Consider the following 54800-nt stretch of genomic DNA (forward strand, 5'->3'; position numbering starts at 1 on the left):
GTGGTTTGCTTGATTTCTATGCAATCGCCCTGCTCATGGCTATTATTCGGGCCTCATTGTGAGGCGAGACCTGCATGCTGACGTTGTTGAATCTTTTAAAGGATGGTCGATTCCATTCTGGTCAGGCTCTGGGGCTTGCTCTGGGTATCAGTCGAAGTGCTGTATGGAAGCAACTTCAACATCTTGAGGCTGAGCTCGGCTTGTCCATTAATAAGGTTCGGGGGCGAGGCTACCAACTGACTACCCCCCTGACTCTACTTGATCCTCTCGGTATCGGCACCTTGGCGCCTATTTGGCCGATGACAGTCTTTGACACCATTGACTCCACCAATGCAGAGGCGCTGCGCGCGATCAATCAAGGTTGCACGGCGCCGTTCCTGGTGTTGGCAGAGCGGCAGATTTCCGGTCGAGGGCGCAGGGGGCGCAAATGGGTAAGCCCCTTTGCAGAAAATCTGTATTACAGCCTGGTTCTGCGTATCGAAGGTGGTATACGCCAGCTCGAGGGACTGAGTCTTGTGGTCGGTCTGGCAGTTATGCATACGCTGCGAAAGCTTGGGGTATCGGGAGCTGGACTGAAATGGCCCAACGATGTATTGGTCGGAAACAAAAAAATTGCCGGTATTCTTTTGGAACTCGTAGGCGATCCTGCAGATGTTTGTCACGTCGTACTGGGCATAGGCATTAACGTGAACATGCAGATTGCAGACGAGGTCGATCAGCAATGGACGTCAATGCGGCTTGAGACCGGAAAAAGCTGCGATCGCAACGTGTTGGTGGCAGAGCTGAACGAAATGCTGGTCGGTTATATTCAGCGCCATCAGGCGGATGGTTTTTCGGCACTCCAGGGCGAGTGGGAGAAGGACCATCTGTGGCAGGGGCGTCCGGTTTCGTTGATTGCCGGCGCTAACCATATAGAAGGTGTAGTGCTCGGTATCGATAGCCAAGGTGCGCTGCGCTTGAAGGTGGGTGGCGTGGAAAAGGTATTCAGTGGTGGTGAGCTCAGCCTGAGGTTGCGTAATGATTCTTGAGCTCGACTGTGGGAATAGCTTTATCAAATGGCGCGTGTTGAATACGGATGCCGGAGGTCTGTTTGCGGAGGGTGTTGTCGACTCGGATCAGGCCTTAGTGGAGAGCTTGCGTACATTTGACGGCCTTTCGCTACGAAACTGTCGCATGGTCAGTGTCAGGACGAGTGAAGAAACCACGGCATTGACGCGGACTCTCGAGCAGGCATTCGGCGTATTAGTCGTATGTGCCAAACCAGCAAAGGAAATGTCCGGTGTCCGCAACGGCTATGACGAGTACGAGCGTTTAGGGCTCGATCGTTGGCTTGCAATGCTGGGCGGTTTTCACTTGGCTTCAGGCGCATGTCTGATCCTTGATTTCGGCACTGCTGTAACAGCGGACTTCATTGATGCTAAGGGGGATCACTTGGGAGGGTTCATTTGTCCAGGTATGCCATTGATGCGAAATCAATTGCGAACCCACACTCGCAATATCCGTTATGGAGACCTGGCCGCCGAGCGAGCTCTTATGAGCCATGCCCCAGGGCGCAGCACCGTTGAGGCGGTCGAGCGGGGATGTTCGTTAATGTTGAGAGGTTTCGTCCTGACCCAGATGGAGCTGGCCCGCTCCTACTGGGGGGAGGCTTTCTCTGTTTTTATTACGGGTGGTGACGCTGGATTGGTTGCAGATGTTGTGCCTGAAGCCAGGGTCGTCCCCGATCTGGTCTTTGTCGGGTTGGCCATGGCGTGTCCTTTGTCTTGAGGTTTGTATGCGTTGGTTGTTCCTGCTGCTTATTGTTCTCAATGTGTTCTATTACGTCTGGCATCAGCAGGAAGCGCCCTTGCGTGCAAAGGATGTCACCCCCTTAAGTATGTACCGCGGATCCCAGCAAGACATTCGTTTGCTTAGTGAGGCTGGTGGCGATTCTCGAGAAGGACAGGGCGCGCGGCGTGCGGAGCAGGATTGTCTGTTCTTGGGTGGTTTAGCTCGAGAAGAGGGTATTTCTTCGCTGCAGCAGCGCCTGCTGGCTCTGAATGTGAAGGCTCAATCATCGCAAAAGGATCTACCCGAGCCCGGTTACTGGTTGCGCATAGCGCCCGAAAGCCAGCGTTTATTGGGGGATGTGCAGTTGCAGAACCTTTCCAAGGAATTCAATGAGTTAAAACATAAAATAATGCTGTGTGAGGGGGTTGCACCGTTGGATTAGTTTGCATAGAATGGCGCCCGCTCCACAGCGAACACCTAAACAGGTGATCAAAGTGAAGCAGTGTCAACGCAGCTAACCTCAAGTTTTTATTGAGAAAATGCTTGACAGAAGGCCGGCGTAGTATAGAATGCCGGCTCGCTTAGGAGGGGTTCCCGAGCGGCCAAAGGGATCAGACTGTAAATCTGACGTCTACGACTTCGAAGGTTCGAATCCTTCCCCCTCCACCATTTTTAGCGTGAGCTGCAAGCTCCGCGGGTATAGTTTAGTGGTAGAACCTCAGCCTTCCAAGCTGATGATGCGGGTTCGATTCCCGCTACCCGCTCCAAGTTTGCAGGTTGTGCAAAGCGTTGCGCTCTTGTAGCTCAGTTGGTAGAGCACACCCTTGGTAAGGGTGAGGTCAGCGGTTCAAATCCGCTCAAGAGCTCCATATAACAAGGCAGATATGAAAATATCTGCCTTTGTTTTAATGGTAGATATCGTTCGTCTAATTCTTCTGTTGAGGGTGTTATCGATGGCTAAGGAAAAATTTGATCGTTCCCTGCCCCACGTCAACGTTGGGACCATTGGTCACGTTGACCACGGTAAAACCACTCTGACCGCTGCTCTGACTCGCGTCTGCTCCGAAGTTTTCGGTTCGGCCGTAGTTGAATTCGACAAGATCGACAGCGCTCCAGAAGAAAAAGCTCGCGGTATCACCATCAACACCGCACACGTTGAGTACAACTCGCTGATCCGTCACTACGCTCACGTTGACTGCCCAGGTCACGCTGACTATGTGAAGAACATGATCACCGGTGCTGCCCAGATGGACGGCGCGATTCTGGTTTGCTCGGCCGCTGATGGTCCGATGCCACAAACCCGTGAGCACATCCTGCTGTCCCGTCAGGTAGGCGTTCCGTACATCGTGGTTTTCCTGAACAAGGCTGACCTGGTAGACGACGCTGAGCTGCTGGAACTGGTTGAGATGGAAGTTCGCGACCTGCTGTCCACCTACGACTTCCCAGGCGACGACACTCCGATCATCATCGGTTCGGCTCGTATGGCGCTGGAAGGCAAAGACGACAACGAGATGGGCACCACTGCCGTCAAGAAACTGGTTGAAACTCTGGACAGCTACATTCCAGAACCAGTTCGTATGATCGACAAGCCGTTCCTGATGCCAATCGAAGACGTATTCTCGATCTCGGGTCGCGGTACTGTTGTGACTGGTCGTATCGAGCGCGGTATCGTTCGCGTTCAGGATCCGCTGGAAATCGTTGGTCTGCGTGACACCACCGTTACTACTTGCACCGGTGTTGAAATGTTCCGCAAGCTGCTCGACGAAGGTCGTGCTGGCGAGAACTGCGGCGTTCTGCTGCGTGGTACCAAACGTGACGACGTTGAGCGTGGCCAGGTTCTGGTTAAGCCGGGTTCGGTTAAGCCGCACACCAAGTTCACCGCAGAAGTTTACGTTCTGAGCAAGGAAGAAGGCGGTCGTCACACTCCGTTCTTCAAAGGCTACCGTCCACAGTTCTACTTCCGTACTACTGACGTGACTGGTAACTGCGAGCTGCCAGAAGGCGTTGAAATGGTAATGCCAGGTGACAACATTCAGATGACTGTTACCCTGATCAAAACCATCGCGATGGAAGACGGTCTGCGTTTCGCTATCCGTGAAGGCGGTCGTACCGTCGGCGCCGGTGTCGTAGCCAAAATCATCGAATAAGCGGTTGTAATGTATTTTTCGGGCCGGCATAATGGTCGGCCTGATTTTGTTTTAGGTCAGTAGCTCAATTGGCAGAGCGACGGTCTCCAAAACCGTAGGTTGGGGGTTCGATTCCCTCCTGACCTGCCAGATTCACTTGGTGTGTCTGGCTTTCTTTTCACAGGATCTTCATAGATGACTCCTAAAGCTGAAGCTCAAGGCTCTCGCTTCGACCTGCTCAAGTGGCTTGTAGTAGTTGCTTTGGTAGTTGTTGGCGTTGTTGGCAATCAGTATTACGCTGCTTCGCCGATCCTGTACCGTGTACTCGCTTTGCTCGTCATTGCTGCTGTAGCTGCCTTTGTAGGCCTGCAGACTGCAAAGGGCAAGTCGTTCTTTGTACTGGTTAAGGAAGCTCGCACCGAGATTCGTAAAGTCGTATGGCCAACTCGCCAGGAAACCACGCAAACCACGTTGATCGTTGTTGCTGTGGTTTTGGTTATGGCGTTGCTGTTGTGGGGGCTTGATTCCCTGCTCGGCTGGCTTGTTTCCTTGATTGTCGGCTAAGGGTGTCCCGTGGCTAAGCGTTGGTACGTTGTGCATGCTTACTCGGGTTACGAGAAGCATGTCATGCGCTCGCTGATTGAGCGCGTAAAGCTGGCTGGCATGGAAGATGGCTTCGGCGAAATTCTGGTTCCCACTGAAGAAGTGGTTGAAATGCGTAATGGCCAGAAGCGCAAAAGCGAACGCAAGTTCTTCCCAGGCTATGTGCTGGTACAGATGGATATGAACGAGGGTACTTGGCACTTGGTCAAGGATACTCCTCGGGTGATGGGCTTCATCGGCGGTACCGCCGACAAGCCAGCTCCGATCACCGACAAAGAAGCAGAAGCCATTCTGCGTCGCGTTGCCGATGGTAGCGATAAGCCGAAGCCGAAGACTCTGTTTGAGCCAGGTGAAGTGGTTCGCGTTACCGATGGCCCATTCGCTGACTTTAATGGCACTGTCGAAGAAGTTAACTACGAAAAGAGTCGTGTCCAGGTGGCAGTTCTCATTTTCGGTCGCTCTACTCCGGTGGAGTTGGAGTTCAGTCAGGTCGAAAAGGTCTAACTGAGCAAGCATCCCAACCCCGCAGCCCTAGGCTGTGGGGTTTTGTCGTCACTGGGATAAACGCGCAAGTAACCGGGGAGCCTTTCGAGGCGTTCGAACCCGTAATTGGAGTGCCTCATGGCCAAGAAGATTACCGCTTACATCAAGCTGCAAGTGAAGGCCGCTCAGGCTAACCCAAGTCCACCTGTTGGTCCTGCCCTGGGTCAGCACGGCGTGAACATCATGGAGTTCTGCAAGGCTTTCAACGCCCGTACTCAGGGTCTTGAAGCAGGTCTGCCGACTCCAGTGATCATCACTGTCTACAGCGACCGCAGCTTTACTTTCGAAACCAAATCCACCCCTGCTTCGGTTCTGCTGAAGAAGGCGGCCGGTCTGACCAGCGGCTCCGCTCGTCCGAACACCGTTAAGGTTGGCACTGTTACCCGTGCTCAGCTGGAAGAGATCGCGAAAACCAAAAACGCGGATCTGACTGCAGCTGATATGGATGCAGCCGTGCGTACTATCGCCGGTTCTGCTCGTAGCATGGGCCTTAACGTGGAGGGTGTGTAATGGCTAAGCTGACCAAGCGTCAAAAGGCTATCGCCGGCAAAATCGAAGCAGGCAAGGCCTACAACATTGTAGACGCTGCTGCTCTGCTGGCTGAGCTGTCGACTGTCAAGTTCAGCGAGTCGTTCGACGTTGCTGTAAACCTGGGTGTAGACCCGCGTAAATCCGACCAGGTTGTTCGTAGCGCTACTGTGCTGCCACACGGCACTGGCAAGACTGTTCGCGTTGCTGTGTTCACCCAGGGTCCAGCTGCTGAAGCCGCTCTGGCTGCCGGCGCTGACCGTGTAGGTATGGACGACCTGGCTGCCGAAATGAAAGGCGGCGACCTGAACTATGACGTAGTCATCGCATCCCCGGATGCCATGCGCGTTGTAGGTCAGCTGGGTCAGATCCTCGGTCCACGTGGTCTGATGCCTAACCCGAAAGTCGGCACTGTTACTCCAGACGTAGCCACCGCGGTTAAAAACGCCAAGGCTGGTCAGGTTCGTTATCGCACCGACAAAAACGGCATCATCCACACTTCCGTTGGCAAGATCGGCTTCGATGCCGTCAAGCTGAAGGAAAACGTTGAAGCCCTGATCGCTGATCTGAAGCGTATCAAGCCAGCTTCTTCGAAAGGTATCTACGTCAAGCGCGTTACCCTGAGCACCACCATGGGCCCAGGTCTGGTCATCGACCAGAGCTCGCTGGACGCGTAAGACAAAGGTTGGCGCGTTTGAACGTGCCAATTGAAAGATTGGGGTCCCTGCCTGGCGGGGGCTATCCAAGACCGTAGGCGACGCAAGTCTTAAACCATAAGCCTACGCAGATGGTGCTCCCGGTTCCTTACCGAATCAGACACCAAAACGACATTCGGTTTCGACCGAGTGAAACGGTAACAAGCAGGAGTTAAACCCGTGGCAATTAATCTCGAAGACAAGAAGGCCATCGTCGCTGAAGTCAACGAGGCTGCCAAAGTCGCTCTGTCCGCTGTCGTGGTTGATGCCCGTGGCGTAACAGTAGGCGCAATGACCGGACTCCGTAAAGAGGCTCGTGAAGCTGGCGTTTACGTACGTGTTGTACGTAACACCCTGCTCAAGCGCGCTGTTGCTGACACTGAATACAGTGTTCTCAACGACGTGTTCACCGGCCCGACCCTGATTGCATTCTCGAACGAACATCCGGGCGCTGCTGCCCGTATCTTCAAAGAGTTTGCCAAGGGTCAGGACAAGTTCGAGATCAAGGCAGCTGCGTTCGAGGGCAAGTTCCTCGCAGCTAATCAGATCGACGTACTGGCAACTCTGCCGACCCGTGACGAAGCAATTTCTCAGCTGATGAGCGTGATTCAAGGCGCTACCAGCAAATTGGCTCGTACTCTGGCGGCAATTCGCGACCAGAAAGAAGCAGCCGCAGCCTAAGGCTCGTCAACTTCTCGCGTTTTTTGTTTATTTCGATGGTCGCGTAGGCCGTCCCCCAATTCAGGAATTGAGTCATGTCTCTGACTAACGAACAAATCATCGAAGCAATCGGCCAGAAATCCGTAGTGGAAATCGTTGAGCTGATCAAAGCGATGGAAGAAACCTTCGGTGTTACCGCTGCTGCTGCTTCGGCTGGTCCAGCTGCTGCTGCCGCTGTTGTTGAAGAGCAAACCGAGTTCAACGTTGTTCTGCTGGAAGCTGGCGAGAAGAAGGTTAACGTGATCAAGGCAGTTCGTGAACTGACCGGTCTGGGCCTGAAAGAAGCCAAAGAGAAAGTAGACGGCGCTCCTCAGGTTGTAGCTGAAGGCGTTTCGAAAGAAGCTGCTGAAGACGCCAAGAAGAAGCTGGAAGAAGCAGGCGCTAAAGTCGAACTGAAATAAGTATCGACTTTGCTCCTCCAGCCCGAGCGTCAAGCGACAGGCTGATGGCTGGTGGCTCTTGCCACCGGCCTTTTTCCGTTATTGGCAGCCGACTGGGTCGGTGCTGATAAAGGCGCTGTAACCACCCGATGCGGTGGCGCAAACCATGGGGTTTGCACGATTTTCTGGCTGCTCCCGTCGGGAGGGGCCAAACAAGCAGGTGACCAAGCTGGGGAACGCTGATGGCTTACTCATATACTGAGAAAAAACGTATCCGCAAGGACTTTAGCAAGTTGCCGGACGTCATGGATGTGCCGTACCTCCTGGCCATCCAGCTGGATTCGTATCGTGAATTCTTGCAAGCGGGAGCGACTAAAGATCAGTTCCGCGACGTGGGCCTGCATGCGGCCTTCAAATCCGTTTTCCCGATCATCAGCTACTCCGGCAATGCTGCGCTGGAGTACGTCGGTTATCGCCTGGGCGAACCGGCATTTGATGTCAAAGAATGCGTATTGCGCGGTGTAACTTTCGCCGTACCTTTGCGGGTAAAAGTGCGCCTGATCATTTTCGACAAAGAATCGTCGAACAAAGCGATCAAGGACATCAAAGAGCAAGAAGTCTACATGGGTGAAATTCCCCTGATGACCGAGAACGGTACCTTCGTAATCAACGGTACCGAGCGTGTAATCGTTTCCCAGCTGCACCGTTCCCCGGGCGTGTTCTTCGACCACGACCGCGGCAAGACGCATAGCTCCGGCAAACTGCTGTACTCCGCGCGCATCATTCCTTACCGCGGTTCGTGGCTGGACTTCGAGTTCGACCCGAAAGACTGCGTATTCGTGCGTATCGACCGTCGTCGCAAACTGCCGGCATCGGTACTGCTGCGCGCGCTCGGCTATACCACTGAAGAAGTGCTGGACGCGTTCTACACCACCAACGTTTTCCACCTGAGCGGCGAAACCCTCAGCCTGGAACTGGTGCCATCGCGCCTGCGTGGTGAAATCGCGGTTCTGGACATTCAGGACGAGAAGGGCAAGGTCATTGTTGAAGCAGGCCGCCGTATTACCGCGCGCCACATCAACCAGATCGAAAAAGCTGGCATCAAGACCCTGGAAGTACCTCTGGACTACGTCCTGGGCCGTACGACCGCCAAGGTCATTGTGCACCCGGCTACCGGCGAAATCCTGGCAGAGTGCAACACCGAGCTGAACACTGAAGTCCTGGCAAAAATTGCCAAGGCCGGCGTTGTTCGCATCGAAACTCTGTACACCAACGATATCGACTGCGGTCCGTTCATCTCCGACACGCTGAAGATCGACTCCACCAGCAACCAATTGGAAGCGCTGGTCGAGATCTATCGCATGATGCGTCCAGGCGAGCCGCCAACCAAAGACGCTGCCGAAACCCTGTTCAACAACCTGTTCTTCAGCCCTGAGCGCTATGACCTGTCTGCGGTCGGCCGGATGAAGTTCAACCGTCGTATCGGTCGTACCGAGATCGAAGGTTCGGGCGTGCTGTGCAAGGAAGACATCGTCGCGGTACTGAAGACTCTGGTCGACATCCGTAACGGTAAAGGCATCGTCGATGACATCGACCACCTGGGTAACCGTCGTGTTCGCTGCGTAGGCGAAATGGCCGAGAACCAGTTCCGCGTTGGCCTGGTACGGGTTGAGCGTGCGGTCAAAGAGCGTCTGTCGATGGCCGAAAGCGAAGGCCTGATGCCGCAAGACCTGATCAACGCCAAGCCAGTGGCTGCGGCGGTGAAAGAGTTCTTCGGTTCCAGCCAGCTCTCGCAATTCATGGACCAGAACAACCCGCTGTCCGAGATCACCCACAAGCGTCGCGTCTCTGCACTCGGCCCTGGCGGTCTGACTCGTGAGCGCGCGGGCTTTGAAGTCCGTGACGTACACCCGACTCACTACGGTCGTGTATGCCCGATTGAAACGCCGGAAGGTCCGAACATCGGTCTGATCAACTCCCTGGCTGCATACGCTCGCACCAACCAGTACGGCTTCCTGGAAAGCCCGTACCGTGTGGTGAAAGAGGGTGTGGTCACCGACGAGATCGTGTTCCTGTCCGCCATTGAAGAGGCCGATCACGTGATCGCGCAGGCTTCGGCGACCATGAACGACCAGAAAGTCCTGATCGACGAACTGGTAGCCGTACGTCACCTGAACGAGTTCACCGTCAAGGCGCCAGAAGAAGTCACCTTGATGGACGTTTCGCCGAAGCAGGTAGTTTCGGTTGCAGCGTCGCTGATTCCGTTCCTCGAGCACGACGACGCCAACCGTGCGTTGATGGGTTCGAACATGCAGCGTCAAGCTGTACCAACCCTGCGTGCTGACAAGCCGCTGGTAGGTACCGGCATGGAGCGTAACGTAGCCCGTGACTCCGGCGTTTGCGTCGTGGCTCGTCGTGGTGGCGTGATCGACTCCGTCGACGCCAGCCGTATCGTGGTTCGTGTTGCTGATGACGAAGTTGAACCCGGCGAAGCGGGTGTCGACATCTACAACCTGACCAAGTATACCCGCTCGAACCAGAACACCTGCATCAACCAGCGTCCGCTGGTGAGCAAGGGTGATCGCGTTCAGCGCAGCGACATCATGGCCGACGGCCCGTCCACCGACATGGGTGAGCTGGCACTGGGTCAGAACATGCGCATCGCGTTCATGGCATGGAACGGCTTCAACTTCGAAGACTCCATCTGCCTGTCCGAGCGTGTGGTTCAGGAAGACCGTTTCACCACGATCCACATTCAGGAACTGACCTGTGTGGCCCGTGACACCAAGCTTGGCCCAGAGGAAATCACTGCGGACATCCCGAACGTGGGTGAGGCTGCACTGAACAAGCTGGACGAAGCCGGTATCGTTTACGTGGGTGCTGAAGTCGGCGCAGGCGACATCCTGGTAGGTAAGGTCACTCCGAAAGGCGAGACCCAACTGACTCCGGAAGAAAAACTGCTGCGTGCGATCTTCGGTGAAAAAGCCAGCGACGTTAAAGACACCTCCCTGCGCGTGCCGACTGGCACCAAAGGTACTGTCATCGACGTACAGGTCTTCACCCGTGATGGTGTAGAGCGTGATGCTCGTGCTCTGTCGATCGAGAAGTCCCAGCTGGACGAGATCCGCAAGGATCTGAACGAAGAGTTCCGTATCGTTGAAGGCGCAACCTTCGAACGTCTGCGCTCCGCTCTGGTCGGCCACAAGGCCGAAGGCGGCGCCGGTCTGAAGAAAGGTCAGGACATCACCGACGAAGTACTCGACGGTCTTGAGCATGGTCAGTGGTTCAAACTGCGCATGGCTGAAGATGCTCTGAACGAGCAGCTCGAGAAGGCTCAGGCTTACATCGTTGATCGTCGCCGTCTGCTGGACGACAAGTTCGAAGACAAGAAGCGCAAACTGCAGCAGGGCGACGACCTGGCTCCAGGCGTGCTGAAAATCGTCAAGGTTTACCTGGCAATCCGGCGTCGCATCCAGCCGGGCGACAAGATGGCCGGTCGTCACGGTAACAAGGGTGTGGTCTCCGTGATCATGCCGGTTGAAGACATGCCGCACGATGCCAATGGCACCCCGGTCGACGTGGTCCTCAACCCGCTGGGCGTACCTTCGCGTATGAACGTTGGTCAGATCCTTGAAACCCACTTGGGCCTCGCGGCCAAAGGCCTGGGCGAGAAGATCAACCGGATGGTCGAAGAGCAGCGTAAAGTCGCTGAACTGCGTACCTTCCTCGACGAGATCTACAACCAGATCGGCGGTCGTAACGAAGATCTGGACAGCTTCTCCGATCAGGAAATCCTGGATCTGGCGAAGAACCTGCGTGGCGGTGTTCCAATGGCCACTCCAGTGTTCGACGGTGCCAAGGAAAGCGAAATCAAGGCCATGCTGAAACTGGCAGACCTGCCGGAAAGCGGCCAGATGCAGCTGACTGACGGCCGTACCGGCAACAAGTTCGAGCGTCCAGTTACCGTTGGCTACATGTACATGCTGAAGCTGAACCACTTGGTAGACGACAAGATGCACGCGCGTTCTACCGGTTCGTACAGCCTGGTTACCCAGCAGCCGCTGGGTGGTAAGGCGCAGTTCGGTGGTCAGCGTTTCGGGGAGATGGAGGTCTGGGCACTGGAAGCATACGGTGCCGCTTACACTCTGCAAGAAATGCTCACAGTGAAGTCGGACGATGTGAACGGCCGTACCAAGATGTACAAAAACATCGTGGATGGCGATCACCGTATGGAGCCGGGCATGCCCGAGTCCTTCAACGTGTTGATCAAGGAAATTCGTTCCCTCGGCATCGATATCGATCTGGAAACCGAATAACACGTGACGCGATCGAGAGCGGGGCAGGATTGCCCGCTCTCTGCTCCGCCAGGAGGAAAGGCCTTGAAAGACCTACTGAATTTGCTGAAAAACCAGGGTCAAGTCGAAGAGTTCGACGCCATCCGTATCGGATTGGCCTCGCCTGAGATGATCCGCTCGTGGTCGTTCGGTGAAGTTAAAAAGCCGGAAACCATCAACTACCGTACGTTCAAACCTGAGCGTGACGGTCTGTTCTGCGCCAAGATCTTTGGCCCGGTAAAGGATTACGAGTGCCTGTGCGGTAAGTACAAGCGCTTGAAGCACCGTGGTGTGATCTGCGAGAAGTGCGGCGTTGAAGTTGCACTGGCCAAGGTTCGTCGTGAGCGCATGGCGCACATCGAACTGGCTTCGCCGGTTGCTCACATCTGGTTCCTGAAATCGCTGCCGTCCCGTATCGGCCTGCTGATGGACATGACCCTGCGTGATATCGAACGCGTTCTCTACTTCGAGAGCTATGTCGTTATCGATCCAGGCATGACCACCCTTGAAAAAGGTCAGCTGCTGAACGACGAGCAGTACTTCGAAGCGCTGGAAGAGTTCGGCGACGATTTCGATGCCCGTATGGGTGCCGAAGCTGTCCGTGAACTGCTGCACGCTATCGACCTGGAGCACGAGATTGGCCGTCTGCGCGAAGAGATTCCGCAAACCAACTCGGAAACCAAGATCAAGAAGCTGTCCAAGCGTCTGAAGTTGATGGAAGCCTTCCAGGGTTCCGGCAACCTGCCAGAGTGGATGGTGCTGACCGTTCTGCCGGTTCTGCCGCCAGACCTGCGTCCACTGGTCCCGCTGGACGGCGGTCGTTTCGCGACTTCCGACCTCAACGATCTGTATCGTCGAGTGATCAACCGTAACAACCGTTTGAAGCGCCTGCTGGATCTGTCCGCTCCGGACATCATCGTGCGCAACGAAAAGCGTATGTTGCAGGAAGCTGTCGATGCACTGCTCGACAACGGTCGTCGTGGCCGCGCTATCACCGGTTCGAACAAGCGTCCTCTGAAATCCCTGGCTGACATGATCAAGGGTAAACAGGGTCGTTTCCGTCAGAACTTGCTCGGTAAGCGTGTTGACTACTCCGGTCGTTCGGTAATTACCGTAGGCCCGACCCTGCGTCTGCACCAGTGCGGTCTGCCGAAGAAGATGGCTCTCGAGCTGTTCAAGCCGTTCATTTTCGGCAAGCTGGAAATGCGTGGTCTGGCGACCACCATCAAAGCAGCCAAGAAAATGGTCGAGCGCGAACTGCCAGAGGTTTGGGACGTTCTCGCTGAAGTGATTCGCGAACACCCGGTTCTTCTCAACCGTGCACCGACCCTTCACCGTCTGGGTATCCAGGCGTTTGAACCGGTACTGATCGAAGGTAAGGCTATTCAGCTGCACCCGCTGGTCTGCGCCGCGTACAACGCCGACTTCGACGGCGACCAGATGGCCGTGCACGTACCGCTGACGCTGGAAGCCCAGCTCGAAGCGCGCGCGTTGATGATGTCGACCAACAACATTCTGTCGCCAGCCAACGGTGAGCCAATCATCGTTCCTTCGCAGGACGTTGTATTGGGTCTGTACTACATGACTCGTGAAGCGATCAACGCCAAGGGTGAAGGTCGTGTATTCGCAGATCTGCAGGAAGTCGACCGTGTGTTCCGTGCCGGCGAAGCCGCACTGCACGCCAAGGTCAAGGTTCGCATCAACGAAACCGTCAACGACCGTGACGGCAACAGCGTGAGCAACACTCGTATCGTCGACACCACCGTCGGCCGTGCGCTGCTGTTCCAGGTTGTGCCAAAAGGTCTGTCGTACGATGTCGTCAACCTGCCGATGAAGAAAAAGGCGATCTCCAAGCTGATCAACCAGTGCTACCGCGTGGTTGGTCTGAAAGAGACCGTGATCTTCGCTGACCAGTTGATGTACACCGGTTTCGCTTACTCGACCATCTCCGGCGTTTCCATCGGTGTTAACGACTTCGTTATCCCGGATGAAAAAGCCCGCATCATCGGTGCTGCTACCGACGAAGTTAAAGAGATCGAGAGCCAGTACGCCTCCGGCCTGGTAACCCAGGGCGAGAAGTACAACAAAGTGATCGACCTTTGGTCGAAGGCGAACGACGAAGTTTCCAAGGCGATGATGGCCAACCTCTCGAAAGAGAAAGTCATCGACCGTCACGGCGACGAAGTCGACCAAGAGTCCTTCAACTCGATGTACATGATGGCCGACTCGGGTGCGCGGGGTTCCGCAGCACAGATTCGTCAGCTGGCCGGTATGCGTGGTCTGATGGCCAAGCCGGACGGTTCCATCATTGAAACGCCGATTACTGCGAACTTCCGTGAAGGTCTGAGCGTACTCCAGTACTTCATCTCGACTCACGGTGCTCGTAAAGGTCTGGCGGATACCGCGTTGAAAACTGCGAACTCCGGTTACCTGACTCGTCGTCTGGTAGACGTGGCGCAGGATCTGGTTGTAACCGAGATCGATTGCGGCACCGAACACGGTCTGCTGATGACTCCGCACATTGAAGGCGGTGACGTTGTAGAACCGTTGGGTGAGCGCGTATTGGGTCGTGTTATTGCCCGTGACGTATTCAAGCCAGGCACCGAGGACGTCATCGTTCCTGCCGGTACTCTGGTAGACGAGAAGTGGGTCGAGTTCATCGAGCTGAACAGCATCGACGAAGTGATCGTGCGTTCGCCGATCAGCTGCGAAACCCGCTATGGCATTTGCGCCAAGTGCTACGGCCGTGATCTGGCTCGTGGTCACCAGGTGAACATCGGTGAAGCGGTCGGCGTTATCGCTGCCCAGTCCATCGGTGAGCCGGGTACCCAGCTGACGATGCGTACGTTCCACATCGGTGGTGCGGCAAGCCGTACTTCCGCAGCCGACAGCGTTCAGGTGAAGAATGGCGGTACCGTCCGTCTGCACAACCTGAAGCACGTTGAGCGTGTGGATGGCCACCTGGTTGCTGTGTCCCGTTCCGGTGAGCTGGCAATCGCTGATGACTTCGGTCGTGAGCGCGAGCGTTACAAGCTGCCGTACGGCGCCGTGATTTCGGTTAAAGAAGGTGACAAGGTCGACGCTGGCGCAATCGTGGCCAAGTGGGATCCGCACACTCACCCGATCGTTACCGAAATGAAAGGTACCGTGACCTACGTGGGCATGGAAGAAGGCATCACGATCAAGCGTCAGACTGACGAATTGACCGGTATGACCAACATTGAAGTACTTGACGCGAAAGATCGTCCAGCTGCCGGCAAGGAAATCCGTCCTGCAGTGAAGATGGTCGACGACAACGGCAAGGATCTGTTGCTGCCAGGCACTGACGTTATCGCTCAGTACTTCCTGCCAGCCAACGCCCTGGTCGGTGTTGCGGACGGTGCGAAGATCGCGATCGGTGATGTTATTGCGCGTATCCCGCAAGAAACTTCGAAAACCCGTGACATCACCGGTGGTCTGCCACGTGTTGCCGACTTGTTCGAAGCCCGTCGTCCGAAAGAAGCGTCGATTCTGGCTGAAGTCAGCGGCACCATCGCGTTCGGTAAAGAGACCAAGGGCAAGCGCCGTCTGGTTATCACCCCGAACGACGGTAGTGATCCGTATGAAGAGCTGATTCCGAAGTGGCGTCACCTGAACGTGTTCGAAGGCGAACAGGTAAACCGCGGCGAAGTTATCTCCGACGGTCCAAGCGATCCGCACGACATCCTGCGTCTGCTGGGTGTGAGCGCGCTGGCCAAGTACATCGTGAACGAGATCCAGGACGTTTATCGTCTGCAAGGCGTGAAGATCAACGACAAGCACATCGAGACCATTCTGCGTCAGATGCTGCGTAAAGTTGAGATCTCCGAGTCCGGCGATTCCAGCTTCATCAAGGGCGACCAGATGGAACTGACTCACGTGCTGGTAGAGAACGAGCGTCTGAGCGCGGAAGACAAATTTGTCTCCAAGTTCACTCGCGTTCTGCTGGGTATCACCAAGGCGTCGTTGTCCACCGAATCGTTCATCTCGGCGGCTTCCTTCCAGGAAACCACTCGCGTACTGACCGAAGCGGCAGTCACCGGCAAGCGCGATTACCTGCGCGGCCTGAAAGAAAACGTGGTCGTGGGTCGTCTGATCCCGGCCGGTACCGGTCTGGCTTATCACAGCGAGCGCAAGCGTCGCCGTGATGCTGACAAACCGTTGCGCGTAAGCGCCAGTGAAGTGGAAGCTGCACTGACCGAAGCGCTGAACTCGAGCGGTAACTGAGTTCTGCGGTAAATGAGCTGAGGCCCTGATCGCTCCGTTCGTCGAATCGAGACAAATTGTCAAGGTTCGACGAGCGGGGAGGTCGGGGCCTTGCCTTGACTGGGGACAAGATCCTCTTTAGACTCTTGATCCCCTAAATTTGGCGGGAATTCGTTCCTGCCATTTTGCTTTTCTTGCAAGACAATAGCGTCGCAAGACAACAGTGGAGCTAGTAGATGGCAACTATCAACCAGCTGGTACGTCAGCCGCGTAAGCGTATCGTCGAGAAATCCGACGTGCCTGCGCTGCAGAACTGCCCGCAACGTCGTGGCGTGTGCACTCGTGTGTACACCACTACGCCGAAAAAACCTAACTCGGCACTGCGTAAAGTATGCCGTGTGCGTCTGACCAACGGTTTCGAGGTTTCCTCGTACATCGGTGGTGAAGGCCACAACCTGCAAGAGCACAGCGTGGTACTGATCCGCGGCGGTCGTGTAAAAGACTTGCCAGGTGTTCGTTACCACACCGTTCGCGGCTCCTTGGATACTTCCGGCGTTAAAGGCCGTAACCAGGGTCGTTCGAAGTACGGTACCAAGCGTCCGAAGTAATCGGCCGCTTTGCAGATTTTCATTTTATTGAGTCGATAAGAGTAAGGTCGGGCGCGAATCCTCTGGATCTGTCCCGAGCTAACCTGAAGACCGCTTGAGGGCTTATCATGCCAAGACGTCGCGTAGCAGCAAAGCGTGAGATTCTGGACGATCCGAAATACGGAAGCCAGATCCTCGCCAAATTCATGAACCACGTTATGGAAAGCGGCAAGAAAGCCGTTGCCGAGCGTATCGTTTATGGTGCCCTGGAAACCGTTGCGACCCGTAAGGCTGGCACCGATCCCCTGGAACTCTTCGAAAAAGCACTCGACGCCATCGCTCCGCTGGTCGAAGTGAAGTCGCGCCGCGTTGGTGGTGCTACTTACCAGGTTCCGGTCGAGGTTCGTCCTTCCCGTCGTAACGCTCTGGCAATGCGCTGGTTGGTAGACTTCGCCCGTAAGCGTGGCGAGAAGTCTATGGCTCTGCGTTTGGCTGGCGAACTGCTGGATGCTGCTGAAGGTAAAGGTGCTGCTGTTAAGAAGCGTGAAGACGTGCACCGTATGGCTGAAGCCAACAAAGCTTTCTCGCACTACCGCTTCTAATTTTAGCTTCACTAATTTTGCGAGGGCTTTATGGCTCGTACTACTCCGATTAGCCGCTACCGTAACATCGGTATCGTCGCTCACGTGGATGCTGGTAAAACCACCACCACCGAGCGCGTCCTGTTTTACACCGGCAAAAGTCACAAAATGGGCGAGGTGCATGATGGCGCCGCGACCACAGACTGGATGGTGCAGGAGCAGGAGCGTGGTATTACCATTACTTCTGCTGCAATCACCGCCTTCTGGAAAGGTTCCGAGAAGCAGTACCCGCATGAGCACCGCTTCAACGTAATCGATACCCCGGGCCACGTAGACTTCACCATTGAAGTTGAACGTTCCCTGCGCGTACTCGACGGCGCTGTCGTTGTGTTCTGCGGTACTTCGGGTGTTGAGCCGCAGTCGGAAACCGTATGGCGTCAAGCCAACAAATACGGCGTTCCACGTCTTGTTTATGTAAACAAGATGGACCGTGCTGGTGCCAACTTCCTGCGCGTGATCGGTCAGATCAAACAGCGTCTGGGTCACACTCCGGTGCCGATCCAGCTGGCTATCGGTTCGGAAGATAACTTCCAGGGCCAGATCGACCTGATCAACATGCAAGCTGTTTACTGGAACGACTCTGACAAGGGTATGGTTCCTGTTCGCAAGGAAATCCCTGCGGACATGCTCGAGCTGGCCACCGAGTGGCGTAGCAACATGGTTGAGGCTGCTGCCGAAGCCAGCGAAGAGCTGATGAACAAGTACCTGGAAGGCGAAGAGCTGTCGATCGAAGAGATCAAGGCCGCTCTGCGTCAGCGCACTATCGCTGGCGAAATCGTTCTGGCTGTTTGCGGTTCGTCGTTCAAGAACAAGGGCGTTCCCCTGGTTCTCGACGCCGTTATCGACTTCCTGCCTGCTCCAACCGACATTCCTGCTATCAAGGGCTCGAACCCTGATAACGAGGAAGAGGAAATGGAGCGTCACGCAAGTGACGACGAGCCGTTCGCGGCACTGGCGTTCAAAATCGCTACCGACCCATTCGTGGGTACCTTGACCTTCGTCCGCGTTTACTCGGGCGTGTTGAACTCCGGCGACGGCGTAATCAACTCGGTCAAAGGCAAGAAAGAGCGCGTGGGCCGTATGGTGCAAATGCACGCAAACGCCCGTGAAGAGATCAAGGAAGTACGCGCTGGTGACATCGCGGCCCTGATCGGCATGAAGGACGTCACCACTGGTGAAACCCTCTGCAACGCTGACAAGCCAATCATCCTGGTTCGCATGGACTTCCCGGAGCCGGTTATTTCGGTTGCCGTAGAGCCTAAGACCAAGGATGACCAGGAAAAAATGGGTATCGCTCTGGGCAAGCTGGCTCAGGAAGACCCGTCTTTCCGCGTTAAGACTGATGAAGAGACTGGTCAAACGATCATCTCCGGCATGGGCGAGCTGCACCTGGACATCCTGGTTGACCGGATGCGCCGTGAGTTCAACGTCGAAGCCAACATCGGTAAGCCTCAAGTTTCGTACCGTGAGCGCATCACGAAGAACTGCGAAATCGAAGGCAAGTTCGTTCGTCAGTCCGGCGGTCGTGGCCAGTTCGGTCACTGCTGGATCCGTTTTGCTCCTGCTGACGAAGGTCAGGAAGGTCTGCAATTCGTGAACGAAGTTGTAGGTGGTGTGGTTCCTAAGGAATACATCCCGGCTATCCAGAAGGGTATCGAAGAGCAGATGAAGAACGGCGTTGTTGCCGGCTATCCGCTGATCGGCCTGAAGGCTACCGTGTTCGATGGTTCTTACCACGACGTCGACTCCAACGAGATGGCGTTCAAGGTGGCTGCTTCCATGGCGACCAAGCAACTGGCCCAGAAGGGCGGTGGTGAGTTGCTCGAGCCGATCATGGCGGTAGAGGTTGTTACGCCTGAAGACTATATGGGTGATGTGATGGGCGACCTTAACCGTCGTCGCGGCATGATCCAGGGTATGGAAGACACAGTGTCCGGCAAGGTTATCCGTGCCGAGGTTCCACTGGGTGAAATGTTCGGTTATGCGACCGACGTTCGTTCCATGTCTCAGGGTCGCGCAAGCTACTCTATGGAATTCAAAAAATACGATACGGCTCCGTCGCACATCGTCGAATCCGTAACCAAAAAACAAGGCTGATTCAGCCCCTTTAGGCTAGGAGTTAATTGTCGTGGCTAAAGAAAAATTTGATCGTTCGTTACCGCACGTAAACGTTGGCACCATTGGTCACGTTGACCACGGTAAAACCACTCTGACCGCTGCTCTGACTCGCGTCTGCTCCGAAGTTTTCGGTTCGGCCGTAGTTGAATTCGACAAGATCGACAGCGCTCCAGAAGAAAAAGCTCGCGGTATCACCATCAACACCGCACACGTTGAGTACAACTCGCTGATCCGTCACTACGCTCACGTTGACTGCCCAGGTCACGCTGACTATGTGAAGAACATGATCACCGGTGCTGCTCAGATGGACGGCGCGATTCTGGTTTGCTCGGCCGCTGATGGTCCGATGCCACAAACCCGTGAGCACATCCTGCTGTCCCGTCAGGTAGGCGTTCCGTACATCGTGGTTTTCCTGAACAAGGCTGACCTGGTAGACGACGCTGAGCTGCTGGAACTGGTTGAGATGGAAGTTCGCGACCTGCTGTCCACCTACGACTTCCCAGGCGACGACACTCCGATCATCATCGGTTCGGCTCGTATGGCGCTGGAAGGCAAAGACGACAACGAGATGGGCACCACTGCCGTCAAGAAACTGGTTGAAACTCTGGACAGCTACATTCCAGAACCAGTTCGTATGATCGACAAGCCGTTCCTGATGCCAATCGAAGACGTATTCTCGATCTCGGGTCGCGGTACTGTTGTGACTGGTCGTATCGAGCGCGGTATCGTTCGCGTTCAGGATCCGCTGGAAATCGTTGGTCTGCGTGACACCACCGTTACTACTTGCACCGGTGTTGAAATGTTCCGCAAGCTGCTCGACGAAGGTCGTGCTGGCGAGAACTGCGGCGTTCTGCTGCGTGGTACCAAACGTGACGACGTTGAGCGTGGCCAGGTTCTGGTTAAGCCGGGTTCGGTTAAGCCGCACACCAAGTTCACCGCAGAAGTTTACGTTCTGAGCAAGGAAGAAGGCGGTCGTCACACTCCGTTCTTCAAAGGCTACCGTCCACAGTTCTACTTCCGTACTACTGACGTGACTGGTAACTGCGAGCTGCCAGAAGGCGTTGAAATGGTAATGCCAGGTGACAACATTCAGATGACTGTTACCCTGATCAAAACCATCGCGATGGAAGACGGTCTGCGTTTCGCTATCCGTGAAGGCGGTCGTACCGTCGGCGCTGGCGTCGTAGCCAAAATCATCGAGTAATCTCTTTTATAGAGTCTGCTTGATGGATTGAAAAAGCCCCCGCTCAGCGGGGGCTTTTTTATTGGGTTGACACCTATCTGGGGCGTCTATAGAATTGCGCCTCCTTTTAACGGGCGTATTGCGCCCGGTGGGAATAGCAGCCGGAGTCTGAAATCCAATGCAAAATCAGCAAATCCGTATCAGGTTGAAGGCTTTCGACCATCGCCTGATCGACCAATCAACCCAGGAAATCGTGGAAACCGCGAAACGTACTGGTGCTCAAGTGCGTGGTCCAATTCCACTGCCTACCCGTAAAGAGCGGTTCACCGTTCTGGTTTCCCCGCACGTCAACAAAGACGCGCGTGACCAGTACGAGATCCGCACTCATAAGCGCGTTCTGGACATCGTCCAGCCAACGGATAAAACCGTTGATGCTCTTATGAAGCTTGATCTTGCGGCCGGTGTGGAAGTGCAGATCAGCCTCGGCTAAGACTCGGTCTTGGTCGTGTAACGCTCTGAAATGGGCGGCCATAGCGGGTGAAAGCCCCGTACACTCATGAGGTTTACAACATGACTATTGGTGTAGTCGGTCGTAAATGCGGTATGACCCGTATTTTCACCGAAGAAGGTGTCTCCATTCCGGTCACGGTCATTGAGATCGAGCCGAATCGCGTCACCCAGTTCAAAACTGAAGAGACCGATGGCTATCGTGCAGTGCAAGTCACTGTCGGCGAGCGTCGCGCTTCGCGTGTAACAGCAGCTCAGGCTGGCCACTTCGCCAAGGCGAACGTTGCCGCTGGTCGTACCACCATGGAATTCCGTCTTGAAGAAGGCGAGTACCAGGCTGGCGATCTGATCAACGCTGAAATCTTTGCCGCTGGTCAACTGGTTGATGTAACCGGTCAGTCCAAGGGTAAAGGCTTCCAGGGTACGATCAAGCGTTGGAATTTCCGCGGGCAAGATAACACCCACGGTAACTCCGTATCCCACCGCGTCCCAGGCTCTATCGGCCAGTGCCAGACTCCTGGTCGTGTATTCAAGGGCAAAAAAATGTCCGGTCATATGGGCGCTGAGCGCGTGACCGTGCAGTCCCTGGAAGTAGTGCGCGTGGACGCTGAACGCAATCTGTTGTTGGTCAAGGGCGCTGTTCCTGGCGCTACTGGCGGCAACCTGGTTGTACGTCCAGCAGCCAAGGCTCGCGGTTAAGGGGAAGCTGACATGCAATTAAATGTAAATGACGCTCAAGCGATCGAAGTTTCCGAACTGACATTTGGCGGCGAATTCAACGAGACGCTGGTTCACCAAGCAGTCGTGGCCTACATGGCCGGCGGCCGTCAAGGTAGCAAGCAGCAGAAGACCCGTTCCGACGTTCGTGGTGGCGGCAAGCGCCCATGGCGTCAGAAAGGTACTGGCCGTGCTCGTGCCGGTACTATCCGTAGCCCAATCTGGCGTGGCGGCGGTACCACTTTCGCAGCTCGTCCACAGGATCACTCCCAGAAGCTGAACAAGAAGATGTATCGCGCAGCAATGCGTTCCATCCTTGCTGAGCTGGTGCGTACTGATCGTCTGGTCGTGGTTCAGGATTTCGCTGTTGAAACTCCGAAAACCAAAGATCTGCTGGGCAAGCTGAACAACATGAGCCTGACCGACGTTCTGATCGTGTCGGACGCTGTTGATCAGAACCTGTACCTGGCTGCTCGCAACCTGCCACACGTAGATGTACGTGACGTGCAAGGTTCCGATCCAGTTAGTCTGATCGCATACGACAAGGTGTTGATCACCGTGTCGGCCGTGAAGAAATTCGAGGAGCTGCTGGGATGAACCAGGAACGCGTATTTAAAGTTCTGCTTGGCCCGCACGTTTCCGAGAAGGCTACGGTTCTGGCAGACAAGAAAGGCCAGTTCGTTTTCAAGGTTGCTACTGATGCAACCAAGCTGGAAATCAAGAAGGCCGTCGAAAGCCTGTTCAGCGTGAAAGTAGAGCGCGTCACTACCCTGAACGTTCTGGGTAAGAGCAAGCGCACTGCTCGCGGTCTGGGCAAGCGTAATGACTGGAAGAAGGCAGTTATCTCCCTTCAGCCAGGCCAAGATCTCGATTTCAGCAGCAGTGCTGAGTAAGGAAGGGGTGCATCATGGCAATCGTTAAATGCAAACCGACTTCCCCTGGCCGCCGTTTTGTGGTCAAGGTGGTCAACCAGGAGCTGCATAAAGGCGCTCCTCACGCACCGCTGCTCGAGAAAAAATCGAAGTCTGGTGGTCGTAACAACAATGGCCGTATTACCACTCGTCACATCGGTGGTGGTCATAAGCAGCATTACCGTATGGTCGATTTTCGTCGCAACGACAAAGATGGCATCGTCGCCACTGTCGAGCGTATCGAATACGATCCAAACCGTACTGCTCACATCGCACTGCTGTGCTACGCAGACGGCGAGCGCCGCTACATCATCGCCCCTAAAGGCGTGAGTGCTGGCGACCAGCTGATCGCAGGCGCTCTGGCTCCAATCAAGCCAGGCAACGCTCTGCAACTGCGCAACATTCCAGTCGGTTCTACCGTACACGGCATCGAACTGAAGCCAGGTAAAGGCGCACAGATCGCTCGTTCCGCTGGTGCTTCGGCTCAGCTGATCGCTCGTGAAGGCGTGTACGTTACCCTGCGTCTGCGTTCCGGTGAAATGCGTAAAGTCCTGGCTGAGTGCCGTGCGACCCTGGGCGAAGTCTCGAACTCCGAGCACAGCCTGCGTTCGCTGGGTAAAGCTGGTGCCAAACGCTGGCGTGGCGTTCGCCCAACCGTTCGTGGTGTTGCCATGAACCCGGTTGACCACCCACATGGTGGTGGTGAAGGTCGTACCTCTGGTGGTCGTCATCCGGTATCGCCATGGGGCTTCCCGACTAAGGGCGCGAAGACTCGTGGTAATAAGCGTACCGACAAAATGATCGTCCGTCGTCGCAAGTAAATAGAGGGATACGACAGTGCCACGTTCTCTGAAAAAAGGTCCTTTTATTGATCTTCACCTACTGAAGAAGATCGAAGTGGCGGCGGAAAAGAACGATCGCAAACCAATTAAGACTTGGTCGCGTCGTTCGATGATCCTGCCACAAATGGTCGGTCTGACCATTGCAGTACACAACGGCCGTCAGCACGTCCCAGTTCTCGTGAACGAAGACATGGTTGGCCATAAACTGGGCGAGTTCGCCGGTACCCGCACTTATCGTGGGCACGTGGCTGACAAGAAAGCCAAGCGTTAAGGGGTAAGGAAATGGAAGTAGCCGCTAAGTTGTCGGGCGCTCGAATCTCCGCCCAGAAAGCCCGCTTGGTCGCCGACCAGATCCGCGGGAAGAAGGTGGGCGAAGCGCTCAACCTGTTGGCTTTCAGCAGTAAGAAAGCCGCCGAGATCATGAAGAAAGTGCTGGAGTCGGCCGTAGCCAACGCCGAGCATAACGAAGGCGCAGACGTTGATGACCTGAAGGTCAGCACCGTTTTCGTCAACGAAGGGCGTTCGCTGAAGCGCATCATGCCACGTGCCAAAGGCCGTGCTGATCGCATCGTCAAGCGGTCTTGCCATATCACTGTCAAGGTTGCTGACAAGTAACGGAGTCGAAGAGATGGGTCAGAAAGTACATCCCATTGGCATTCGCCTGGGAATCGTCAAGGAGCACACCTCCGTCTGGTACGCAGACGGTCGGACTTATGCGGACTACTTGTTCGCAGATCTGAAAGTGCGTGAGTATCTCCAAGACAAACTAAAAAGCGCGTCCGTAAGCCGTATCGATATCCATCGTCCGGCCCAAACTGCACGCATCACCATCCACACCGCTCGTCCAGGTATCGTTATCGGGAAGAAAGGTGAAGATGTTGAGAAACTGCGTCAGGACCTGACCAAGCAAATGGGTGTGCCTGTGCACATCAATATCGAAGAGATCCGCAAGCCGGAGCTCGACGGTATGCTGGTTGCGCAGAGCGTAGCTCAGCAGCTGGAGCGTCGTGTAATGTTCCGTCGCGCTATGAAGCGCGCAGTACAGAACGCCATGCGCATTGGTGCCAAAGGCATCAAAATCCAAGTGAGCGGTCGTCTCGGCGGTGCTGAAATCGCACGTACTGAATGGTATCGCGAAGGTCGTGTGCCACTGCACACCCTGCGTGCCGACATCGACTATGCCAACTACGAAGCTCACACCACCTACGGTGTGATCGGTGTAAAGGTTTGGATCTTCAAAGGCGAAGTAATTGGTGGTCGCCAAGAAGAGCTGAAGCCACAAGCACCAGCGCCTCGTAAAAAAGCTGCTAAGTAAGGGGTACGCCAAATGTTGCAACCTAAGCGTACGAAGTTCCGCAAGCAGATGACCGGCCACAACCGTGGTCTGGCACTGCGCGGTAGCAAAGTCAGCTTCGGCGAGTTCGCGCTGAAGTCTGTAGCTCGTGGTCGTCTCACCGCTCGTCAGATCGAGTCAGCGCGTCGTGCTCTGACCCGTCACGTAAAACGTGGTGGCAAGATCTGGATCCGTGTATTCCCGGACAAGCCGATCTCCAAGAAACCTCTCGAGGTTCGTATGGGTAAAGGTAAGGGTAACGTGGAATACTGGGTTGCCCAGATTCAGCCAGGCAAAGTCCTGTATGAAATCGAGGGTGTTTCTGAAGAGCTGGCGCGTGAGGCTTTCGCCCTGGCTGCTGCAAAGCTGCCGCTCGCCACCTCCTTTGTTAAACGGACGGTGATGTGATGAAAGCGAATGAACTTCGTGAAAAATCCGCACAGCAGCTGAACGAGCAACTGCTCGGCTTGCTGCGCGACCAGTTCAATCTGCGCATGCAGAAAGCAACTGGCCAGTTGGGGCAGTCTCATCTGCTCTCGCAAGTTAAGCGTGACATCGCTCGCGTGAAGACTGTGCTCAACCAGCAGGCAGGTAAGTGATCATGGCTGAAGCCGAAAAAACTGTCCGTACGCTGACTGGCCGTGTTGTCAGCGACAAGATGGACAAAACCATCACCGTTCTGATCGAGCGTCGCGTTAAGCACCCGATCTACGGTAAATACGTTAAGCGTTCGACTAAGCTGCACGCGCACGACGAAACCAATCAGTGCCACATCGGCGACAAAGTCACTATTCGTGAAACTCGTCCGATGGCCAAGACCAAGTCTTGGGCGCTGGTTGATGTTCTCGAACGCGCTGTGGAAGTCTAAGGGCTAGGGGTCGGAGAAATTATATGATTCAGACTCAATCCATGCTCGATGTGGCCGATAACAGCGGCGCTCGCCGCGTTATGTGCATCAAGGTGCTGGGTGGCTCCCATCGTCGTTACGCTGGTATCGGTGACATCATCAAAGTTACCGTGAAGGAAGCAATTCCTCGCGGTAAAGTGAAAAAAGGCCAAGTGATGACTGCTGTTGTAGTCCGCACTCGTCACGGCGTACGTCGTGCTGATGGCTCCATTATCCGCTTTGATGGCAACGCTGCTGTTCTTCTGAACAACAAGCAAGAGCCGATCGGCACCCGTATCTTTGGGCCAGTGACCCGTGAACTTCGTACTGAGAAGTTCATGAAGATCGTCTCGCTCGCCCCAGAAGTGCTGTAAGGAGATCCGACATGCAAAAGATTCGTCGTGACGACGAGATCATCGTGATCGCCGGCAAAGACAAAGGTAAGCGCGGTAAGGTGCTGAAGGTTCTTGCTGACAACCGTCTGGTTGTTGGTGGTCTGAACCTGGTCAAGCGTCATACCAAGCCTAACCCGATGTCGGGCGTACAGGGCGGTATCGTCGAGAAAGAAGCGCCACTGCACGCTTCCAACGTCGCCATCTTCAACGGCGAAACCAACAAGGCTGACCGCGTTGGTTTCAAAGTAGAAGACGGTAAGAAAATTCGTGTCTTCAAGTCGACCCAAAAAGCGGTTGATGCTTGAACACTGCTAGGTAGAAGACCATGGCACGACTAAAAGAGATTTACCGGAAGGAAATCGCTCCGAAACTTAAGGAAGAACTTAAGCTTTCGAACGTGATGGAAGTTCCGCGCGTTACCAAAATCACCCTGAACATGGGTCTGGGCGAAGCGATCGGCGACAAAAAAGTCATCGAGCACGCTGTTGCTGACCTGGAAAAGATCACCGGCCAAAAAGTCGTTGTGACCTACGCTCGTAAATCCATCGCTGGCTTTAAAGTCCGTGAAGGATGGCCGATCGGCGTCAAAGTGACTCTGCGCCGTGAGCGTATGTACGAGTTCCTGGATCGTCTGCTGTCGATCTCCCTGCCTCGGGTTCGCGACTTCCGCGGCCTGAATGCCAAGTCCTTCGATGGTCGTGGCAACTACAGCATGGGCGTGAAAGAGCAGATCATTTTCCCGGAAATCGACTACGACAAGATCGATGCTCTCCGCGGTCTGGACATTACCCTGACCACCACTGCCAAGAACGATGACGAAGGCCGCGCTCTGCTGCGTGCTTTCAAATTCCCGTTCCGCAACTGATTGGAGTAGGAAAATGGCCAAGAAGAGCATGAAAAACCGTGAGCTGAAGCGTCAGCTCACTGTTGCAAAGTACGCCACCAAGCGTGCAGCGCTGAAAGCTATCATCGTTGATCTGAACGCAAGTCCAGAAGCGCGTTGGGAAGCTACCGTAGCTCTGCAGAAGCAACCACGTGACGCCAGCGCTTCGCGCATGCGTAACCGTTGCCGCCTGACTGGTCGTCCGCACGGCGTTTACCGCAAGTTCGGCCTCGGCCGTAACAAACTGCGTGAAGCGGCAATGCGTGGTGACGTTCCAGGTCTGGTTAAAGCCAGCTGGTAATCGCTGTCAAAGCCTTGATGGTGGGGTTCGCAAGAACCTGACCATCGGTGGCCTTGAATCTGAATCAAGCCCCTTTTGGGGCTTGATTCATTTCTGGGGTATGTCTAGAATGACCGGCTCGCCTGAGCCCGTGTTTTTCATGCCCGGAATTTCTCGGCGACAAGTAGTAGCCGCAAGGCTAATTTTTCTGTATTAGGAGCGTCTAGCCCATGAGTATGCAGGACCCGTTAGCGGACATGCTAACTCGAATCCGTAATGCCCAGATGGCTGAAAAGTCTGTCGTAAGCATGCCGTCTTCCACGCTGAAGGTGGCTGTAGCAAAAGTCCTGAAGGACGAAGGTTACATCGCGGATTTTCAGATCACCACCGACGCCAAGCCGTCGTTGTCCATCTCACTGAAGTACTTCGAAGGCCGTCCGGTCATTGAAGAAGTGAAGCGCGTTAGTCGTCCAGGCCTGCGTCAGTACAAGTCCGTTGAAGATCTGCCGAAAGTTCGTGGCGGTCTTGGCGTGTCTATCGTCTCCACCAACAAAGGTGTGATGACGGATCGTGCTGCGCGCGCTGCCGGTGTCGGCGGCGAAGTTCTTTGCACTGTGTTCTAAGGGGGGATAAGCATGTCTCGCGTCGCTAAGAACCCCGTTAAGCTGCCAGCCGGTGTCGAAGTAAAATTCGCAGGCCAACAGCTTTCGGTGAAGGGTGCCAAGGGTACTCTTGAACTGAACATCCATTCGTCCGTTGAGATCGTTGAAGAAGCTGGTGAGCTGCGTTTCGCTGCTCGCAATGGCGATCAGCAAACTCGCGCAATGGCCGGTACCACGCGTGCGTTGGTAAACAACATGGTCCAGGGCGTAAGCCAAGGCTTCGAGCGCAAGCTCCAGCTGGTCGGTGTTGGTTATAAAGCGCAAGCAAAAGGTCAGGTGCTGAACCTGGCTCTTGGCTTCTCGCACCCAGTGGATTACGAACTGCCGCAAGGCATCACCGCTGAGACTCCTAGCCAGACCGATATCCTGATCAAGGGCATCGATAAGCAGCTGGTAGGTCAAGTGGCCGCTGAGATCCGCGACTTCCGTCCACCAGAGCCGTACAAAGGCAAAGGTGTGCGCTACGCGGACGAAGTCGTCCGTCGTAAAGAAGCCAAGAAGAAGTAGGGCATAGCAAATGACCGACAAAAAAGTTACTCGACTGCGTCGCGCTCGCAAAGCACGCCTGAAAATGCACGAACTCGAAGTCGTGCGTCTCTGCGTGTTCCGCTCGTCGCAGCACATCTACGCCCAGGTCATCTCGGCCGACGGCAACAAAGTCCTGGCAAGCGCCTCGACTTTGGATAAAGAACTGCGTGATGGTGCCACCGGCAACATCGACGCGGCCACAAAGGTTGGCCAGCTGGTCGCTACGCGTGCTAAGGCCGCTGGCGTCTCGCAAGTGGCTTTCGACCGCTCTGGCTTCAAGTACCATGGCCGCGTTAAAGCGCTGGCTGATGCTGCTCGTGAAGCTGGGCTGGAGTTCTAAGTTATGTCAAATAACGACCAAAAGCGCGACGAAGGCTACATCGAGAAGCTGGTTCAAGTTAACCGCGTAGCCAAAACCGTTAAAGGCGGCCGTATCTTCACTTTCACCGCGTTGACCGTGGTTGGTGATGGTAAAGGGCGTGTTGGCTTCGGCCGTGGCAAGTCGCGTGAAGTGCCTGCTGCGATCCAGAAGGCAATGGAAGCTGCTCGCCGCAACATGATTCAAGTTGACCTGAACGGCACTACTCTGCAGTACGCAATGAAGTCCGCTCACGGCGCTTCGAAGGTGTACATGCAGCCTGCTTCTGAAGGTACCGGTATCATCGCTGGCGGCGCTATGCGTGCTGTCCTCGAAGTTGCTGGCGTTCAGAACGTTCTGGCCAAATGCTACGGCTCGACTAACCCGGTAAACGTGGTTCACGCCACTTTCAAAGGTCTGAAAGCCATGCAATCTCCTGAGTCCATCGCTGCCAAGCGTGGCCTGACTGTCAAGGAGATCTTCTGATCATGGCTACCGTTAAAGTTACGCTGATCAAAAGCATGACCGGCCGCATCCCTAACCACAAACTGTGCGTTAAGGGTCTGGGTCTGCGTCGCATCGGTCACACTGTGGAAGTCCAGGATACTCCCGAGAATCGCGGGATGATCAACAAGGCTTACTACATGCTGCGTGTCGAGGGTTAATCGATGAAACTCAATGATCTGAGTCCAGCGCCGGGTTCCCGTCGCGAAAAGCATCGTCCGGGCCGTGGTATCGGTAGCGGTTTGGGTAAGACTGGTGGCCGTGGTCACAAAGGTCAGACCTCCCGCTCCGGTGGCACCATTGCTCCAGGCTTTGAAGGCGGTCAACAGCCGCTGCATCGTCGCCTGCCGAAGTTCGGTTTCGTTTCCCTGAAAGCCATGGATCGCGCAGAAGTGCGTCTGTCCGAGCTGGCTAAAGTGGAAGGCGACATCGTCACCGTGCAGTCCCTGAAAGATGCCAACGTGATCAACGTCAACGTACAGCGTGTGAAAATCATGCTGTCCGGTGAAGTGACTCGCGCTGTCACTATCGGCAAGGGAATCGGCGCCACCAAAGGTGCGCGTGCGGCTATCGAAGCAGCTGGCGGCAAGTTCGAGGAATAAATGGCTAAGCAAGGTGCTCTCTCTGCGCTCGGCAAAGGCGGTATGTCTGAACTCTGGGCTCGTCTGCGTTTTCTGTTCCTGGCGATTATCGTCTACCGAATAGGCGCACACATCCCGGTTCCAGGTATCAACCCGGACCGACTCGCAGACCTGTTTCGACAGAATGAGGGGACCATTCTTAGCTTGTTCAACATGTTCTCCGGCGGCGCGCTGGAACGGATGAGCATCTTTGCACTGGGGATCATGCCGTACATTTCGGCATCGATCATCATGCAACTGATGACCGCCGTCAGCCCGCAGCTGGAGCAGTTGAAGAAGGAAGGTGAAGCTGGCCGTCGCAAGATCAGCCAGTACACCCGCTACGGCACCGTCGTCCTCGCTCTCGTTCAGGCTATTGGCATGTCCATTGGTCTGGCGGGGCAGGGCGTTGCGTTCACTGGTGACTTTGGCTTCCATTTCGTCGCGGTATCCACGTTTGTGGCTGGTGCGATGTTCATGATGTGGCTGGGTGAGCAGATTACTGAGCGTGGTGTAGGCAACGGTATCTCGATGTTGATTTTTTCGGGTATCGTCGCCGGTCTTCCGAGAGCAATCGGGCAGTCTTTCGAGTCTGCGCGTCAGGGCGATATCAATATCTTCGCCTTGGTTGCCATCGGTTTGCTGGCAGTAGCGATTATCGGTTTCGTGGTGTTCATTGAGCGTGGCCAGCGTCGTATTGCTGTTCACTACGCCAAGCGTCAGCAGGGCCGCAAGGTTTTTGCCGCGCAGACAAGCCACTTGCCGCTGAAGGTGAACATGGCCGGTGTTATTCCGGCTATTTTCGCGAGCAGCATTTTGCTGTTCCCGGCTTCGTTGGGTGCCTGGTTTGGTCAGTCTGAAGGTATGGGCTGGTTGCAGGACATCTCGCAGTCGATCGCTCCTGGTCAGCCGTTGAATATTCTGCTGTTTAGTGCAGGGATTATTTTCTTCTGCTTCTTCTATACGGCGTTGATGTTCAATCCGAAAGACGTAGCGGAAAACCTGAAGAAGTCCGGTGCCTTTATTCCGGGTATCCGTCCAGGTGAGCAGTCTGCGCGCTATATTGATGGCGTTCTGACTCGCTTGACCATGTTCGGTGCTCTTTACATGACGGCCGTATGCCTGTTGCCCCAGTTCCTGGTGGTTGCAGCAAACGTTCCGTTCTACCTTGGCGGGACCTCGTTGCTGATCGTGGTCGTGGTTGTGATGGACTTCATGTCCCAAGTACAATCGCACCTCGTTTCGCACCAGTACGAATCCCTGATGAAGAAAGCCAACCTGAAGGGTTACGGCAGCGGCATGTTGCGCTGAGTACCCATAAGGTTCGAGGAGTTGGTGATGAAAGTTCGTGCATCGGTGAAAAAGCTGTGCCGTAACTGCAAGATTATTCGCCGCGAAGGTGTTGTTCGGGTAATTTGCAGCGCGGAACCGCGTCACAAACAGCGCCAAGGCTGAGTGTGATTGTGCTTCAAGCCCGGCAGCTAGTGCGCTGCCGGGTTGATTATTTGTTATTACAGCGATATTATCTCGCGCCCTATTTCTTGGCTTCCGGGGCGTAGGTAGCTGTCAATTGGAGTCCCACTGAATGGCCCGTATTGCAGGCGTTAACATTCCAGATAACAAGCATACTGTTATCTCGCTGACCTACATCTATGGTGTCGGTCGCACTACTGCACAGAAAATCTGTGCAGACACTGGGGTAAACCCAGCAGCAAAGATCAAAGATCTGAGCGACGAGCAAATTGAACAGCTGCGTGGCGAAGTGGCGAAGTTCACCACTGAAGGTGACCTGCGTCGCGAAATCAACATGAAAATCAAGCGCTTGATGGACCTCGGTTGCTATCGCGGTCTGCGTCATCGTCGCGGTCTTCCAGTACGCGGTCAGCGTACCAAGACCAACGCGCGTACCCGTAAAGGTCCGCGTAAGCCGATCCGCAAGTAATCGCCCCAGCGAATCGACAGGAATTTAATCATGGCAAAACCTGCTGCTCGTCCTCGTAAAAAAGTTAAAAAGACAGTGGTTGATGGCATCGCCCACATCCATGCTTCTTTTAACAACACCATCGTGACCATTACCGACCGTCAAGGTAACGCTCTTTCCTGGGCTACCTCCGGTGGTTCGGGTTTCCGCGGTTCCCGCAAGTCCACCCCGTTCGCTGCTCAAGTAGCTGCTGAGCGTGCTGGTCAAGCTGCGCTGGAATACGGCCTGAAAAACCTCGACGTCAACGTCAAGGGTCCAGGTCCAGGTCGTGAATCCGCAGTCCGCGCTTTGAACGGCTGTGGCTACAAGATCGCCAGCATCACCGACGTGACGCCAATCCCGCACAACGGGTGCCGTCCGCCGAAGAAGCGCCGCGTGTAATCCAGGAGATTGTAAAGAATGGCTCGTTACATTGGTCCAAAATGCAAACTCGCTCGTCGCGAAGGCACCGATCTCTTCCTGAAGAGCGGCGTGCGCGCGATCGAATCGAAGTGCAACATTGAAGCAGCACCTGGTATCCACGGCCAACGCCGCGGTCGCCAGTCCGACTACGGCACCCAACTGCGTGAAAAGCAGAAGGTCCGTCGTATTTATGGCGTTCTCGAGCGTCAGTTCAGCGGCTACTACAAAGAAGCTGCTGGCAAGAAAGGTGCAACCGGTGAAAACCTGCTGCAACTGCTCGAATGCCGTCTGGACAACGTTGTATACCGTATGGGCTTTGGTTCGACTCGTGCCGAATCCCGTCAGCTGGTATCGCACAAGTCGATCAGCGTTAACGGTCAGACCGTAAACGTTCCGTCGTATCAGGTTCGTGCTGGTGACGTGGTCGCAGTTCGCGAGAAAGCAAAAAACCAACTTCGCATTGTCCAAGCTCTCGATCTGTGTGCCCAACGTGGCCGCGTAGAATGGGTAGAAGTAGACACTGAGAAGAAGTCGGGCGTTTTCAAGAACGTTCCTGCTCGCAGTGATCTGTCCGCCGACATCAACGAAAGCCTGATTGTCGAGCTCTACTCCAAGTAAGGGCTAGAAAATAGGTGCATCCATGCAGATTTCGGTAAATGAGTTCCTGACACCCCGCCATATTGATGTGCAGGTTGTCAGTCCAACCCGCGCCAAGATCACTCTCGAGCCTCTCGAGCGTGGTTTTGGCCACACCCTGGGCAACGCGCTGCGCCGCATCCTGTTGTCCTCAATGCCCGGCTGCGCAGTAGTCGAGGCCGAGATTGACGGTGTGCTCCACGAGTACAGCGCCATCGAAGGTGTACAGGAAGACGTAATTGAAATCCTGTTGAACCTTAAAGGTCTGGCCATCAAGCTGCACGGTCGTGACGAAGTTACGCTGACCTTGTCGAAGAAGGGTTCGGGGGTGGTTACCGCTGCCGATATTCAGCTGGATCATGATGTCGAGATCGTTAATCCCGATCACGTAATCGCTAACCTGGCGTCTAACGGCGCCCTGAACATGAAGCTCACCGTAGCTCGTGGTCGTGGTTATGAACCAGCCGACTCGCGTCAGAGCGATGAAGACGAAAGCCGCAGCATCGGTCGCTTGCAGCTCGACTCTTCGTTCAGCCCGGTTCGCCGTATCGCATACGTGGTGGAAAACGCCCGTGTCGAGCAGCGTACCAACCTGGACAAGCTGGTTATTGATCTGGAAACCAACGGTACTCTGGATCCTGAAGAGGCTATCCGCCGCGCTGCAACCATCCTGCAACAGCAGTTGGCTGCGTTCGTCGACCTCAAAGGTGACAGTGAGCCAGTGGTTGTCGAGCAGGAAGACGAGATCGATCCGATCCTGCTTCGCCCGGTTGACGATCTGGAACTGACTGTACGTTCGGCTAACTGCCTTAAGGCGGAAAACATCTACTACATCGGCGACCTGATTCAGCGCACCGAAGTAGAGCTGTTGAAGACTCCGAACCTGGGCAAGAAATCCTTGACTGAAATCAAGGACGTTCTGGCCTCCCGCGGTCTGTCCCTCGGCATGCGCCTCGACAACTGGCCGCCTGCAAGTCTTAAGAAGGACGACAAGGCGACTGCCTGATCGTCGTAATCACCGAACGTAGTGTTTGGTAAGGAATGAACCATGCGTCATCGTAAAAGTGGGCGTCACCTGAGCCGCACCAGCTCGCACCGCAAGGCCATGTTCCAGAACATGGCGGTGTCGTTGTTCGAGCACGAGCTGATCAAGACTACTCTGCCAAAAGCCAAAGAACTGCGCCGCGTTGCCGAGCCGCTGATCACTCTGGCCAAGACAGACAGCCTGGCTAACCGCCGTCTGGCTTTCGACCGTACTCGTTCGAAAGCTATCGTTGGTAAGCTCTTCAACGACCTGGGCAAGCGTTACGCTACCCGTGAGGGTGGCTACCTGCGCATCCTCAAGTGCGGTTTCCGCGCTGGCGACAACGCGCCTATGGCGTACGTCGAGTTGGTTGATCGTGCTACTGCTGGCGAAGCTGTATCCGCCGAGTAAGACGTCAGTCTGAAACGAAAAACCGGGCCTAGTGCCCGGTTTTTTGTGTCTGCAAGAAAATGCGCTATTCGTACAAGCCCCCAACACCCTGCTGTTGTCACTATGTGCTGGGAAACATCGTTAGTAATTATCTATCGATGTCTGCAAGTTAATGAATTTGTGGGGATCAGATCTATGATCAATACTCCCCAGCAAGCCGATTAGCCGGCAGTTTCAAGACTGACAGAGGAAGAAGACCGCATGAGCCAGATCAAAACGCTTACGACCGCCAGTGGCGCACCTGTCGCTGATAACCAGAATTCTCGCTCTGCCGGCCCTCGTGGCCCGCTGTTGCTCGACGATTTTCATCTGATCGAGAAGCTTGCCCACTTCAACCGTGAAAACATTCCTGAGCGTCGCGTGCACGCCAAGGGTTCGGGTGCTTACGGTACGTTCACCGTGACGCGCGACATCACCGAGTACACCAGCGCCAAACTCTTCGAATCTATCGGCAAGCAAACCCCGACTTTCCTGCGCTTCTCCACCGTGGGCGGCGAGCGTGGTTCTGCCGACACCGAGCGTGATCCGCGTGGCTTTGCCCTGAAGTTCTACACCGAAGAAGGCAACTGGGACATCGTTGGTAACAACACTCCAGTGTTCTTCATCCGCGATCCGCTGAAGTTTCCTGACTTCATCCACACCCAGAAACGCCTGCCGCAGAGCAACCTGAAAAGTGCGCAGATGATGTGGGACTTCTGGTCGCATTCGCCAGAAGCGCTGCACCAGGTAACCATTCTGTTTTCGGATCGCGGCATTCCCGACGGCTATCGCCACATGCACGGCTTCGGTAGCCACACCTACAGCTTGATCAATGCCAAAGGTGAGCGTCACTGGGTGAAGTGGCACTACAAGACTCAGCAAGGGATCAAGAACCTCGCACCGGCCGACGCTGCGCGTCTGGCGGGTACCGATCCGGATTACGCCCAGCGCGATCTGTTTGAAGCAATCGAGCGTGGTGACTTCCCGAAATGGCGTGTATGCATCCAGATCATGACCGAGGCGCAAGCTGCAGCGCATTACGAGAACCCATTCGATGTGACCAAGACCTGGTCGCAGAAGGAGTTTCCGCTGATCGAAGTTGGCGAGTTGGAGCTGAACCGTAACCCGCTGAACTACTTCGCAGAAGTTGAGCAGGCCGCATTCGGTCCAAGCAACATGGTGCCAGGTGTTGGTCTGTCGCCGGATCGCATGCTGCAAGGCCGCGTGTTCGCCTATGCCGACGCACACCGCTACCGCGTTGGCACCAATCACCAGCAATTGCCGGTGAACGCCCCTCGCAGCCCGGTGAACACCTACCAGCGCGACGGTTCGATGGCCTTCGGCAGCAACGGTGGTGCAGCGCCAAACTACGAGCCGAACAGCTACATCGAATCGCCGAAGCAAGCGCCGCACTACGCCGAGCCTGCATTGGCCTTGAGCGGTGCTGCTGACCGTTACGATCATCGCGAAGACACCGACTACTACAGCCACGCCGGTGCGCTGTTCCGCCTGATGAGCGACGAGCAGAAAGCCTTGCTGGTCAGCAATATTGCCGGTGCCATGAGCGGTGTTTCGTCTGATGTGGTTGATCGCCAACTGCAGCATTTCTACAAGGCCGATCCGGCGTATGGAGACGCAATCGCGAAGCTGCTCAACGTACAGCTTAACGAAGTCTAAACGAGAAGCAGAACCGCCCTCATTGGGGCGGTTTTTGCGTTAGTTAGGCCTCTTTTCTCAGAATTTCTTCGCTTTTATTGCGCGAGACGGGGTGACCTTCCGGTCAGCTTGGTTCAAACTACAGACTTTCAAGCAGGGAGATGTAGGGCGATGCAAGGCCACCCAGACGTTATCGATTACCTCAACACGTTGCTGACCGGCGAACTGGCCGCGCGTGACCAATATTTTGTGCACTCGCGGATGTATGAGGACTGGGGTTTCACCAAGCTCTACGAACGAATCAACCACGAGATGGAAGAAGAGGCTGGTCACGCCGATGCGCTGATGCGCCGGATTCTGATGCTTGAAGGCACGCCGCGTATGCGTCCGGATGATCTGGATGTCGGCACCACGGTGGAGACCATGCTCGAAGCGGACCTGCGTCTCGAGTACAAAGTACGCGCCGCGCTGTGCAAGGGTATTGCGCTGTGCGAAACCCACGGCGACTACGTCAGCCGCGACATTCTCAAACTGCAATTGCACGACACCGAAGAAGATCACACTTACTGGCTGGAAAAGCAGTTGGGCCTGATCAAACTTATCGGTATCCAGAACTACCTGCAGTCGCACACTTCCTGAGTTCATCAGGTACAAAAAGCCCCTGTCACCGACAACGTGACAGGGGCTTTTTCATGCCCGACGATCAGGCGCGGTCGCGAATCAACAGCGGCTTGAGGTAATGCCCGGTGTGAGACTGCTTCATCTCCGCCACCTCCTCCGGAGTGCCGGTGGCGATGATCTGCCCACCCTTGGAACCGCCCTCCGGTCCGAGGTCCACCAGCCAGTCGGCGGTCTTGATCACGTCCAGGTTGTGCTCGATCACTACCACGGTGTTGCCGTGGTCGCGCAAGCGGTGCAGCACGTCGAGCAATTGCTGGATATCCGCGAAGTGCAGGCCGGTGGTCGGCTCATCGAGGATATACAGGGTCTTGCCGGTATCCCGCTTGGACAGCTCGCGCGACAGCTTGACCCGTTGCGCCTCGCCACCGGACAAGGTTGTCGCCGACTGCCCGAGCTTGATGTACGACAGGCCGACATCCATCAGCGTCTGCAGCTTGCGCGCCAGCGCTGGTACCGCGTCGAAGAACTCCCGCGCTTCCTCGATGGTCATTTCGAGGGTTTCGTGGATGTTCTTGCCCTTGTATTTGATCTCAAGGGTTTCACGGTTGTAGCGCTTGCTCTTGCACACGTCGCACGGCACGTAGATGTCCGGCAGGAAGTGCATTTCGACTTTGATCAGGCCATCGCCCTGACACGCCTCGCAGCGACCACCCTTGACGTTGAACGAGAAACGCCCCGGGCCGTAACCCCGCGAGCGCGACTCAGGCACGCCGGCAAACAGTTCACGGATCGGCGTGAACAAGCCGGTGTAAGTCGCCGGGTTGGAGCGTGGCGTACGGCCGATCGGGCTCTGGTCGATATCGACAACCTTATCCAGATGCTCCAGGCCCTTGATGCTGTCGTGCGCGGCGGCTTCCAGCGTGGTCGCGCCATTCAGCGCGGTGGCGCTCAGCGGGAACAGGGTGTTGTTGATCAGCGTTGATTTGCCCGAGCCGGACACGCCGGTGACACAGGTCAGCAGACCGATCGGAATTTCCAGATCGACATTGCGCAGGTTATTGCCGCGGGCGCCTTTGAGCGACAGCGTCAGCTTCTTGTTGCGCGGCGTGCGTTTGGCCGGCACTTCGATCTTGACCCGGCCCGACAGGTATTTACCGGTCAGGGAGTCCGGATGCGCCATGACTTCGTCCGGTGTACCTTCAGCCACGATCTGCCCGCCATGCACGCCGGCGCCCGGGCCGATGTCCACTACATAATCGGCCAGACGAATCGCGTCTTCGTCGTGCTCGACCACGATCACGGTGTTGCCGATATCGCGCAGGTGCTTGAGGGTGCCGAGCAGCCGGTCGTTATCCCGCTGATGCAGGCCGATTGAAGGTTCGTCGAGGATATACAGCACCCCGACCAAACCTGCGCCTATCTGGCTGGCCAGACGAATCCGCTGTGCCTCACCGCCGGACAGGGTATCGGCGCTGCGATCCAGCGAAAGATAGTCGAGGCCGACGTTGACCAGAAACTGCAGGCGCTCGCGGATTTCCTTGAGGATCTTGTCGGCAATCTCGCCACGGCGGCCGGTCATCTTCAGCTCGCCGAAGTACTCGCAGGCATCACCGATTGGCAGATTGGTCACCGCCGGCAAGGTTTTCTCGCCGACCCAAACGTGCCGCGCTTCGCGACGCAGGCGGGTGCCACGACAATCCGGGCAGGCCTGGGTGCTGAGGAACTTGGCCAGTTCTTCGCGCACGCTGGCGGATTCGGTCTCGCGGTAGCGGCGCTCGAGGTTCGGCACAATGCCTTCGAACGGATGCGAACGTTTGACGATATCGCCACGGTCGTTCAGGTATTTGAAGTCGACGTTTTGCGAGCCGCTGCCATGCAGAATGTACTTCTGCTGATCCGCTGGCAGTTCGTTGAACGGTTTCTCCAGGCTGAAGCCATAGTGCGCGGCCAGTGAGCCGAGCATCTGGAAGTAATAGACGTTACGCCTGTCCCAGCCGCGAATCGCGCCCTCGGCCAGAGTCAGTTCACCGTTGACCAGACGCTTGATGTCAAAGAACTGCTTCACGCCCAGGCCATCGCAGGTCGGGCAGGCGCCAGCCGGGTTGTTGAAGGAGAACAGCTTCGGTTCAAGCTCGCTGATGGCGTGGCCGCAGATCGGGCAGGCGAAGCGCGCGGAGAAGATCATCTCTTCGCCCGGTTCGTCGTCCATCGGTGCGACCAGGGCAATGCCGTCCGCCAGTTTCAGCGCGGTCTCGAACGACTCGGCCAGACGTTGTTGCAGATCGGCGCGGACCTTGAAGCGGTCGACAATCACGTCGATCGAATGCTTCTTCTGCTTGTCCAGTTTCGGCAGTTCATCCAGCTCGCAGATGCGGCCGTTGACCCGCGCGCGGACGAAGCCCTGGGCGCGCAGTTCTTCGAACACCGACAAGTGTTCGCCCTTGCGCTCGCGGATTACCGGTGCCAGCAGCATCAGTTTGCTGCCTTCCGGCTGCGCCAGCACCAGGTCGACCATCTGGCTGACGGTCTGTGCTTCCAGCGGGATGTCGTGATCCGGGCAGCGCGGGGTACCGACGCGTGCATAAAGCAGACGCAGGTAGTCGTAGATTTCGGTGATGGTGCCGACTGTGGAGCGCGGGTTGTGCGAGGTCGACTTCTGTTCGATGGAGATCGCCGGCGACAGGCCTTCAATGGTGTCGACGTCGGGTTTTTCCATCATCGACAGAAACTGTCGGGCATACGCCGACAGGGACTCGACATAGCGGCGCTGCCCTTCGGCGTACAGCGTGTCGAAGGCCAGCGACGACTTGCCGGATCCGGACAGGCCGGTGATGACGATCAGTTTGTCCCGTGGCAGGGTCAGGTCGATGTTCTTCAGGTTGTGGGTACGGGCCCCACGTATCAGGATCTTGTCCAAAGTGGCCTCGCTCGGCGGGCGTCGAAAACATAGGAGTATACGGGCAAGTACTGGATGGATGCACACTATCAGGCGAAGGTTTTTTACCTTACATGAAGAGAGTTTCATCTATACGCGTCATAGCGTCGCGATATACCCCGTCTTTCGATGGGACTGGTAGAATCGCCGCCGGTTCACACGAGGTTTTTCCATGCACGATCCCCACAGCGAACGCATGAGTGGCAGCGAGACCCGCGCGGCGGGCGGTCTGGCCCTGGTGTTCGCCTTCCGTATGCTTGGCATGTTCATGGTGTTGCCGGTACTGGCGACCTACGGCATGGATCTGGCGGGCGCGACCCCGGCCCTGATCGGCCTGGCTATCGGTGCTTATGGCCTGACGCAGGCGATTTTCCAGATTCCGTTCGGGATCATTTCCGACCGCATCGGTCGGCGTCCGGTGATTTATCTCGGGCTGATCGTGTTTGCCCTCGGCAGTGTCCTGGCGGCACAGGCCGATTCGATCTGGGGCGTGATCGCCGGCCGCATCCTGCAGGGTGCCGGGGCGATTTCGGCCGCGGTCATGGCATTGCTCTCCGACCTGACCCGTGAACAGCATCGCACCAAAGCCATGGCGATGATCGGCATGACCATCGGGCTGTCTTTCGCCGTGGCGATGGTGGTCGGGCCGCTGTTGACCCGTGCCTTCGGCTTGTCCGGACTGTTTCTCGCCACCGGCGGCATGGCGCTGATCGGCATCCTGATCATCCTGTTCATGGTGCCGAAATCCACCGGTCCGTTGCAGCATCGTGAGTCCGGGGTGGCGCGTCAGGCCTTGATCCCGACGCTCAAGCATCCAGACCTGCTACGTCTGGATCTTGGCATCTTTGTGTTACATGCCATGTTGATGTCGAGCTTCGTTGCCTTGCCGCTGGCGCTGGTAGAGAAAGCCGGGCTGCCCAAGGAGCAGCACTGGTGGGTCTACCTGACCGCGCTGCTGATTTCTTTCTTCGCGATGATCCCGTTCATCATCTACGGCGAGAAGAAACGCAAAATGAAACGAATTTTGCTCGGTGCCGTCCTGACGCTGATGCTCACTGAGCTATTCTTCTGGCAGTTCGGTGACAGCTTGCGGGCGCTGGTGATCGGCACGGTGGTGTTCTTCACCGCGTTCAATCTGCTGGAAGCCTCATTGCCGTCGCTGATCAGCAAGGTTTCACCGGCAGGCGGGAAGGGCACGGCGATGGGCGTGTATTCCACCAGCCAGTTCCTCGGTTCGGCACTCGGCGGGATCCTCGGCGGCTGGCTGTTTCAGCATGGCGGTCTGTCGGTTGTGTTCCTCGGATGTGCCGGTCTGGCTGCCATCTGGCTGGCCTTTGCTGTTACCATGCGCGAACCTCCCTACGTGACGAGCCTGCGCTTGCCGTTGTCGCCCGAGGCGATCCGCGAAGCGGGTCTGGTCGAGCGCCTCAAGGCCCTCGTAGGGGTAACAGATGCAGTGATAGTCGCTGATGAAGCGGCTGTTTACATCAAACTGGACAAAGAATTAGTGGATCGCGACACCCTCGAACGCCTGGTGAACAACCCGGCCGGGGCTGCTTGCGAAGCCTAGGAGAACGTTATGGCCCGTGGGGTTAACAAAGTCATATTGGTCGGCACTTGCGGCCAGGATCCCGAAGTTCGCTACCTGCCTAACGGTAACGCCGTGACCAACCTGAGTCTGGCAACCAGCGAACAGTGGACCGACAAGCAAACCGGTCAGAAGGTCGAGAAGACCGAATGGCACCGCGTGTCGATGTTCGGCAAGGTGGCGGAGATTGCCGGCGAATACCTGCGTAAAGGTTCGCAGGTCTACATCGAAGGCAAACTGCAGACCCGCGAGTGGGAAAAGGACGGTATCAAGCGTTACACCACAGAAATCGTGGTCGACATGCAGGGCACCATGCAACTGCTCGGCGGCCGTCCACAACAGGGCGACCAGCAAGGCGGTGGCAACAACTACCAGCAGCAGGCTCCGCGTCAGCAGGCTCCACGCCCGCAACAGTCGGCTCCGCAACAGCGTCCGGCCCCGGCTCCACAGCAAGCCGCGCCGCAACCGGCTCCGGATTTCGACAGCTTTGATGACGATATTCCGTTCTAAGCCAGCGCTGCATCCGCTCTAAATAAAAAGGCCCGTCGTTTTAAACGACGGGCCTTTTTTGTGCTGTGCAAAATTTACTACGGTTACCCATGTAGGAGCTGCGGAACGCTGCGATCTTTTGATCTTTTAAGTCAGGATCAAAAGATCGCAGCGTGCCGCAGCTCCTACAAGGGCTCGTATTTCAGTCGAGGATCAGATGCGGCAAGAACCGACTGGAATCCTTGGTGATCAAACTGTTGTCTTCGCGCACGCCAATCCCGGCTGCCTGATCGCCGATCACCCACGAGCCGATCAGCGTGTAGCTGTCGTCGAACTTCGGCAATGGCGCGAATTCCTGCAGGATGAAGGGCGCATCGGTGTAGGGCCCGTCCTCTTTGACGATCAGACCTTCCGCCGTTTGCAGCTCGATGTTCGCACCTTCGCGGGAGAAGTACGGTTTGCGTACCCAGCCCTTGGGCACGGCACTGGCCGGATTCGGATCAAGATGCGCCGCCAGCAGATTCGGATGCCCCTTGTGCAGCTCCCACAACAACGGCAGTGCGCCTTTGTTCGACAGAATCGACTTCCACGCCGGTTCGAAAAACTGCGTATCGCACTCGGCAATCGCCGCGCCGAACGGTTCGTGGAAGATGAACTCCCAGGCGTGCAGCTTGAACAGGTGCGGGATCCAGCGATCCTCCAGATCGACAAAGCGTCCCTCGGCGGTCAGGCCGATATCTTCGATGTCGATGTGGCGGGATTCGATACCGACCTTCTCCGCGATCAGACGCAGGTAGTCGGTGGTGCCTTTGTCCTCCACCGAGTCTTTCATCGAGGCAAAGTAGAACGGCCGCTTGAGCTGCAGTTCGGCGAACGCCTGATGCAGTTTGGTATCGATGCTGTTGAACTGGTCGGCATGGCGCGGCAGCATCCCGCGCTCGATGCACTGCTCCAGCCAGCCCCATTGAAACGCGGCGGCTTCATAGAGACTGGTCGGCGTGTCGTAGTTCAGCTCCAGCAGCTTGGCCGGACCCTTGCCGCTGTAGGAAAAGTCCATGCGCCCGTACAGATGCGGATGACCTTCCAGCCAGGACGTTCGGATCATGTCGTAGTACGCCGCCGGGATGCTCAGGCGATCCAGCAGCTCTTCGCTGTGCACCACGCGACTGACCAGGTCCATGCACATCTCGTGCAGTTCGGTGGTCGGATCCTCCAGATCGTTTTCGATCTGCGCCAGCGTGAACTGGTAGTAGGCGCTTTCGTCCCAGTACGGCTCGTCGTCGATGGTGTGAAACAGAAAGCCGAGGCTTTCGGCGGTCTGTTTCCAGTCGGGGCGCTCGGCGCAGTGGATCTTCTTCATGATCAGCTGCTCGAGCGTCCGGAACTGCTGCCCCAGCCACCCCAACCGCTACGGGCGGAGGATTGGCTGCCGAAGCCGCCACGTGAGGTTGACGAAGCGACGTTCACCGGTTTGCTTTTGCTGATTTCATAGTCGGGCTGGCTGCGCGGTGCCGATTCGATTTTGCGGTACTGCGTCGAGGAGGTGTAAGTCTGGCGATCATCGTCGCGATCTCGATATACCGTGCGGTTGGCGTTGTTGCTCATTGCATTGCCGATCAACCAGCCGGTCAGCCAGCCGTTGCCGCCACCACCAGACGAATGTGAAGTGCTTTGCGCGTTCTGCGCAGCGGCGGCTTCACCGGCAGGCATTTGCGCGTTGGCGATCGCATTCAGATCCTGCGGCGCCTCATTGTTCTGCGGCACCTTGAAACCGCCGAGTTTCGGCACGAAGCGGCCGTCGGAGTTTTTCTGGCACCAGTCGGCGGCGAAGTCGGCGTCGCACTTGGCCTTGTCGTCATAGGCCGGGGCAATACGTCGGTGTTCGGTCAGGGCCGCGACGTAGGCGTTGGAGCAGACATCGGCCGCCACTTCGGCGCCGACGCATTCCTCGACCGATTGAAAACGTTGCTGCTCCTGCGCGGCAACCTCGCCGGAAATCGCCAGTGCCACCGAAGCGGCGAGGGACAGTTGCACGTACTTGCTGCGTTTCATCGAAGGCTTCCTGCCGATCAGTTGGACGGGGTCATGCACGCGGCGTTAAGCATGCCGACGCTGATGGCCACCGCAGCCACGTAGATGCCCGAAGCGATTTCACCGTTGGCGATGCGCTGGGAAGTGCCCTTGAGCACCAGCCCTGTGGCGAGGAACGCCAGCAACTGCACCACCGCTGCAATCACCGCCCACAACACGAAATCGAGAACGTTGATCGAATGGGAGATGATGTTGCTCGCCGGAATCGCGAAACCGATGATCGCACCGGCCAGGGCAATGGCCGCAGCACTGTTGCCGGCGCGGATCAGCTCGAATTCCTTGTGCGGCGTGATGCGCGTATAGACGAACTGAAACAGCATGAACAGCAGCACGGCGCCGATCAGGTAGATGACGAAACCGACCAGCGCGGTCTTGTTCAGGGAAACGGCCAGCACTTCCAGCATGGAAAACGTCCTTTTTAAATGGTGCTCAGATCAGTCGTGTACAGCGAAATGCCCAGCGAGGTGCTCAGGCTGACGGTGCCTTCTTCGTCCTGTTCGACGGAGAACAGCAGCAATTCGCGGCGATCGGTCAGACCGGTTTCGCGCGCGTAAAGCATGGAGTGGTGTTCGATGGTGTAGCTCTCGTCCGGGTTGATCACGTGTTCGGTCATTGGCACCAGTTCAGTCTGGCCCTGTTCGGTGCCCCATTCGCGGCTGTACTCGACACCGTCGTGGGTATAAGTTGGCAGACCGATCGCGCTGTTGGGGCCGGCCAGGCGCTGCAGCTCGGCGTCACTGTTGACGGTCACGTAGCTGAGGTAGTTGAACAGCGTGACCGATTCGATCTGGTCGTCACCGGTGACGTGGATCTGCATCCAGAAATCCTCGTCATTCATGTAATAGCGGTGCAGTTTGTTGGACTGGCCAAGATCGACCCAGCCAGCACTCCAGATTGCCTGATCGAAGGGGACGCGCACGGTCGTCGAACCGTTGAGCAGCAATGCCAGCGTCGAATCGAATCGGACCGCCTTGCCTTGCGCCATTCCGAGCGGGCCGCCGGCTACCGGTGCAGGCGCGGCAGTCTGCCAGTTGCTGGTGCCCAGCAAATCTTTGAACCATCCCATGGGTACTTTCCTTGAGGCGGGTGGAGGTGTTCGTCGTGAAAAACGCGGCTAGTGTACCCGGCCGGCCGGTAAACGAGCAGGCAAAATCAAAGGTAATGCTAGTGATTGAATCCCCTGTAGGAGCTGCCGCAGGCTGCGATCTTTTGATTCTGCTTTAAAAAAGACAAGATCAAACGATCGCAGCCTGCGGCAGCTCCTACAGGGGCACAGTCCGGTGTTACTGGGCGGACTTCTGTTTCAGGCGCTCTAGAATCGCATTGGCACTGCCTTCGTTCGGCGTGATGCCGGCGTCACGCAGTTTGCGTTCCAGGTCATTGCCGGTCGACGCGTCAGCCAATTCATCGGCGGCGCTCAACTCGGCGGCACGTTGCTGCTGTTTGGCTTGCAGACGGTTCAGTGTGCCGACCGCGGTTTCCAGTTTGCCGTTGGCGCCACCGCTGGCGATTGACGCGCTGACCTGTGCCTTTTGCACGCTTTCACGGGCCTTGGCCATGTCCACCTGCTGGCGCAGGCTTTTGATCCGCGACTCGGCCTTGCTGATGTCCTTGCGCATGTTTTCGGCGTAAGTGCCGAACTCGTCGCTCTGGGCCTTTTCGGCGGTCAGGTCGTTGGTCAGGGTCGAAATCGCTTCGGCCACTTCCATCGCGAGGTCTTCTCGGCCGGCGTTCAGCGCGGAAACGGCCTTGGCTTCCAGGTCCTTGATCTTGGCGTCGTACTCGCTCACGCGGTCGGCGGCCAGTTTGTGCTTGGCCATGATGGTGACCAGTTCGCGACGGGCGTTGGACAGCGCGGTGTCGGCGTCGCGGATTTCCTGGTCGAGGATGCGCAGGGCCTGTTGGTCGACGATCGATTCGCCGACTTCATTGGCGCCGCCGCGCAATGCGGTGAACAACTTGCTCCAGATGGACTGAGTCATTGGATATTCCCTGTTGATTACTTGAAGAAGTGTTCGAAGGCTTCGCTCGCGCGCTGCACGTTGTCGACCAGGGTTTTCACCTCGGTGACGACGTTGGTCAGGCTCGAGTCGGCGCTGAGGGCGCCAAACATGTTGTAAACGGTCTGGCCGTTGGGCATCGACTCGATACCGATCGACGACAGCGGGAACATTTCCCGGCTGCGCAGCACGGCGTCGTTGAAAGCGCGCACGTCAGTGATCGAATCGATGTCCACCAGCACGGTGTCGACGATGATCTGCTGACCGGCGATGGCGATGTGAATCGGCAGACCGCCGAATTCGTTCATTTCCAGCTTGATGCTGGGTTCGGAGCTCTGGATCAGAGACAGTGTGATCTCCTGCGAAGCCACCTCATCCAGTGCCTTGAGGGCGTTGAAGAGGCTATCGATGTTCCAGTTGTTGCCTGCGCTCATGTAATTCTCCGACATGAATGAGCCAGCCAGAATCGGTTGGCGTAGCTGTTGCTCCATTTGCTTGAGCAAGCTTCGGTTTTCCGGAAGCACCCAAGTTTCGTGTTTCACATAACCGGCGGCTGCCAGGCCCGCGCGCATCTGCTTCATGTAGAAGCTCGACGGCTTTTTCGCGGACGGTTTCGAGCGCTCTCCCTTTGGGCTCTCTGACGCAACAGTGGGGGAGCGGCTTTTCATGGCAATGACTCCGTTATGAACATCTCACGCGTGAGCCACACTACAACCAATTCAAAGTGCCATCAATGGCTCACGCGTGAGATTTTTATGACAGACGAAAAAACGCCCGCTGTTGGAGCGGGCGCAAGTTTTGCCAAGTGTTGTCCTGAGCGATCAGCGCTTCAGAAACTCCTCGGTCGACACGACGCTGGCGTAGGCGAAAGCCAGCGCCGCCATGAACGCCGCGTGAACCTGAGCAGCCGCAACCGTGACGCCGTTGAACTCAAGGTCACGGCTGGCACAGGCGTCGTGGATCACCGTGACACCATAGCCTAGATCCGCAGCGGCGCGGGCGAGGCCGTCGATGCATACGTGGCTCATGCTGCCGACGATCACCAGATCGCTGATGCCTTGTTCCTCAAGGATCGTTTGCAGCCGGGTTTCCCGGAACGCATTGACGAAGTGTTTGAGCACCACAGGTTCGTCCGGACGATTGAGTACCTTGGAATGCAGTCTGGCGCCCACCGAGTCTGGAGTGAAAAACAGCGCGTCGGCCGAGGTGAATTCGTGGCGGACGTGCACTACCGGGTCGCCCGCTTCACGGAACACGGCGAGCAGCCGCGCGGCGTTGTCGGCAGCGGCTTGCGCTCCCGCCAGCGGCCACTTGCCGTCGGGGAAGTAGTCGTTCTGGATATCGACTAGGATGAGCGCTTGTCTGGTCATGGGTGTGTCCTCGATGCATGGGCTGGAAGTGGATTGAGTATTGGCGCTGGCCGGCGTTTCGAGGATTGGCCGTACCGACAATAAGCAGGGGAAAACTGACATGGGCGCAGAACAGGCCGCGACACTGGAGCTGGGCGTACTGATTTATCCGGGGGTACAACTGGCGGCAGTGCATGGTCTGACCGACCTGTTTGCGGTCGCCAATCGGATCGCCGCCGAGCAGCACAGCGCGCAGTTGCCAGTGCTGCGCGTCAGTCATTGGCAATGCGATGCCGAACAGGCGCCGCAGCGGATGTACGACAGTCATCCGGGCAGTGACAGGGGGTTGCAGGCAGTGCTGATTCCGCCGTCCCTCGCCGGGTTTTCTGCGTCTATCGTGTCCGCGCCGTTGCTGCAGTGGCTGCGCGATCAGCACGCCCGCGGCGCCACCCTCGGTGGTGTTTGCGTGGGTTCATTGCTGCTGGCCGAAAGCGGCTTGCTCGACGGACGCAGTGCCACCACGCACTGGACCTCGACCAAGGCGTTTGCCGAGCGTTATCCGAACATCCGACTGAAGGCAGATACGCCGATTGTCGATGACGGCGACCTGATCACCACGGCCGGACTGATGGCCTGGTCGGAGCTGGGTTTGCGCCTGGTCGACCGCCTGCTCGGGCCGAGCATCGCCAGCGGCACCGCGCGGTTTCTGGTGATGGAACACTGTGATAGCGCCAGTGCTTGCGGCAGCAATTTTGCGCCGATCCTGAATCATGGCGATGCAGCGATTCTCAAGCTGCAGCACTGGCTGCAAAGCACCGGGGCCATCGACGTTTCGCTGACTATGATGGCGGAGCGGGCGGGGCTGGAGGAACGCACGTTTTTGCGTCGCTTCCGTGCGGCGACCGGGTTGAAACCGACCGAATACTGCCAGCATCTGCGGGTTGGCAAAGCGCGAGAGCTGCTGGAGTTTACCAACGGCACCATCGACCACATCGCGTGGACGGTGGGCTATCAGGACCCGGGGGCGTTTCGTGCGATCTTCAAGAAAATCACCGGGCTGGCGCCAAGTGATTATCGGGCACGCTTTGGCGTGACCCCTCCCGTGAAAGCAACGACCCTCTAATGTAGGAGTGAGCCTGCTCGCGATTGCGGTCTGTCGTGGTAGACGAGGTGATATCGTGATCGCGAGCAGGCTCACTCCTGCAAGAGATAGCGGTGGAGCAAGTTCGTGCAAATTGCCGGGAGATCGCTGGTCATCGTGCAGATTGAAACGGGCGCGATGCCATCACCGTTTTTGCAACTCTCTGATTCAGATGCGCTTTCCACTGGTCGCTCGTTGGCCTGATCTCTGCACCGTTCATCACTCATTCACTGAACCGCTGCAGGGGGACGCATGACCCCGACACCGAGCAGGAAAGTGGTCGTTGCGCACTCGGTGCGCGCGGCTGCGCCCCAGCACGAAGTCCACACCAACAAGGCGCTGGCCCGCTGGCTGGCGCAAATTCTCGGGCTCAAATTCGGAGGCAGCTACCACCCGGAAAAACACCGCGGTCGCGACCTGTACTGGCTGCCGACGCAAACCATTGTCGGCGCCAAACAGGCACAAGCCATGGGCATCAAAAGCGCGGACGACTTGTGGGGTGGATACGTCGAATACGATTTCATCTGCACCAAAGCCATCAGCCACGGCCTGCGCAGCCATCTGGCCCACGCGCCACCAGGCTGGGCGCCGCTGTTCTCCGAGCGCGTGCGCGACGTGGTGCTTGATGGCCTGAGCGTGTTTGCCCTCGAAGACGCACGTCCCGCCGCCGAGCATCTGCTGTACAGCGGGCCGATCCGTTTGAAGCCGATTCACGCCTGCGCCGGTCGTGGCCAGGTAGTGATCAACAGCCTCGATGCGTTCGATGAAGTGCTCGCCCGTCCGGAAGCTGCAGAGCTGTTTCGCGCCGGGGTAGTGCTGGAGCAGGATTTGAGCAAGGTCTTCACCCATAGCGTCGGCCAGTCATTCATCGGCGGCAGGGTGCTGAGCTACTGCGGTGATCAATACTTGACCAAAGACGCCCACGGCGAAGATGTCTACGGCGGCTCGAACCTGCTGGTGGTGCAGGGCGGCTACGACGAGTTGCTGGCGCTGAAGTTGCCGGACGAAGTGCGACTGGCCATCGAGCAGGCGCAGGTTTTCGACCGCGCGGCCGATGAGGCCTACCCGAATTTCTACGCCTCGCGCCGCAACTACGACATTGCCCAGGGGCTGGACAGCAATGGCCAACCCCGCAGCGGCGTGCTCGAGCAATCCTGGCGCATGGGCGGTGCCAGCAGCGCGGAGCTGGCGGCGCTGCAAAGCTTCGTCAACGACCCGCAGATGCCGGCGATCCGCGTGTCGACGGTGGAAACCTACAGCGATCAAAGCCTGCCGGCGGACGCCATCGAAATCTATCGCGGTCCGGCCGAGAACAGCGACTTTCTCCTCAAATACGTAACGGTCAAATCCTATGACGGCTAGAAGCGAAAGCATTCAAATCGACATTGATGATGAACAGATGAGCGGGACGTTTCTCAGTCCCAAATCGAAAGTCCCCGGCGTGTTGTTTGTGCACGGCTGGGGCGGTAGTCAGGAGCGCGATCTGGAACGCGCCAAGGGCATCGCCGGACTTGGCTGTGTGTGCCTGACTTTCGATCTGCGCGGCCATACCGGTGGTACCGGCATTCCGCTGACCCGAGTGACCCGAGAAGACAACTTGCGTGACTTGCTCGCAGCCTATGACCGACTGCTCGCGCACCCGGCGCTCGACACCTCGGCGATTGCGGTGGTCGGCACCAGTTACGGCGGTTACCTGGCGTCGATTCTCACCTCATTGCGCCCGGTGCGCTGGCTGGCGCTGCGGGTGCCGGCGCTGTATCGCGACGAGCAATGGCACACGCCCAAGCGTGAGCTGGACAAGGCGGATCTGCGTGACTATCGGAGCACACTGGTGCGCGCTGACAACAACCGTGCCTTGCACGCCTGTTCGCAGTTCACCGGCGATGTGTTGCTGGTGGAGTCGGAAACCGACGACTACGTGCCCCACGCGACGATCATGAGTTACCGCGCGGCCTGTCAGCAGACCCATTCGCTGACGCACCGGATCATCGACGGCGCCGACCATGCGTTGAGTGATCCGGTATCGCAGCAGGCCTACACCTCGATTCTGGTGGACTGGATTACCGAGATGGTGGTGGGTGAGCGGTTGAGCATTATTCAGTCTTGAAAATCAAAAGATCGTCCGATCGCGGTCCGAGCCCTGTAGGAGCTGCCGCAGGCTGCGATCTTTTGATCTTGATTCTAATGGCTGGGTTTCTTCTCGATCCGCAACGCCTTGGCCTTGGCCTCCACCACCAGATACATCACCACCGTGATCAACAACGGCAGCAGAAAATAAATCGCCCGATACGCCAACAGCCCCGCCACCAGACTCCCACGGGAAGCCTCATGTTGCAGCAGCGCAACAAACACCGCTTCCAGCACGCCGAGGCCTGCGGGAATGTGAGTGATGACCCCGGCAATCGCGCTGATCAACAGCACCCCAAGTACCAACGGATAATCCAGCTTGCTCGGCAGCAAAGTGAAAATCACCGCCGCCATCAACGACCAGTTAAGCGCGCCGAGCAGCAATTGCAGGATGGCCATGCGCAGTGAAGGCAGGTTGATTTCCACCCCGCGAATCGACCACTCGCGGCGCTTCGAGAACTGGCAGGCGGCGAGGTAACCGGCACTCACCAGCAACAGCAGCACGCCAATCCCTTGCAACGCAGCGCTGCTGACTTTCCAGCCCGGCGGCATGCTCACCAGGCCACTGCTGAACACCACGCCGGCGATGGTCATGTAGCCAAACCAGTTGGTCGCCAGACTCAGGCCGAGGATTTTCGCGATGTTGCCTTTGCTCACGCCCAGTCGCGAATACAGCCGATAGCGCATGGCGATCCCGCCGACCCAGGCGCTGAGATTGAGGTTGAACGCGTAACTGATGATCCCCACTGGCAGGATCTGTTTCCAGGTCAGGTCCTGGCGAATGTAGGTACGGCCAATCAGGTCGAAACTGGCGTAGGTCAGGAAACTCAGCAAGGTCACGCCGGCAGCGATGATCAGCGTGCGCACCTTGAAGTCGGCGAGGGTCTGCAGCACCTCGGCCCATTCGATACGGGTCGCAAACATCGTCAGCAAGACGATCAGCGCGAGGAAAAACAGCAGGGTCAGCGGACGTTTCCAGCGAGTCCATTTCGACTGGGTTGCGGGCGCAGCATGAGCGCTCGGGTGCGCTTCGGAACGGCTCATGACGTGCGCCCTCGAAACGGCTTGAGCCGCGGTTTATGCGCCGGCAACCAACCGGCCATCGCCGGGAAATGCCGCAGGAAATGGAACACCAGAAACCCCACAGTCATGTGCCAGATCCGCCCGCGTGGCGACTTGCTCGGGTCCATCGCTTTGCAATGGTTCTGACTCAGGTCTTCGAGGCGCTGGAACAACTGCTGATTGAACCCACGATCACGGATCAGCACGTTGGCTTCCAGATTCAGCGACAGGCTCAGCGGGTCGAGATTGCTCGAGCCGACGGTGCTCCATTCTTCGTCCACCAGCGCGACTTTGCCGTGCAGCGGTCGCTGGCAATATTCGTGGATCTGCACGCCAGCCTTGAGCAAGTAGTCGTAGGTCATGCGCGCTGCCAGTTTCGCCACCAGCATGTCCGGCTGACCTTGCAGGATCAGCCGAACTTCGACGCCACGGCGCGCGGCATTGCGGATCTCGCGTAGCAGGCGATAGCCGGGGAAGAAGTAGGCGTTGGCGATCACCACCCGCCGTTTGGCCCGGCGCAATGCCTGCATATACACGTCTTCGATATCGGTGTGGTGCTGATCGTTGTCGCGAAACACCAGACGCACCTGGCCGTCGTGGTCGCTGAAAGCCATCTCGGCGCGACGCTGGCGCCGGCGTTGCCACCAGAATCGTGCGCGTCCCGGACGACCGCTTTGCAGCAGGGCGAAGTGGTGGATGTCAGCCACCGCCGGCCCCTGAATCTGCACCGCATAATCCTGCTTCGCTTCGGGGCCGAAATCGGCTAGGTGATCGCCGGAAAAATTGATCCCGCCGATGAACGCGATCAACCCGTCGACCACCACGATCTTGCGGTGCAAACGGCGGAACCAGTTGGTGCGAAATCCCAGGTGTTTCGGCGCCGGGTCAAACATCTGCAAATGCACGCCGGCCTCGCTCAATGCCGCGAGATAACCGGTGGTCAACTCGCCACAACCAAAACCGTCGAGGCTGACCGTGGTGCGCACGCCACGCTGGGCCGCGTCGATCAGAATCTGCTGCAGCTCTGCGCCGACCTTGTCTTCGAAAACGATGAAGGTCTCGAGCAGGATTTCACTCTTGGCCGCGCGCATGGCGTCGAATACCCGGGGGAAATATTCCTCGCCGTTTTCCAGCAGTTCGACGCGGTTATTGCCGTGCCAGCTGTACTCGACGTCAACCTGGCCGGGCTCGCGCACCGGCGGGTTGAGGCTGATCGGTTCTACGGCGGATTTCTCCAGCGGTGCGCTGCTCATAATTCAATCTCCACCGATAACGGGACGTGGTCGGACAGGTGTGACCAAGGCCGGTTCGCCAGCACTTTCGGCTGGCTGGCCTTGAGGTTGCGCACGTAGATACGGTCCAGGCGCAGGGTTGGCAGACGCGCCGGAAAACTGCGCGCCGGTTTACCGTGATGCTCGGCAAACACCTCGCGCAGACCGCAGGGTTTGAGCAGCGCGTCGGCACGCTGGCGCCAGTCGTTGAAGTCGCCGGCGATGATCACCGGCGCATCCTCCGGCAGCTCGGCCAGACGCTGCCCGAGCAACTGCAGTTGCGCGTTGCGATGGCTTTCGCGCAGGCCCAGGTGCACGCAAATCGCATGCACCTCGACGCCATCGCCCGGCAGGCGCAGCACGCAATGCAACAGGCCGCGGTTCTCATGGCCGCTGATCGAAACGTCGAGGTTGTCGTGGCGGATGATCTGGAATTTCGACAGCAGCGCATTGCCGTGATCGCCCTCGGGGTATACCGCATTGCGTCCGTAGGCGAACTGCGGCCAGAGGCTGTCGGCGAGGAATTCGTACTGCGGCATCGTCGGCCAATTGCTGTAGCGCTTGGGATGGTGCTCATGGGTGCCGTGGACTTCCTGCAGAAACACCACGTCGGCCGCCACGCTGCGCACCGCTTCGCGCAATTCCGGGAGGATGAAACGCCGATTGAGCGCGGTGAAACCCTTGTGCGTGTTGACCGTCAGCACGGTGAAACTGCGCACGGTCGGCGCGATTTCTGCGCCTTCATCGGTGACGGAAACCGGCTCTGGAATGCTCATGCCAGCACCCCTTCTTCAGCCGGTACGCCGGGGGTGGTGGCCAAATTTTTGTCGAGGTCGAAACGCTGCAGAAGATTGCGTGCGTCGTAAGGGGCGCGGACCTTGATGTCGTTATCGAAATAGCAGAACACTTCGCGGGATTTGCGCGCCCGGGGCTTAATGCGCGGCGCGATCAGGTGGGCATCGGTAGGCTGGCCGCCGTGATGCCAGGCGTCGATGCGCTTGGCCCAGTTCTGCAGCGCGGCGTCGCTGTAACCGCTGGCGTACAACTCTTCGGCGCCGTGCAGACGCAGGTAAACGAAATCGCTGGTGACATCTTCGCGGTACGGCCACTTACCGGCGGTGTCGGCGATCACCAGCGCGGTGTTGTAGCGTTTCAACAGGCGGATGAAATCCGGATCGATGAAAGTTTCGTTGCGCACTTCCACGGCATGGCGCAGCGGTTTCTTGCGCCAGGCTTTGACGCTGGCGTGACCGTGCAGGTGGGAATCGTGCTGGCGGGCGAGGGCGGCTGCGGCCTCGGTGTCGTGGGGCAATAACGACAGGAAGTGTTCGAAGCGCTCGGCATCGAATTTGAAGTTCGGCGGAAACTGCCAGAGGATCGGCCCGAGCTTTTCCCTGAGTTCCAGCACCCCGGAAGCGAAGAAGTTCGCCAGCGGCTTTTCGATCTCGCGCAAACGCCGCACATGGGTGATGAAACGCGGCGCCTTGACGCTGAACACGAAATCGTCGGGCGTTTCGCTGTACCACTGGGCGTAACGTTCGGGCCGTTGCAGGGCGTAGAACGATCCATTGATTTCGATGCTGTTGACCGCCCGCGAGGCGAATTGCAACTCGCGCTTCTGGGTCAGTCCTTTCGGGTAGAAATCCCCGCGCCACGGAGCGTAGCGCCAGCCGGAAATACCGATGTGAATCGTTGCCATGCCGCCTCCCGTTATCAGTCCTCGTACCGCCTGTGTCTGTTGATGACTGCGGGCGGTTCGGGAAAGTTTCGGTGGCGTTACGGACGGTACATTCTCGTGGGCATTGCGAAACCAATGTGGGAGCGGGCTTGCTCGCGAATGCGGTGGGTCAGCTGCTTGTCGTTGGCTGACAGTCCGTCTTCGCGAGCAAGCCCGCTCCCACAAGGTTACTCAGTGACCGGTGAATACGCGGCTTTCGGCCGGCTGGGCATAGGTCGGTCCAAGGCGATCCAGTCGACCGCTCCAGGCGGTGAATGCCAGCGCCACCAACACCACCAGCCCGCCGATCCACGCCGTGTGGATCAGGCCAAGGTGCTCGACGATCAGACCACCGCCCCAGGCGCCGCCGGCGATCCCGAGGTTGAACGCGGCAATGTTCAGC

The 54800-nt window shown here is 57.0% G+C and carries 64 protein-coding genes and 4 tRNA genes (1 of these 68 running past the window's edge); 55 read left to right on the top strand and 13 right to left on the bottom strand.

Annotated features, from left to right (window positions below; genetic code table 11):
* The first annotated feature begins 74 nt into the window (after positions 1-74).
* From birA to bfr, 50 genes are all read left to right on the top strand, one after another.
* On the top strand, positions 75-1028 hold the full coding sequence (birA, locus tag ACXR0M_RS22280; protein ID WP_458833884.1) for a bifunctional biotin--[acetyl-CoA-carboxylase] ligase/biotin operon repressor BirA: 954 nt from the start codon (positions 75-77) through the stop codon (positions 1026-1028).
* Positions 1018-1767: a pantothenate kinase gene (locus tag ACXR0M_RS22285; protein WP_458833885.1), complete on the top strand. Its 750-nt coding sequence runs from the start codon at positions 1018-1020 to the stop codon at positions 1765-1767. Before birA ends, ACXR0M_RS22285 begins: the two co-directional genes overlap by 11 nt.
* 7 nt (positions 1768-1774) lie before the next feature.
* Complete coding sequence (locus ACXR0M_RS22290) at positions 1775-2212, top strand: hypothetical protein (protein ID WP_458833886.1); 438 nt, start codon at positions 1775-1777, stop codon at positions 2210-2212.
* A gap of 142 nt (positions 2213-2354) precedes the next feature.
* Positions 2355-2439, top strand: a tRNA-Tyr gene (locus ACXR0M_RS22295).
* A gap of 24 nt (positions 2440-2463) precedes the next feature.
* Positions 2464-2537: transfer RNA gene (locus ACXR0M_RS22300), tRNA-Gly, on the top strand.
* 26 nt (positions 2538-2563) lie between these two features.
* Positions 2564-2639, top strand: a tRNA-Thr gene (locus tag ACXR0M_RS22305).
* An 84-nt stretch (positions 2640-2723) separates the two neighbouring features.
* Positions 2724-3917: an elongation factor Tu gene (tuf, locus tag ACXR0M_RS22310; protein ID WP_095122212.1), complete on the top strand. Its 1194-nt coding sequence runs from the start codon at positions 2724-2726 to the stop codon at positions 3915-3917.
* A gap of 53 nt (positions 3918-3970) precedes the next feature.
* Positions 3971-4046 (top strand) — tRNA-Trp (locus ACXR0M_RS22315).
* A gap of 45 nt (positions 4047-4091) precedes the next feature.
* A complete protein-coding gene (gene secE / locus ACXR0M_RS22320; protein WP_064589465.1) occupies positions 4092-4460 on the top strand; it encodes a preprotein translocase subunit SecE in 369 nt (122 codons plus the stop codon).
* A gap of 9 nt (positions 4461-4469) precedes the next feature.
* Entirely contained in the window at positions 4470-5003 is a 534-nt protein-coding gene (gene nusG, locus ACXR0M_RS22325) for a transcription termination/antitermination protein NusG (RefSeq protein WP_025113545.1), read from the top strand.
* A 117-nt stretch (positions 5004-5120) separates the two neighbouring features.
* Positions 5121-5552 carry a 50S ribosomal protein L11 gene (gene rplK, locus ACXR0M_RS22330; RefSeq protein WP_003228756.1) on the top strand — a complete coding sequence of 144 codons (432 nt, stop codon included), beginning with the start codon at positions 5121-5123 and terminating at the stop codon, positions 5550-5552.
* Positions 5552-6247 carry a 50S ribosomal protein L1 gene (rplA, locus tag ACXR0M_RS22335; RefSeq protein ID WP_003228754.1) on the top strand — a complete coding sequence of 232 codons (696 nt, stop codon included), beginning with the start codon at positions 5552-5554 and terminating at the stop codon, positions 6245-6247. Before rplK ends, rplA begins: the two co-directional genes overlap by 1 nt.
* Before the next feature lie 198 nt (positions 6248-6445).
* Positions 6446-6946 carry a 50S ribosomal protein L10 gene (gene rplJ / locus ACXR0M_RS22340; protein WP_003228752.1) on the top strand — a complete coding sequence of 167 codons (501 nt, stop codon included), beginning with the start codon at positions 6446-6448 and terminating at the stop codon, positions 6944-6946.
* Positions 6947-7020: 74 nt separating this feature from the next.
* Complete coding sequence (gene rplL / locus ACXR0M_RS22345) at positions 7021-7386, top strand: 50S ribosomal protein L7/L12 (RefSeq protein WP_003228750.1); 366 nt, start codon at positions 7021-7023, stop codon at positions 7384-7386.
* 221 nt (positions 7387-7607) lie between these two features.
* Positions 7608-11681 carry a DNA-directed RNA polymerase subunit beta gene (gene rpoB, locus ACXR0M_RS22350; protein WP_458833887.1) on the top strand — a complete coding sequence of 1358 codons (4074 nt, stop codon included), beginning with the start codon at positions 7608-7610 and terminating at the stop codon, positions 11679-11681.
* A gap of 63 nt (positions 11682-11744) precedes the next feature.
* On the top strand, positions 11745-15944 hold the full coding sequence (gene rpoC / locus ACXR0M_RS22355; protein ID WP_027614261.1) for a DNA-directed RNA polymerase subunit beta': 4200 nt from the start codon (positions 11745-11747) through the stop codon (positions 15942-15944).
* A 215-nt stretch (positions 15945-16159) separates the two neighbouring features.
* Positions 16160-16531 carry a 30S ribosomal protein S12 gene (gene rpsL / locus ACXR0M_RS22360; protein WP_003186084.1) on the top strand — a complete coding sequence of 124 codons (372 nt, stop codon included), beginning with the start codon at positions 16160-16162 and terminating at the stop codon, positions 16529-16531.
* Positions 16532-16638: 107 nt separating this feature from the next.
* The gene (rpsG, locus tag ACXR0M_RS22365; RefSeq protein ID WP_007916467.1) at positions 16639-17112 is read left to right on the top strand and encodes a 30S ribosomal protein S7; all 474 of its coding nucleotides are present in this window, start codon (positions 16639-16641) and stop codon (positions 17110-17112) included.
* Positions 17113-17142: 30 nt separating this feature from the next.
* Entirely contained in the window at positions 17143-19248 is a 2106-nt protein-coding gene (gene fusA, locus ACXR0M_RS22370) for an elongation factor G (protein ID WP_007962223.1), read from the top strand.
* Between the two features lie 31 nt (positions 19249-19279).
* Positions 19280-20473, top strand: coding sequence for an elongation factor Tu (gene tuf, locus ACXR0M_RS22375; RefSeq protein ID WP_095122212.1), 1194 nt, complete (start codon positions 19280-19282; stop codon positions 20471-20473).
* 157 nt (positions 20474-20630) lie between these two features.
* On the top strand, positions 20631-20942 hold the full coding sequence (gene rpsJ, locus ACXR0M_RS22380; RefSeq protein ID WP_003186070.1) for a 30S ribosomal protein S10: 312 nt from the start codon (positions 20631-20633) through the stop codon (positions 20940-20942).
* An 80-nt stretch (positions 20943-21022) separates the two neighbouring features.
* On the top strand, positions 21023-21658 hold the full coding sequence (rplC, locus tag ACXR0M_RS22385; protein WP_003228738.1) for a 50S ribosomal protein L3: 636 nt from the start codon (positions 21023-21025) through the stop codon (positions 21656-21658).
* A 12-nt stretch (positions 21659-21670) separates the two neighbouring features.
* Positions 21671-22273 (top strand): 50S ribosomal protein L4, encoded by a 603-nt coding sequence (gene rplD, locus ACXR0M_RS22390; protein WP_003228735.1) that lies wholly within the window; start codon positions 21671-21673, stop codon positions 22271-22273.
* Complete coding sequence (gene rplW / locus ACXR0M_RS22395) at positions 22270-22569, top strand: 50S ribosomal protein L23 (RefSeq protein WP_002555488.1); 300 nt, start codon at positions 22270-22272, stop codon at positions 22567-22569. Before rplD ends, rplW begins: the two co-directional genes overlap by 4 nt.
* A gap of 14 nt (positions 22570-22583) precedes the next feature.
* Complete coding sequence (rplB, locus tag ACXR0M_RS22400; protein ID WP_016772943.1) at positions 22584-23408, top strand: 50S ribosomal protein L2; 825 nt, start codon at positions 22584-22586, stop codon at positions 23406-23408.
* A gap of 16 nt (positions 23409-23424) precedes the next feature.
* Positions 23425-23700: a 30S ribosomal protein S19 gene (gene rpsS / locus ACXR0M_RS22405; protein WP_003228731.1), complete on the top strand. Its 276-nt coding sequence runs from the start codon at positions 23425-23427 to the stop codon at positions 23698-23700.
* Between the two features lie 11 nt (positions 23701-23711).
* Positions 23712-24044 (top strand): 50S ribosomal protein L22, encoded by a 333-nt coding sequence (rplV, locus tag ACXR0M_RS22410; protein ID WP_003103908.1) that lies wholly within the window; start codon positions 23712-23714, stop codon positions 24042-24044.
* A gap of 13 nt (positions 24045-24057) precedes the next feature.
* Positions 24058-24744 carry a 30S ribosomal protein S3 gene (rpsC, locus tag ACXR0M_RS22415; protein ID WP_003176422.1) on the top strand — a complete coding sequence of 229 codons (687 nt, stop codon included), beginning with the start codon at positions 24058-24060 and terminating at the stop codon, positions 24742-24744.
* A 12-nt stretch (positions 24745-24756) separates the two neighbouring features.
* Positions 24757-25170, top strand: a complete 414-nt coding sequence (rplP, locus tag ACXR0M_RS22420; RefSeq protein WP_003228729.1) for a 50S ribosomal protein L16 — start codon at positions 24757-24759, stop codon at positions 25168-25170.
* The gene (gene rpmC, locus ACXR0M_RS22425; protein WP_002555481.1) at positions 25170-25361 is read left to right on the top strand and encodes a 50S ribosomal protein L29; all 192 of its coding nucleotides are present in this window, start codon (positions 25170-25172) and stop codon (positions 25359-25361) included. The genes rplP and rpmC overlap by 1 nt, the downstream gene beginning before the upstream one ends.
* Before the next feature lie 2 nt (positions 25362-25363).
* On the top strand, positions 25364-25630 hold the full coding sequence (gene rpsQ, locus ACXR0M_RS22430) for a 30S ribosomal protein S17 (RefSeq protein ID WP_003194644.1): 267 nt from the start codon (positions 25364-25366) through the stop codon (positions 25628-25630).
* 23 nt (positions 25631-25653) lie between these two features.
* A complete protein-coding gene (rplN, locus tag ACXR0M_RS22435) occupies positions 25654-26022 on the top strand; it encodes a 50S ribosomal protein L14 (protein ID WP_002555479.1) in 369 nt (122 codons plus the stop codon).
* 11 nt (positions 26023-26033) lie between these two features.
* Positions 26034-26348 carry a 50S ribosomal protein L24 gene (gene rplX, locus ACXR0M_RS22440; protein ID WP_003186046.1) on the top strand — a complete coding sequence of 105 codons (315 nt, stop codon included), beginning with the start codon at positions 26034-26036 and terminating at the stop codon, positions 26346-26348.
* A 20-nt stretch (positions 26349-26368) separates the two neighbouring features.
* A complete protein-coding gene (gene rplE, locus ACXR0M_RS22445; protein WP_003210069.1) occupies positions 26369-26908 on the top strand; it encodes a 50S ribosomal protein L5 in 540 nt (179 codons plus the stop codon).
* Between the two features lie 13 nt (positions 26909-26921).
* Positions 26922-27227 carry a 30S ribosomal protein S14 gene (rpsN, locus tag ACXR0M_RS22450; RefSeq protein WP_003228726.1) on the top strand — a complete coding sequence of 102 codons (306 nt, stop codon included), beginning with the start codon at positions 26922-26924 and terminating at the stop codon, positions 27225-27227.
* Positions 27228-27436: 209 nt separating this feature from the next.
* Positions 27437-27829, top strand: a complete 393-nt coding sequence (gene rpsH / locus ACXR0M_RS22455; RefSeq protein ID WP_007966178.1) for a 30S ribosomal protein S8 — start codon at positions 27437-27439, stop codon at positions 27827-27829.
* Between the two features lie 12 nt (positions 27830-27841).
* Complete coding sequence (gene rplF / locus ACXR0M_RS22460; protein ID WP_007966176.1) at positions 27842-28375, top strand: 50S ribosomal protein L6; 534 nt, start codon at positions 27842-27844, stop codon at positions 28373-28375.
* A 10-nt stretch (positions 28376-28385) separates the two neighbouring features.
* Positions 28386-28736 (top strand): 50S ribosomal protein L18, encoded by a 351-nt coding sequence (rplR, locus tag ACXR0M_RS22465; protein ID WP_003186037.1) that lies wholly within the window; start codon positions 28386-28388, stop codon positions 28734-28736.
* 3 nt (positions 28737-28739) lie between these two features.
* On the top strand, positions 28740-29240 hold the full coding sequence (rpsE, locus tag ACXR0M_RS22470) for a 30S ribosomal protein S5 (RefSeq protein ID WP_003176409.1): 501 nt from the start codon (positions 28740-28742) through the stop codon (positions 29238-29240).
* A gap of 2 nt (positions 29241-29242) precedes the next feature.
* A complete protein-coding gene (rpmD, locus tag ACXR0M_RS22475; protein ID WP_003176408.1) occupies positions 29243-29419 on the top strand; it encodes a 50S ribosomal protein L30 in 177 nt (58 codons plus the stop codon).
* A gap of 3 nt (positions 29420-29422) precedes the next feature.
* Entirely contained in the window at positions 29423-29860 is a 438-nt protein-coding gene (gene rplO, locus ACXR0M_RS22480; protein ID WP_003228720.1) for a 50S ribosomal protein L15, read from the top strand.
* Entirely contained in the window at positions 29861-31189 is a 1329-nt protein-coding gene (gene secY, locus ACXR0M_RS22485; RefSeq protein WP_003228718.1) for a preprotein translocase subunit SecY, read from the top strand. It abuts the gene before it with no gap.
* A gap of 27 nt (positions 31190-31216) precedes the next feature.
* Positions 31217-31333, top strand: coding sequence for a 50S ribosomal protein L36 (gene rpmJ, locus ACXR0M_RS22490; protein WP_002555468.1), 117 nt, complete (start codon positions 31217-31219; stop codon positions 31331-31333).
* 130 nt (positions 31334-31463) lie between these two features.
* A complete protein-coding gene (rpsM, locus tag ACXR0M_RS22495; protein WP_008374135.1) occupies positions 31464-31820 on the top strand; it encodes a 30S ribosomal protein S13 in 357 nt (118 codons plus the stop codon).
* A 30-nt stretch (positions 31821-31850) separates the two neighbouring features.
* The gene (gene rpsK, locus ACXR0M_RS22500; RefSeq protein ID WP_002555466.1) at positions 31851-32240 is read left to right on the top strand and encodes a 30S ribosomal protein S11; all 390 of its coding nucleotides are present in this window, start codon (positions 31851-31853) and stop codon (positions 32238-32240) included.
* Positions 32241-32258: 18 nt separating this feature from the next.
* Positions 32259-32879 (top strand): 30S ribosomal protein S4, encoded by a 621-nt coding sequence (gene rpsD / locus ACXR0M_RS22505; protein WP_003176404.1) that lies wholly within the window; start codon positions 32259-32261, stop codon positions 32877-32879.
* A 22-nt stretch (positions 32880-32901) separates the two neighbouring features.
* On the top strand, positions 32902-33903 hold the full coding sequence (locus tag ACXR0M_RS22510) for a DNA-directed RNA polymerase subunit alpha (protein WP_003186012.1): 1002 nt from the start codon (positions 32902-32904) through the stop codon (positions 33901-33903).
* Positions 33904-33945: 42 nt separating this feature from the next.
* Entirely contained in the window at positions 33946-34332 is a 387-nt protein-coding gene (gene rplQ, locus ACXR0M_RS22515; RefSeq protein ID WP_003176402.1) for a 50S ribosomal protein L17, read from the top strand.
* Between the two features lie 240 nt (positions 34333-34572).
* Positions 34573-36027: a catalase gene (locus tag ACXR0M_RS22520; protein WP_458833888.1), complete on the top strand. Its 1455-nt coding sequence runs from the start codon at positions 34573-34575 to the stop codon at positions 36025-36027.
* 150 nt (positions 36028-36177) lie between these two features.
* Positions 36178-36645 (top strand): bacterioferritin, encoded by a 468-nt coding sequence (gene bfr, locus ACXR0M_RS22525; protein WP_458833889.1) that lies wholly within the window; start codon positions 36178-36180, stop codon positions 36643-36645.
* Between the two features lie 64 nt (positions 36646-36709).
* Here the strand turns inward: bfr and uvrA are convergent, their stop codons facing one another.
* Positions 36710-39544, bottom strand: coding sequence for an excinuclease ABC subunit UvrA (uvrA, locus tag ACXR0M_RS22530; RefSeq protein ID WP_458833890.1), 2835 nt, complete (start codon positions 39542-39544; stop codon positions 36710-36712).
* 190 nt (positions 39545-39734) lie between these two features.
* Between uvrA and ACXR0M_RS22535 the strand changes: the two genes are divergently transcribed.
* Positions 39735-41132: an MFS transporter gene (locus ACXR0M_RS22535; RefSeq protein WP_458833891.1), complete on the top strand. Its 1398-nt coding sequence runs from the start codon at positions 39735-39737 to the stop codon at positions 41130-41132.
* Positions 41133-41141: 9 nt separating this feature from the next.
* Positions 41142-41660: a single-stranded DNA-binding protein gene (locus tag ACXR0M_RS22540; RefSeq protein ID WP_007966163.1), complete on the top strand. Its 519-nt coding sequence runs from the start codon at positions 41142-41144 to the stop codon at positions 41658-41660.
* A gap of 181 nt (positions 41661-41841) precedes the next feature.
* On the opposite strand, the gene ACXR0M_RS22545 is transcribed toward ACXR0M_RS22540, so the two are convergent.
* The 7 genes from ACXR0M_RS22545 to ACXR0M_RS22575 form a co-directional block, all read right to left on the bottom strand.
* Positions 41842-42999 carry a glutathionylspermidine synthase family protein gene (locus ACXR0M_RS22545; protein WP_458833892.1) on the bottom strand — a complete coding sequence of 386 codons (1158 nt, stop codon included), beginning with the start codon at positions 42997-42999 and terminating at the stop codon, positions 41842-41844.
* A gap of 2 nt (positions 43000-43001) precedes the next feature.
* On the bottom strand, positions 43002-43691 hold the full coding sequence (locus tag ACXR0M_RS22550) for a DUF1190 domain-containing protein (RefSeq protein ID WP_458833893.1): 690 nt from the start codon (positions 43689-43691) through the stop codon (positions 43002-43004).
* Between the two features lie 17 nt (positions 43692-43708).
* Positions 43709-44134, bottom strand: a complete 426-nt coding sequence (locus ACXR0M_RS22555) for a DUF350 domain-containing protein (protein ID WP_458833894.1) — start codon at positions 44132-44134, stop codon at positions 43709-43711.
* Between the two features lie 14 nt (positions 44135-44148).
* Positions 44149-44796 (bottom strand): DUF2491 family protein, encoded by a 648-nt coding sequence (locus ACXR0M_RS22560; RefSeq protein WP_458833895.1) that lies wholly within the window; start codon positions 44794-44796, stop codon positions 44149-44151.
* A 217-nt stretch (positions 44797-45013) separates the two neighbouring features.
* A complete protein-coding gene (locus tag ACXR0M_RS22565; protein WP_458833896.1) occupies positions 45014-45712 on the bottom strand; it encodes a PspA/IM30 family protein in 699 nt (232 codons plus the stop codon).
* Positions 45713-45729: 17 nt separating this feature from the next.
* The gene (locus ACXR0M_RS22570; RefSeq protein WP_458833897.1) at positions 45730-46398 is read right to left on the bottom strand and encodes a YjfI family protein; all 669 of its coding nucleotides are present in this window, start codon (positions 46396-46398) and stop codon (positions 45730-45732) included.
* Between the two features lie 153 nt (positions 46399-46551).
* Positions 46552-47100, bottom strand: a complete 549-nt coding sequence (locus ACXR0M_RS22575) for a cysteine hydrolase family protein (protein WP_458833898.1) — start codon at positions 47098-47100, stop codon at positions 46552-46554.
* 100 nt (positions 47101-47200) lie between these two features.
* Between ACXR0M_RS22575 and ACXR0M_RS22580 the strand changes: the two genes are divergently transcribed.
* From ACXR0M_RS22580 to ACXR0M_RS22590, 3 genes are all read left to right on the top strand, one after another.
* Positions 47201-48202 carry a GlxA family transcriptional regulator gene (locus ACXR0M_RS22580; RefSeq protein WP_458833899.1) on the top strand — a complete coding sequence of 334 codons (1002 nt, stop codon included), beginning with the start codon at positions 47201-47203 and terminating at the stop codon, positions 48200-48202.
* A gap of 270 nt (positions 48203-48472) precedes the next feature.
* Complete coding sequence (locus ACXR0M_RS22585) at positions 48473-49582, top strand: DUF3182 family protein (RefSeq protein ID WP_458833900.1); 1110 nt, start codon at positions 48473-48475, stop codon at positions 49580-49582.
* Positions 49572-50327 carry an alpha/beta hydrolase family protein gene (locus ACXR0M_RS22590; protein WP_458833902.1) on the top strand — a complete coding sequence of 252 codons (756 nt, stop codon included), beginning with the start codon at positions 49572-49574 and terminating at the stop codon, positions 50325-50327. Before ACXR0M_RS22585 ends, ACXR0M_RS22590 begins: the two co-directional genes overlap by 11 nt.
* Before the next feature lie 74 nt (positions 50328-50401).
* Here the strand turns inward: ACXR0M_RS22590 and ACXR0M_RS22595 are convergent, their stop codons facing one another.
* The 5 genes from ACXR0M_RS22595 to ACXR0M_RS22615 all read right to left on the bottom strand — a co-directional run.
* Entirely contained in the window at positions 50402-51391 is a 990-nt protein-coding gene (locus tag ACXR0M_RS22595) for a lysylphosphatidylglycerol synthase domain-containing protein (protein ID WP_458833903.1), read from the bottom strand.
* The gene (gene clsB / locus ACXR0M_RS22600) at positions 51388-52662 is read right to left on the bottom strand and encodes a cardiolipin synthase ClsB (protein WP_458833904.1); all 1275 of its coding nucleotides are present in this window, start codon (positions 52660-52662) and stop codon (positions 51388-51390) included. The genes ACXR0M_RS22595 and clsB overlap by 4 nt, the downstream gene beginning before the upstream one ends.
* Positions 52659-53456 carry an endonuclease/exonuclease/phosphatase family protein gene (locus tag ACXR0M_RS22605; protein WP_458833905.1) on the bottom strand — a complete coding sequence of 266 codons (798 nt, stop codon included), beginning with the start codon at positions 53454-53456 and terminating at the stop codon, positions 52659-52661. Before ACXR0M_RS22605 ends, clsB begins: the two co-directional genes overlap by 4 nt.
* Complete coding sequence (locus ACXR0M_RS22610) at positions 53453-54379, bottom strand: DUF72 domain-containing protein (protein WP_458833906.1); 927 nt, start codon at positions 54377-54379, stop codon at positions 53453-53455. The genes ACXR0M_RS22605 and ACXR0M_RS22610 overlap by 4 nt, the downstream gene beginning before the upstream one ends.
* A 210-nt stretch (positions 54380-54589) precedes the next feature.
* Positions 54590-54800: the final stretch of an MFS transporter gene (locus tag ACXR0M_RS22615; protein WP_458833907.1), read on the bottom strand. The gene runs 995 nt beyond the window's last position; 211 of the gene's 1206 nt are visible here — the last part of the coding sequence; the start codon falls outside the window, past its right edge — the gene reads right to left on this strand; the stop codon is at positions 54590-54592.

The organism is Pseudomonas sp. Eth.TT006 (assembly GCF_054456575.1).

Coding starts and splice junctions, on each gene's coding strand:
- birA (WP_458833884.1), top strand. CDS start 75: ATGCTGACGTTGTTGAATCTTTTAAAGGATGGTCGATTCCATTCTGGT.
- ACXR0M_RS22285 (WP_458833885.1), top strand. CDS start 1,018: ATGATTCTTGAGCTCGACTGTGGGAATAGCTTTATCAAATGGCGCGTG.
- ACXR0M_RS22290 (WP_458833886.1), top strand. CDS start 1,775: ATGCGTTGGTTGTTCCTGCTGCTTATTGTTCTCAATGTGTTCTATTAC.
- tuf (WP_095122212.1), top strand. CDS start 2,724: ATGGCTAAGGAAAAATTTGATCGTTCCCTGCCCCACGTCAACGTTGGG.
- secE (WP_064589465.1), top strand. CDS start 4,092: ATGACTCCTAAAGCTGAAGCTCAAGGCTCTCGCTTCGACCTGCTCAAG.
- rplK (WP_003228756.1), top strand. CDS start 5,121: ATGGCCAAGAAGATTACCGCTTACATCAAGCTGCAAGTGAAGGCCGCT.
- rplA (WP_003228754.1), top strand. CDS start 5,552: ATGGCTAAGCTGACCAAGCGTCAAAAGGCTATCGCCGGCAAAATCGAA.
- rplL (WP_003228750.1), top strand. CDS start 7,021: ATGTCTCTGACTAACGAACAAATCATCGAAGCAATCGGCCAGAAATCC.
- rpoB (WP_458833887.1), top strand. CDS start 7,608: ATGGCTTACTCATATACTGAGAAAAAACGTATCCGCAAGGACTTTAGC.
- rpsL (WP_003186084.1), top strand. CDS start 16,160: ATGGCAACTATCAACCAGCTGGTACGTCAGCCGCGTAAGCGTATCGTC.
- rpsG (WP_007916467.1), top strand. CDS start 16,639: ATGCCAAGACGTCGCGTAGCAGCAAAGCGTGAGATTCTGGACGATCCG.
- fusA (WP_007962223.1), top strand. CDS start 17,143: ATGGCTCGTACTACTCCGATTAGCCGCTACCGTAACATCGGTATCGTC.
- rpsJ (WP_003186070.1), top strand. CDS start 20,631: ATGCAAAATCAGCAAATCCGTATCAGGTTGAAGGCTTTCGACCATCGC.
- rplC (WP_003228738.1), top strand. CDS start 21,023: ATGACTATTGGTGTAGTCGGTCGTAAATGCGGTATGACCCGTATTTTC.
- rplD (WP_003228735.1), top strand. CDS start 21,671: ATGCAATTAAATGTAAATGACGCTCAAGCGATCGAAGTTTCCGAACTG.
- rplW (WP_002555488.1), top strand. CDS start 22,270: ATGAACCAGGAACGCGTATTTAAAGTTCTGCTTGGCCCGCACGTTTCC.
- rplB (WP_016772943.1), top strand. CDS start 22,584: ATGGCAATCGTTAAATGCAAACCGACTTCCCCTGGCCGCCGTTTTGTG.
- rplV (WP_003103908.1), top strand. CDS start 23,712: ATGGAAGTAGCCGCTAAGTTGTCGGGCGCTCGAATCTCCGCCCAGAAA.
- rpsC (WP_003176422.1), top strand. CDS start 24,058: ATGGGTCAGAAAGTACATCCCATTGGCATTCGCCTGGGAATCGTCAAG.
- rplP (WP_003228729.1), top strand. CDS start 24,757: ATGTTGCAACCTAAGCGTACGAAGTTCCGCAAGCAGATGACCGGCCAC.
- rpmC (WP_002555481.1), top strand. CDS start 25,170: ATGAAAGCGAATGAACTTCGTGAAAAATCCGCACAGCAGCTGAACGAG.
- rpsQ (WP_003194644.1), top strand. CDS start 25,364: ATGGCTGAAGCCGAAAAAACTGTCCGTACGCTGACTGGCCGTGTTGTC.
- rplN (WP_002555479.1), top strand. CDS start 25,654: ATGATTCAGACTCAATCCATGCTCGATGTGGCCGATAACAGCGGCGCT.
- rplX (WP_003186046.1), top strand. CDS start 26,034: ATGCAAAAGATTCGTCGTGACGACGAGATCATCGTGATCGCCGGCAAA.
- rplE (WP_003210069.1), top strand. CDS start 26,369: ATGGCACGACTAAAAGAGATTTACCGGAAGGAAATCGCTCCGAAACTT.
- rpsN (WP_003228726.1), top strand. CDS start 26,922: ATGGCCAAGAAGAGCATGAAAAACCGTGAGCTGAAGCGTCAGCTCACT.
- rpsH (WP_007966178.1), top strand. CDS start 27,437: ATGAGTATGCAGGACCCGTTAGCGGACATGCTAACTCGAATCCGTAAT.
- rplF (WP_007966176.1), top strand. CDS start 27,842: ATGTCTCGCGTCGCTAAGAACCCCGTTAAGCTGCCAGCCGGTGTCGAA.
- rplR (WP_003186037.1), top strand. CDS start 28,386: ATGACCGACAAAAAAGTTACTCGACTGCGTCGCGCTCGCAAAGCACGC.
- rpsE (WP_003176409.1), top strand. CDS start 28,740: ATGTCAAATAACGACCAAAAGCGCGACGAAGGCTACATCGAGAAGCTG.
- rpmD (WP_003176408.1), top strand. CDS start 29,243: ATGGCTACCGTTAAAGTTACGCTGATCAAAAGCATGACCGGCCGCATC.
- rplO (WP_003228720.1), top strand. CDS start 29,423: ATGAAACTCAATGATCTGAGTCCAGCGCCGGGTTCCCGTCGCGAAAAG.
- secY (WP_003228718.1), top strand. CDS start 29,861: ATGGCTAAGCAAGGTGCTCTCTCTGCGCTCGGCAAAGGCGGTATGTCT.
- rpmJ (WP_002555468.1), top strand. CDS start 31,217: ATGAAAGTTCGTGCATCGGTGAAAAAGCTGTGCCGTAACTGCAAGATT.
- rpsM (WP_008374135.1), top strand. CDS start 31,464: ATGGCCCGTATTGCAGGCGTTAACATTCCAGATAACAAGCATACTGTT.
- rpsK (WP_002555466.1), top strand. CDS start 31,851: ATGGCAAAACCTGCTGCTCGTCCTCGTAAAAAAGTTAAAAAGACAGTG.
- rpsD (WP_003176404.1), top strand. CDS start 32,259: ATGGCTCGTTACATTGGTCCAAAATGCAAACTCGCTCGTCGCGAAGGC.
- ACXR0M_RS22510 (WP_003186012.1), top strand. CDS start 32,902: ATGCAGATTTCGGTAAATGAGTTCCTGACACCCCGCCATATTGATGTG.
- rplQ (WP_003176402.1), top strand. CDS start 33,946: ATGCGTCATCGTAAAAGTGGGCGTCACCTGAGCCGCACCAGCTCGCAC.
- ACXR0M_RS22520 (WP_458833888.1), top strand. CDS start 34,573: ATGAGCCAGATCAAAACGCTTACGACCGCCAGTGGCGCACCTGTCGCT.
- bfr (WP_458833889.1), top strand. CDS start 36,178: ATGCAAGGCCACCCAGACGTTATCGATTACCTCAACACGTTGCTGACC.
- ACXR0M_RS22535 (WP_458833891.1), top strand. CDS start 39,735: ATGCACGATCCCCACAGCGAACGCATGAGTGGCAGCGAGACCCGCGCG.
- ACXR0M_RS22540 (WP_007966163.1), top strand. CDS start 41,142: ATGGCCCGTGGGGTTAACAAAGTCATATTGGTCGGCACTTGCGGCCAG.
- ACXR0M_RS22545 (WP_458833892.1), bottom strand. CDS start 42,999: ATGAAGAAGATCCACTGCGCCGAGCGCCCCGACTGGAAACAGACCGCC.
- ACXR0M_RS22550 (WP_458833893.1), bottom strand. CDS start 43,691: ATGAAACGCAGCAAGTACGTGCAACTGTCCCTCGCCGCTTCGGTGGCA.
- ACXR0M_RS22555 (WP_458833894.1), bottom strand. CDS start 44,134: ATGCTGGAAGTGCTGGCCGTTTCCCTGAACAAGACCGCGCTGGTCGGT.
- ACXR0M_RS22560 (WP_458833895.1), bottom strand. CDS start 44,796: ATGGGATGGTTCAAAGATTTGCTGGGCACCAGCAACTGGCAGACTGCC.
- ACXR0M_RS22565 (WP_458833896.1), bottom strand. CDS start 45,712: ATGACTCAGTCCATCTGGAGCAAGTTGTTCACCGCATTGCGCGGCGGC.
- ACXR0M_RS22570 (WP_458833897.1), bottom strand. CDS start 46,398: ATGAAAAGCCGCTCCCCCACTGTTGCGTCAGAGAGCCCAAAGGGAGAG.
- ACXR0M_RS22575 (WP_458833898.1), bottom strand. CDS start 47,100: ATGACCAGACAAGCGCTCATCCTAGTCGATATCCAGAACGACTACTTC.
- ACXR0M_RS22580 (WP_458833899.1), top strand. CDS start 47,201: ATGGGCGCAGAACAGGCCGCGACACTGGAGCTGGGCGTACTGATTTAT.
- ACXR0M_RS22585 (WP_458833900.1), top strand. CDS start 48,473: ATGACCCCGACACCGAGCAGGAAAGTGGTCGTTGCGCACTCGGTGCGC.
- ACXR0M_RS22590 (WP_458833902.1), top strand. CDS start 49,572: ATGACGGCTAGAAGCGAAAGCATTCAAATCGACATTGATGATGAACAG.
- ACXR0M_RS22595 (WP_458833903.1), bottom strand. CDS start 51,391: ATGAGCCGTTCCGAAGCGCACCCGAGCGCTCATGCTGCGCCCGCAACC.
- clsB (WP_458833904.1), bottom strand. CDS start 52,662: ATGAGCAGCGCACCGCTGGAGAAATCCGCCGTAGAACCGATCAGCCTC.
- ACXR0M_RS22605 (WP_458833905.1), bottom strand. CDS start 53,456: ATGAGCATTCCAGAGCCGGTTTCCGTCACCGATGAAGGCGCAGAAATC.
- ACXR0M_RS22610 (WP_458833906.1), bottom strand. CDS start 54,379: ATGGCAACGATTCACATCGGTATTTCCGGCTGGCGCTACGCTCCGTGG.